General features: G+C 73.1%; 51 protein-coding genes (1 of these 51 only partly in view). 20 read left to right on the forward strand and 31 right to left on the reverse strand.

All coding sequences use genetic code 11. The annotated features are described in order from the left end of the window. Positions 1-225 (forward strand): hypothetical protein (locus AB0K65_RS00005; RefSeq protein WP_365712584.1); only part of this gene is annotated, 225 nt, incomplete at its 5' end. Positions 226-533: 308 nt separating this feature from the next. On the opposite strand, the gene proC is transcribed toward AB0K65_RS00005, so the two are convergent. The 5 genes from proC to AB0K65_RS00030 form a co-directional block, all read right to left on the reverse strand. Further along, positions 534-1,343, reverse strand: coding sequence for a pyrroline-5-carboxylate reductase (proC, locus tag AB0K65_RS00010; protein ID WP_365712586.1), 810 nt, complete (start codon positions 1,341-1,343; stop codon positions 534-536). Between the two features lie 85 nt (positions 1,344-1,428). Beyond that, complete coding sequence (locus AB0K65_RS00015; RefSeq protein ID WP_365712588.1) at positions 1,429-2,229, reverse strand: ABC transporter permease; 801 nt, start codon at positions 2,227-2,229, stop codon at positions 1,429-1,431. Beyond that, the gene (locus AB0K65_RS00020; RefSeq protein ID WP_365712590.1) at positions 2,226-3,056 is read right to left on the reverse strand and encodes an ABC transporter ATP-binding protein; all 831 of its coding nucleotides are present in this window, start codon (positions 3,054-3,056) and stop codon (positions 2,226-2,228) included. Before AB0K65_RS00020 ends, AB0K65_RS00015 begins: the two co-directional genes overlap by 4 nt. Positions 3,057-3,219: 163 nt before the next feature. Next, a complete protein-coding gene (locus AB0K65_RS00025) occupies positions 3,220-3,669 on the reverse strand; it encodes a hypothetical protein (protein ID WP_365713594.1) in 450 nt (149 codons plus the stop codon). Between the two features lie 179 nt (positions 3,670-3,848). Continuing rightward, positions 3,849-4,112, reverse strand: coding sequence for an SH3 domain-containing protein (locus AB0K65_RS00030; RefSeq protein ID WP_365713596.1), 264 nt, complete (start codon positions 4,110-4,112; stop codon positions 3,849-3,851). A gap of 311 nt (positions 4,113-4,423) precedes the next feature. On the opposite strand from AB0K65_RS00030, the gene AB0K65_RS00035 reads away from it, so the two are divergent. Beyond that, positions 4,424-6,604 (forward strand): serine/threonine-protein kinase, encoded by a 2,181-nt coding sequence (locus AB0K65_RS00035; protein ID WP_365712592.1) that lies wholly within the window; start codon positions 4,424-4,426, stop codon positions 6,602-6,604. Positions 6,605-6,826: 222 nt separating this feature from the next. Here the strand turns inward: AB0K65_RS00035 and ilvD are convergent, their stop codons facing one another. The 4 genes from ilvD to AB0K65_RS00055 all read right to left on the reverse strand — a co-directional run bounded on the left by ilvD (position 6,827) and on the right by AB0K65_RS00055 (position 11,654). Then, complete coding sequence (gene ilvD / locus AB0K65_RS00040) at positions 6,827-8,680, reverse strand: dihydroxy-acid dehydratase (RefSeq protein ID WP_365712594.1); 1,854 nt, start codon at positions 8,678-8,680, stop codon at positions 6,827-6,829. Between the two features lie 93 nt (positions 8,681-8,773). Next, positions 8,774-9,385 (reverse strand): TetR family transcriptional regulator, encoded by a 612-nt coding sequence (locus tag AB0K65_RS00045; RefSeq protein ID WP_365712596.1) that lies wholly within the window; start codon positions 9,383-9,385, stop codon positions 8,774-8,776. After that, positions 9,382-10,218, reverse strand: a complete 837-nt coding sequence (locus tag AB0K65_RS00050) for a sugar phosphate isomerase/epimerase (protein WP_365712598.1) — start codon at positions 10,216-10,218, stop codon at positions 9,382-9,384. The genes AB0K65_RS00045 and AB0K65_RS00050 overlap by 4 nt, the downstream gene beginning before the upstream one ends. A 503-nt stretch (positions 10,219-10,721) precedes the next feature. Further along, positions 10,722-11,654, reverse strand: a complete 933-nt coding sequence (locus AB0K65_RS00055) for a Ppx/GppA phosphatase family protein (protein WP_365712600.1) — start codon at positions 11,652-11,654, stop codon at positions 10,722-10,724. A 40-nt stretch (positions 11,655-11,694) separates the two neighbouring features. Here AB0K65_RS00055 and AB0K65_RS00060 point away from each other — a divergent pair, with 40 nt between their 5' ends. Further along, complete coding sequence (locus AB0K65_RS00060; RefSeq protein ID WP_365712602.1) at positions 11,695-12,576, forward strand: hypothetical protein; 882 nt, start codon at positions 11,695-11,697, stop codon at positions 12,574-12,576. 184 nt (positions 12,577-12,760) lie between these two features. Here AB0K65_RS00060 and AB0K65_RS00065 read toward each other — a convergent pair whose 3' ends face one another. Next, entirely contained in the window at positions 12,761-14,638 is a 1,878-nt protein-coding gene (locus tag AB0K65_RS00065; protein WP_365712604.1) for a hypothetical protein, read from the reverse strand. A 173-nt stretch (positions 14,639-14,811) separates the two neighbouring features. On the opposite strand from AB0K65_RS00065, the gene radA reads away from it, so the two are divergent. Together radA and disA are read left to right on the forward strand one after the other, a co-directional pair. Beyond that, the gene (radA, locus tag AB0K65_RS00070; protein ID WP_365712606.1) at positions 14,812-16,224 is read left to right on the forward strand and encodes a DNA repair protein RadA; all 1,413 of its coding nucleotides are present in this window, start codon (positions 14,812-14,814) and stop codon (positions 16,222-16,224) included. A 386-nt stretch (positions 16,225-16,610) separates the two neighbouring features. Continuing rightward, positions 16,611-17,735: a DNA integrity scanning diadenylate cyclase DisA gene (disA, locus tag AB0K65_RS00075; RefSeq protein WP_365712608.1), complete on the forward strand. Its 1,125-nt coding sequence runs from the start codon at positions 16,611-16,613 to the stop codon at positions 17,733-17,735. Between the two features lie 66 nt (positions 17,736-17,801). Here disA and AB0K65_RS00080 read toward each other — a convergent pair whose 3' ends face one another. Then, positions 17,802-18,626 (reverse strand): hypothetical protein, encoded by an 825-nt coding sequence (locus AB0K65_RS00080; protein ID WP_365712610.1) that lies wholly within the window; start codon positions 18,624-18,626, stop codon positions 17,802-17,804. 171 nt (positions 18,627-18,797) lie between these two features. On the opposite strand from AB0K65_RS00080, the gene AB0K65_RS00085 reads away from it, so the two are divergent. The 6 genes from AB0K65_RS00085 to cseC all read left to right on the forward strand — a co-directional run bounded on the left by AB0K65_RS00085 (position 18,798) and on the right by cseC (position 24,106). Beyond that, entirely contained in the window at positions 18,798-19,505 is a 708-nt protein-coding gene (locus AB0K65_RS00085) for a phosphatase PAP2 family protein (RefSeq protein ID WP_365712612.1), read from the forward strand. Between the two features lie 22 nt (positions 19,506-19,527). Beyond that, the gene (locus tag AB0K65_RS00090) at positions 19,528-20,508 is read left to right on the forward strand and encodes an A/G-specific adenine glycosylase (protein WP_365712614.1); all 981 of its coding nucleotides are present in this window, start codon (positions 19,528-19,530) and stop codon (positions 20,506-20,508) included. 182 nt (positions 20,509-20,690) lie between these two features. Next, positions 20,691-21,278 carry a SigE family RNA polymerase sigma factor gene (locus tag AB0K65_RS00095; protein WP_365712616.1) on the forward strand — a complete coding sequence of 196 codons (588 nt, stop codon included), beginning with the start codon at positions 20,691-20,693 and terminating at the stop codon, positions 21,276-21,278. After that, complete coding sequence (locus tag AB0K65_RS00100) at positions 21,266-21,985, forward strand: hypothetical protein (RefSeq protein WP_365712618.1); 720 nt, start codon at positions 21,266-21,268, stop codon at positions 21,983-21,985. Before AB0K65_RS00095 ends, AB0K65_RS00100 begins: the two co-directional genes overlap by 13 nt. Positions 21,986-22,005: 20 nt before the next feature. Further along, on the forward strand, positions 22,006-22,710 hold the full coding sequence (cseB, locus tag AB0K65_RS00105; protein ID WP_365712620.1) for a two-component system response regulator CseB: 705 nt from the start codon (positions 22,006-22,008) through the stop codon (positions 22,708-22,710). Positions 22,711-22,789: 79 nt separating this feature from the next. Further along, positions 22,790-24,106: a two-component system sensor histidine kinase CseC gene (gene cseC, locus AB0K65_RS00110; RefSeq protein ID WP_365712622.1), complete on the forward strand. Its 1,317-nt coding sequence runs from the start codon at positions 22,790-22,792 to the stop codon at positions 24,104-24,106. A 339-nt stretch (positions 24,107-24,445) separates the two neighbouring features. Here the strand turns inward: cseC and AB0K65_RS00115 are convergent, their stop codons facing one another. Continuing rightward, entirely contained in the window at positions 24,446-26,041 is a 1,596-nt protein-coding gene (locus tag AB0K65_RS00115) for an MDR family MFS transporter (RefSeq protein ID WP_365712624.1), read from the reverse strand. Positions 26,042-26,177: 136 nt separating this feature from the next. Here AB0K65_RS00115 and AB0K65_RS00120 point away from each other — a divergent pair, with 136 nt between their 5' ends. Continuing rightward, a complete protein-coding gene (locus tag AB0K65_RS00120; RefSeq protein WP_365712626.1) occupies positions 26,178-26,735 on the forward strand; it encodes a helix-turn-helix domain-containing protein in 558 nt (185 codons plus the stop codon). 34 nt (positions 26,736-26,769) lie between these two features. On the opposite strand, the gene AB0K65_RS00125 is transcribed toward AB0K65_RS00120, so the two are convergent. Continuing rightward, a complete protein-coding gene (locus AB0K65_RS00125) occupies positions 26,770-27,495 on the reverse strand; it encodes a M23 family metallopeptidase (protein ID WP_365712628.1) in 726 nt (241 codons plus the stop codon). A gap of 482 nt (positions 27,496-27,977) precedes the next feature. Here AB0K65_RS00125 and AB0K65_RS00130 point away from each other — a divergent pair, with 482 nt between their 5' ends. Beyond that, on the forward strand, positions 27,978-31,031 hold the full coding sequence (locus tag AB0K65_RS00130) for an NACHT domain-containing protein (protein WP_365712630.1): 3,054 nt from the start codon (positions 27,978-27,980) through the stop codon (positions 31,029-31,031). Positions 31,032-31,137: 106 nt separating this feature from the next. Here AB0K65_RS00130 and AB0K65_RS00135 read toward each other — a convergent pair whose 3' ends face one another. Beyond that, on the reverse strand, positions 31,138-33,663 hold the full coding sequence (locus AB0K65_RS00135; protein WP_365712632.1) for an ATP-dependent Clp protease ATP-binding subunit: 2,526 nt from the start codon (positions 33,661-33,663) through the stop codon (positions 31,138-31,140). Positions 33,664-34,126: 463 nt separating this feature from the next. On the opposite strand from AB0K65_RS00135, the gene AB0K65_RS00140 reads away from it, so the two are divergent. After that, on the forward strand, positions 34,127-34,717 hold the full coding sequence (locus AB0K65_RS00140) for an SCO3374 family protein (RefSeq protein WP_365712634.1): 591 nt from the start codon (positions 34,127-34,129) through the stop codon (positions 34,715-34,717). Here AB0K65_RS00140 and AB0K65_RS00145 read toward each other — a convergent pair. The 10 genes from AB0K65_RS00145 to AB0K65_RS00190 form a co-directional block, all read right to left on the reverse strand. After that, positions 34,696-35,031: an Lsr2 family protein gene (locus AB0K65_RS00145; protein WP_147979058.1), complete on the reverse strand. Its 336-nt coding sequence runs from the start codon at positions 35,029-35,031 to the stop codon at positions 34,696-34,698. The two genes, AB0K65_RS00140 and AB0K65_RS00145, sit on opposite strands and share 22 nt — an antisense overlap. Before the next feature lie 144 nt (positions 35,032-35,175). Next, entirely contained in the window at positions 35,176-35,712 is a 537-nt protein-coding gene (locus AB0K65_RS00150) for an amino-acid N-acetyltransferase (protein ID WP_365712636.1), read from the reverse strand. A 9-nt stretch (positions 35,713-35,721) separates the two neighbouring features. Then, positions 35,722-36,144, reverse strand: a complete 423-nt coding sequence (locus tag AB0K65_RS00155) for a BlaI/MecI/CopY family transcriptional regulator (RefSeq protein WP_365712638.1) — start codon at positions 36,142-36,144, stop codon at positions 35,722-35,724. A gap of 141 nt (positions 36,145-36,285) precedes the next feature. Then, positions 36,286-36,462, reverse strand: a complete 177-nt coding sequence (locus AB0K65_RS00160; protein ID WP_365712640.1) for a hypothetical protein — start codon at positions 36,460-36,462, stop codon at positions 36,286-36,288. Positions 36,463-36,476: 14 nt separating this feature from the next. Then, complete coding sequence (locus AB0K65_RS00165; RefSeq protein ID WP_365713598.1) at positions 36,477-37,046, reverse strand: hypothetical protein; 570 nt, start codon at positions 37,044-37,046, stop codon at positions 36,477-36,479. A 161-nt stretch (positions 37,047-37,207) separates the two neighbouring features. Further along, positions 37,208-38,014, reverse strand: coding sequence for a type III pantothenate kinase (locus tag AB0K65_RS00170; RefSeq protein ID WP_365712642.1), 807 nt, complete (start codon positions 38,012-38,014; stop codon positions 37,208-37,210). Next, on the reverse strand, positions 38,014-39,051 hold the full coding sequence (gene nadC, locus AB0K65_RS00175; RefSeq protein ID WP_365712644.1) for a carboxylating nicotinate-nucleotide diphosphorylase: 1,038 nt from the start codon (positions 39,049-39,051) through the stop codon (positions 38,014-38,016). Before nadC ends, AB0K65_RS00170 begins: the two co-directional genes overlap by 1 nt. Positions 39,052-39,053: 2 nt before the next feature. Next, positions 39,054-40,751, reverse strand: a complete 1,698-nt coding sequence (locus AB0K65_RS00180) for an L-aspartate oxidase (RefSeq protein ID WP_365712646.1) — start codon at positions 40,749-40,751, stop codon at positions 39,054-39,056. Beyond that, entirely contained in the window at positions 40,748-41,794 is a 1,047-nt protein-coding gene (panC, locus tag AB0K65_RS00185) for a pantoate--beta-alanine ligase (RefSeq protein ID WP_365712648.1), read from the reverse strand. The genes AB0K65_RS00180 and panC overlap by 4 nt, the downstream gene beginning before the upstream one ends. Then, positions 41,791-42,702, reverse strand: a complete 912-nt coding sequence (locus AB0K65_RS00190) for a DUF2520 domain-containing protein (RefSeq protein ID WP_365712650.1) — start codon at positions 42,700-42,702, stop codon at positions 41,791-41,793. Before AB0K65_RS00190 ends, panC begins: the two co-directional genes overlap by 4 nt. Before the next feature lie 124 nt (positions 42,703-42,826). Here AB0K65_RS00190 and AB0K65_RS00195 point away from each other — a divergent pair, with 124 nt between their 5' ends. Further along, complete coding sequence (locus AB0K65_RS00195; RefSeq protein WP_365712652.1) at positions 42,827-43,990, forward strand: beta-eliminating lyase-related protein; 1,164 nt, start codon at positions 42,827-42,829, stop codon at positions 43,988-43,990. Between the two features lie 240 nt (positions 43,991-44,230). On the opposite strand, the gene AB0K65_RS00200 is transcribed toward AB0K65_RS00195, so the two are convergent. Then, positions 44,231-44,905 (reverse strand): response regulator transcription factor, encoded by a 675-nt coding sequence (locus AB0K65_RS00200; RefSeq protein WP_365712654.1) that lies wholly within the window; start codon positions 44,903-44,905, stop codon positions 44,231-44,233. A 39-nt stretch (positions 44,906-44,944) separates the two neighbouring features. After that, complete coding sequence (locus AB0K65_RS00205) at positions 44,945-46,147, reverse strand: sensor histidine kinase (protein WP_365712656.1); 1,203 nt, start codon at positions 46,145-46,147, stop codon at positions 44,945-44,947. 97 nt (positions 46,148-46,244) lie between these two features. Here AB0K65_RS00205 and AB0K65_RS00210 point away from each other — a divergent pair, with 97 nt between their 5' ends. Together AB0K65_RS00210 and AB0K65_RS00215 are read left to right on the forward strand one after the other, a co-directional pair. Next, positions 46,245-47,360 carry an SAM-dependent methyltransferase gene (locus AB0K65_RS00210; RefSeq protein WP_365712658.1) on the forward strand — a complete coding sequence of 372 codons (1,116 nt, stop codon included), beginning with the start codon at positions 46,245-46,247 and terminating at the stop codon, positions 47,358-47,360. Positions 47,361-47,715: 355 nt separating this feature from the next. After that, the gene (locus AB0K65_RS00215) at positions 47,716-48,858 is read left to right on the forward strand and encodes an NADH-quinone oxidoreductase subunit D (RefSeq protein ID WP_365712660.1); all 1,143 of its coding nucleotides are present in this window, start codon (positions 47,716-47,718) and stop codon (positions 48,856-48,858) included. 21 nt (positions 48,859-48,879) lie between these two features. Here the strand turns inward: AB0K65_RS00215 and AB0K65_RS00220 are convergent, their stop codons facing one another. The 4 genes from AB0K65_RS00220 to AB0K65_RS00235 form a co-directional block, all read right to left on the reverse strand. After that, on the reverse strand, positions 48,880-49,893 hold the full coding sequence (locus tag AB0K65_RS00220; protein ID WP_365712662.1) for a hypothetical protein: 1,014 nt from the start codon (positions 49,891-49,893) through the stop codon (positions 48,880-48,882). A gap of 130 nt (positions 49,894-50,023) precedes the next feature. After that, entirely contained in the window at positions 50,024-51,010 is a 987-nt protein-coding gene (locus AB0K65_RS00225; protein ID WP_365712664.1) for an ABC transporter substrate-binding protein, read from the reverse strand. A 21-nt stretch (positions 51,011-51,031) separates the two neighbouring features. Beyond that, positions 51,032-51,691: an ABC transporter permease gene (locus AB0K65_RS00230; RefSeq protein WP_365712666.1), complete on the reverse strand. Its 660-nt coding sequence runs from the start codon at positions 51,689-51,691 to the stop codon at positions 51,032-51,034. Position 51,692: 1 nt separating this feature from the next. Then, the gene (locus AB0K65_RS00235; protein WP_365712668.1) at positions 51,693-52,379 is read right to left on the reverse strand and encodes an ABC transporter permease; all 687 of its coding nucleotides are present in this window, start codon (positions 52,377-52,379) and stop codon (positions 51,693-51,695) included. Positions 52,380-52,521: 142 nt separating this feature from the next. On the opposite strand from AB0K65_RS00235, the gene AB0K65_RS00240 reads away from it, so the two are divergent. Further along, positions 52,522-53,691 carry an ATP-binding cassette domain-containing protein gene (locus tag AB0K65_RS00240; RefSeq protein ID WP_365712670.1) on the forward strand — a complete coding sequence of 390 codons (1,170 nt, stop codon included), beginning with the start codon at positions 52,522-52,524 and terminating at the stop codon, positions 53,689-53,691. On the opposite strand, the gene AB0K65_RS00245 is transcribed toward AB0K65_RS00240, so the two are convergent. Beyond that, positions 53,678-54,790, reverse strand: coding sequence for an alpha/beta hydrolase-fold protein (locus AB0K65_RS00245; protein WP_365712672.1), 1,113 nt, complete (start codon positions 54,788-54,790; stop codon positions 53,678-53,680). The two genes, AB0K65_RS00240 and AB0K65_RS00245, sit on opposite strands and share 14 nt — an antisense overlap. Positions 54,791-54,956: 166 nt before the next feature. On the opposite strand from AB0K65_RS00245, the gene AB0K65_RS00250 reads away from it, so the two are divergent. Further along, positions 54,957-56,798, forward strand: a complete 1,842-nt coding sequence (locus AB0K65_RS00250; protein WP_365712674.1) for a phosphatidylglycerol lysyltransferase domain-containing protein — start codon at positions 54,957-54,959, stop codon at positions 56,796-56,798. 84 nt (positions 56,799-56,882) lie between these two features. After that, positions 56,883-57,135, forward strand: partial view of a dihydropteroate synthase gene (gene folP, locus AB0K65_RS00255; RefSeq protein ID WP_365712676.1) — the beginning only. The gene runs 608 nt beyond the window's last position; the window shows 253 of its 861 coding nt (coding positions 1-253); its start codon is at positions 56,883-56,885; its stop codon lies beyond the right edge, outside the window.

Raw genomic sequence — 57,135 nt, forward strand, 5'->3', positions numbered from 1 at the left:
CTCACCCTCTCGGGCTTTCCTCCGGGCTTTTTCCCTTCGGTCTTTCGTGTTTCCAGCTTAGCAGATCCGATTTCCGTTTCCGCCACCCGCTGGAGCGGGCTGCCGGGCCGTTCTTCGCTTTCGCGTTTCCCTTTCCGGCGGTTCCGACTCTATCAGATCCTTTCGGGCCTGATTCCCAGTCAGAGGGGGTTGTCCTCGCGGCTGTTGGGCCGTTCCGACGAGTGAGACTTTAGCGGATTCCCTGCCCCCGACGCTAATCGGGCGGCGCACGCTCAAACCTTCGAACGTGGATTCCTCATTTCGCAAAAACGCACGGAAAGAAGAACGGCACGATGAAGCGCCGTCGGCTTGAGTGGTTCTTGCGGAATGGCTGTCCGGGGCCGACCGGAGTCGGTGCTCACGTCGGACAACTCGGAGAACACTACGGACCGGTCAATCCCGTGTCAACCCCGGCCCTGGGGGCGCGCCCCGTCGCATGACGACGTGTGCGCGCGCCCGGGCGTGATGGCCGCCTGGCGGCGTGGCGAGGAGGGTCAGCCGTTGCCGGAGGCGAGTTCCCGGCTGCGGTCGCGGGCTGCTTCCAGGGCGGCGATCAGGGCCGCGCGGACGCCGTGGTTCTCCAGTTCGCGGATGGCGCTGATGGTGGTGCCGGCCGGGGAGGTCACGGCCTCGCGGAGCTTGACGGGGTGTTCCCCGCTGTCGCGGAGCATCACGGCGGCGCCGATCGCGGCCTGGACGATGAGGTCGTGCGCCTGGGCGCGGGGCAGGCCGAGGAGGATGCCGGCGTCGGTCATGGCTTCGACGAGGAAGTAGAAGTAGGCCGGGCCGGAGCCGGAGAGGGCGGTGGCCGCGTCCTGCTGGGACTCGGGGACGCGCAGGGTCTTGCCCACGCCGCCGAAGATCTCCTCGGTGTGCGCGAGGTGCTCGGGGGTGGCGTGACTGCCGGCCGAGATCACGGACATGCCCTCGTCGACGAGGACGGGCGTGTTGGGCATGACCCGGATGACGGGGGTGCCGGCGGCGAGCCTCTCCTCGATGAACGAGGTGGGGATTCCGGCGGCGGCGCTGACGACCAGGCGGTCGGCGGCGACGTGCGGCGCGAGTTCGTCGAGGAGGCGCCCCATGTCCTGGGGCTTCACGGCGAGAATGAGGGTGTCGGCGCGCTTGGCCGCCTCGGCGTTGGTGACCGGCTCGACGCCGTAGCGTGCGCGCAGTTCTTCGGCGCGTTCCGTGCGGCGGGCGGTGACCAGGAGGTCGGCGGGACGCCAGCCGGCCCGGATCATGCCGCTGAGGAGCGCTTCACCGATCTTGCCGGTGCCGAGGACTGCGACGGTCTGGGTCATGGCTCTGTTCACCTCGCCGGAGGGGGTACGTGCCGCCATCCTCGCACCGCGAGGGGCGCCGCGGCTTCGGGTGTCCGAGGGGCGGTCACCCGGTGCGGCGGCGCAGGGTGGCCGCGCCGAGGACGAGTACGAGGAGGGCGCAGCCGGCGACGACGAGGGCGTCGCGGAGGAAGGCGTCGGTGACCTCGGGGTGGCGGAGGACCTCGTTCATGCCGTCGACGGCGTACGACATGGGCAGGGCGTCGGAGATCGCCTCCAGTGCGGGCTGCATTCGGTCGCGCGGGGTGAACAGTCCGCAGAGCAGCAGCTGGGGGAAGATCACGGCCGGCATGAACTGGACGGCCTGGAACTCGGATGCCGCGAAGGCGGAGACGAAGAGGCCGAGGGCCGTGCCGAGGAGCGCGTCGAGGAGGGCGACGAGGAGAAGGAGCCAGGGGGAGCCGACGACGTCGAGGCCGAGGAACCACAGGGCGAGGCCGGTGGCGAGGGCGGACTGGAGGACGGCGAGGAGTCCGAAGGCGAGGGCGTAGCCGGCGATGAGGTCGGCCTTCCCGAGGGGCATGGCGAGCAGCCGCTCCAGGGTGCCGGAGGTGCGTTCGCGCAGGGTGGCGATCGAGGTCACGAGGAACATCGTGATCAGCGGGAAGATGCCGAGCAGCGAGGCGCCGATGTCGTCGAAGGTCGCCGGGCTCCGGTCGAAGACCCACCGGAGCAGGAAGAGCATCAGGCACGGGACGACGAGCATCAGGGCGATCGAGCGCGGGTCGTGGCGCAGCTGGCGCAGGACGCGGGCGGCGGTGGCGAGGGTGCGGGAGCAGGAGCGGGAGAGGGCGGCCGCTCGGCTCGGTCGGGTCAGGGGGGTGGCGGGGGACGGGCCGTCGGTCATCGCCGGGGCTCCTCGATGCGTGTGGCCGCGCGGGCGGCGGCGGCGTCGACCAGTCGGAGGAAGGCTTCCTCGACGGTGGCGGTGTCGTTGCGTCGTCTGAGGGCTTCGGGGGTGTCGTCGGCGAGGATCTCGCCCTCCCGCATGAGGAGCAGCCGGTGGCAGCGTTCGGCCTCGTCCATGACGTGGGAGGAGACCAGGATCGTGGCGCCCCGGCGGTCGGCGATGCGGTGGAAGAGCTCCCACAGGTCGCGGCGGAGGACCGGGTCGAGGCCGACGGTGGGTTCGTCCAGGACGAGGAGTTCCGGGGTGCCGAGGAGGGCGACGGCGAGGGAGACGCGGCTGCGCTGGCCACCGGAGAGCCGGCCGGCGAGGGAGCCGGCGTGCGAGGCGAGGTCGACGTCGTCGATGGCCCGGGTCACGGCGGTGCGGCGTTCTTCGCGGTGGGCGCGGCCGGGGAGGAGGACGGCCGCGAAGTAGTCGAGGTTCTGGGCGACGGTGAGGTCGTCGTAGACGGACGGTGCCTGGGTGACGTAGCCGATGCGGGAGCGCAGGGCTGCGTCGCCTGCGGGGCGGCCGAGGACGTCGAGGGTTCCGGTGACCTTGGCCTGGGTGCCGACGACGGCGCGCATCAGGGTGGACTTGCCGCATCCGGAGGGGCCGAGGAGGCCGGTGATCCGGCCGGGCCGTACGTCGAAGTCGAGGTCGCGCAGGACGGTGCGGTCGCCTCGGTGGACGGTGAGGCCGCGGGCGACGATCGCCGCGGCCGGGGCCTGTTCCGCGGCCGGTTCCGCGAGCTGGTCCGGGACACGCTCGGGGTAATTCACCATGCGATGAATATTGCGCGCGGGGGTGGAGGGCGTCAAGGGTTCGGGCGAAGGCGCGGGCGCGCGCCGGAGTGCGTGGGCCGGTGGCGGACTCCGGGAGGACGCGAGCGGGCTCTCGGGCCCGCCGGTGCCGACAGGCGCGCGGGCGGGCCCCGGCCGTGGTGGGCTACTTCCGCTTCGGCTTCTTGCGGGCCGCCGGGTTGCCCGTGCGGGTCCCGCGCCGCTTCTCGTACCGCGCGCGGGCCGTCTCGTACTCGGTGCGCCGCAGCTTCTCGCCCGGCGCCTCGACGAGGCAGCGGAAGGCGTAGGCGAGGAGGGAGCCGATGAAACCGATCGCCTTGAGGCTGCGCAGGGAGTCCTCGCGCGCCGGGTCGGCGGGGCGCCGGCCGAATCCCTCCCATGTCCTGCGGAAGGCGATGGCGCTGCAGATCGCGAACATGACGATCACCAGGATGTTGACGAAGCCGCCGACGTCGGCGATCTCCAGGCCCTGGTAGCCGAAGCGCAGCACGAGGCATCCGGCCGCCGCCGCGACGAGCGCGCCGACCGCGAGGCCGGCGCGGCGCAGGCCGTAGTGGCCGGTGTGGTCGACCCAGGTCGTGCCGAAGAAACGGATCTCCTCGGGCCGCGGCCCGGCGGGAGTGCCGTCGGCGGCACCCTCCGCGGCGGTGGTGCGGGGGTTCTCGGGCCGGTCGGTGCGGTCGTCGTCGCTCACGGGACCGATTATCCCCGGCCGGTCCCCTCGGCGGCACGGCCGAGGGGACCGCGAGCACGACCTGAGGCCCGGGCCGGGCCTCAGCCGCAGCGGCGGGCGACGTAGCCGTCGGTGCCCGTCTGCACGTAGGCGTCGGAGATGAACTCGCCCGTGGCGATGTTGTCCCAGATGTTCGTGGTGCCGTAGGGGCCGGAGATCCACTCGCCCGGCGTCTGGCAGTAGATCGCCACCCGTACGTCCAGGGCCAGGGTCCGCACGATCCGGTACTGCGTGCCCGGGCCCGAGCGGACGTTGACCCGGTAGCCGGGGGCGACCGGGTAGCGGGCGACGCTCATGGTGGTCACCCCGTCGAGTGCCGCGACCTCCGCCGCGGCGGCGTCGAGGGCGGCGACCGCCGGTTCCGCCACGGCCGTCGCCGCGTGGCCCCCGTCCCCCCGGCCGTCCTCGTCCGTCCGGATCCTCTCGTTCATCCGGTCCTTCTCGTCCACGCCCATGGCGTCCTCCCCCGTTCGGCGCACGAAGCGCTCCGCTGACCGTCACGTTCCGCGACGCGCGCAGGCTAGCAAGCCCCCTCGGTCGTACGGATGCCATCGACTAGGCTCCGTGCGTCGCGCACGCGCGCGAAACACGACGGGGAACCACACGGGGGTGGGCTATGCCGCCGTTGCGCAGCACCGGCGCGGACCGGGAAGCGGAAGAGCCTGAATACGCCGGTGCCTACCGCCTCCAGGCCAGTCTGGGCGCGGGTGGGATGGGCGTGGTGCATCTGGCCACCTCGGCCTCCGGGCTGCGGCTCGCGGTCAAGGTCGTGCACGGGCAGTACGCGGAGGACCCGGAGTTCAGGGCCCGGTTCCGGCAGGAGGTGGCCGCCGCCCGGCGGGTGAGCGGGGCCTTCACCGCGCCCGTCGTGGACGCCGACCCCGATGCCGTACGCCCCTGGATGGCGACGCTCTACGTCCCCGGCCCCACCCTCGCCGACCAGGTGAGACGGAACGGGCCCCTCTCCCCCGCGGAGCTGCGCAGGCTGACGGCGGGGCTCGCGGAGGCGCTGCGCGACATCCACCGGGCGGGGGTCGTCCACCGGGATCTCAAGCCGAGCAACGTCCTGCTCACCGACACCGGGCCGAAGGTCATCGACTTCGGCATCTCCCGGCCGGTGGACAGCGATCTGCACACGGAGACCGGCAAGCTGATCGGTTCGCCGCCGTTCATGGCACCCGAGCAGTTCCAGCGGCCCCGCGAGGTCGGGCCGGCGGCGGACGTTTTCGCCCTCGGCGCGGTCCTGGTGCACGCGGCGACCGGGCACGGTCCGTTCGACTCCGACAGCCCCTACATCGTGGCGTACCAGGTCGTGCACGACGAGCCCGACCTGTCGGGGGTGCCGGCCGAGCTCGCGCCGCTGGTCGCCCGGTGCCTCGCCAAGGAGCCCGCGGAGCGTCCGACTCCCGCCGAGATCATGGCGGCGCTGCTCCCGCCCTCCTACGAGGCGGCGGCGTTCATACCGGCGCAGCGCCGGCCGCTCGTCCTGCCCGAACCGGCGGCCGGTCCCGCCGCCTCCTGGGACGCCGACACGCCCGTACGGGTCACCGCGCCGGGCCGGCCGCGTCGTCCGTCCGGCCTGGCCCGGCTGTCCCGCCGGTCCCTCGCCGTCACCGCGCTGGCCGTCCTCGCCGCGGGCGGCCTCTTCGTGGCCTTCGGGGCGGGCGACGACTCCCCCGTGGCCCCGCCGCGCGAGACCGCGGTGGCCACCGCCTTCGGCGGCTGGCAGACCGTGCTGCAGAAGGCGGGCGAGCCCACCGCCCCCGCCTGCGCGCACGTCGACGGCGCGCTGTTCTGCTCCGCGCGGGGCATCGGCCTGGCGCGGCTCGACCCGCTGACCGGCCAAGTCGCCTGGTCGCACCCGACCGGCGTCGGCGATCCGGTGGCGGGGCCCATGCCGGCCGGCGGCCTGCTCGGTGTCGTCGCCGCCGACGGCACGCTCCGCACGTACGAGCGCGAGGGCGGGACCGCGCGATGGGACACCGGCGGCGCCGCCCGCCAGGAAGGGGCCACTCCCGCGGGCGGCACCTTCCTCTTCCTCACCTCGACCGGCGCCGTCAGGGCGGTCGACGGCGAGACCGGCGAGCAGCGCTGGCGGCACGGCCTCCAGGGCTTCGCCGCTCCGCGCTTCGGCCCGTACGACAGCGCGACCGGGCTCCTGCCGGTCTTCGAGACGACGGACGGCGGGACGCAGACGCGGGTCGGGGCGCTGCGGCCGCGCACCGGCGAGCTGGTCTGGCAGAAGCGGCTGGACGGCGACCTGGTGCCGGTGGGAACGGGCGCGGGCGGTGCGGTGTTCCTGCGCTCGGCGAACAGCGACTCGCAGATCGACGCCATCGTCCGCTACGACCCCGGGACCGGCGGGACGGGGGCGGAGAGGGGGCCGGGGGCGGTCCGCCGGGTGGCGTTGCCGTTCCGGCTGGACGAGCCGACGATCGCGGTCCGCGGCGACACCGTCTATCTGCTGACCCGGAACGGTCAGCTGACCGCCCTGGACACGGCCGCCCCGGGCGGGCGCGTGCTGTGGGAGCTGGAGACCGCCGCCGGGAACGTCTCCGCGCCCGTCGTCGCCGCCGACGGCGACCGGCTGTACCTGTCCGCGTCCGACGGGAGGCTCCTCGCCGTCGACACGGTGCGCGGCGCGCTGCTCGGCCAGACGGAACCGCGCCTCCGCGACGGCAGGCTCGCCTACGCCATGGCCGTGCCCGCGCCGGTCGTGGCCGGGGGCCGGGTGTTCGCGACCGCGCCCGACGGCTCGGTCTTCGCCGTGGACGGGCGGGACCCGGGCGCGTGGTGAGGGGGCCGCTCGGCGGGCGGACCGGGTAAGGCCGAAGGGTGCCCCGGGTGCCTGTTCCGGGGATGAGCCGGGGCGGAGCCGCGAGCGGCGTGCGGGCCCCCGCGGGGGCCCGCGCAGGATCGGTTCGTCGGGGGCCGCGTACGCTCGCCGACGTACGAACGCGGGGAGCGAGCCGTCTCGCTCACTCCCCGCGCCGGTCGTACGCCGTCCTTCGCCCCGGCCTCAGCCCAGGCGGGTCACGTCCCGCACGGCGCCCTTGTCGGCGCTCGTCGCCATCGCCGCGTAGGCGCGCAGCGCCGCCGAGACCTTGCGCTCCCGGTTCTTCGGGGCGTAGACCCCGCCCAGCGCCTCGCGCCGGGCCGCCAGCGTGTCCTCGTCGACGAGGAGTTCGATCGCGCGGGTGGGGATGTCGATACGGATCCGGTCACCGTCCTCCACCAGGGCGATCGTGCCGCCGGACGCCGCCTCGGGCGAAGCGTGGCCGATCGACAGACCCGACGTACCGCCCGAGAAGCGGCCGTCCGTGACGAGCGCGCAGGTCTTGCCAAGGCCGCGCCCCTTGAGGAACGAGGTCGGGTACAGCATCTCCTGCATGCCCGGGCCGCCGCGCGGGCCTTCGTAGCGGATGACGACCACGTCGCCGTCCTTCACCTGCTTGTTGAGGATCTTCTCGACGGCCTCGTCCTGCGACTCGCAGACGACCGCCGGGCCCTCGAAGGTCCAGATCGACTCGTCGACGCCGGCCGTCTTCACCACGCAGCCGTCGACGGCGAGGTTGCCGCGCAGGACGGCCAGGCCGCCGTCCTTGGAGTACGCGTGGGCGGCGTCGCGGATGCAGCCGCCGGCGGCGTCCGTGTCGAGGGAGTCCCAGCGCTCCGACTGCGAGAAGGCGGTGGCGGAGCGGACGCAGCCGGGCGCCGCGTGCCACAGCTCGACGGCCTCCTCGGACGGGGAGCCGCCACGCACGTCCCAGGTCTCCAGCCACTCCTTCACGGAGCGGGAGTGGACGGTGTGGACGTCCTCGTTGAGGAGTCCGGCGCGGTACAGCTCGCCCAGGATGGCGGGGATGCCGCCGGCGCGGTGCACGTCCTCCATGTAGTACGTGCCGCCGGGCGCCACGTTCGGCGCGACCTTGGCCAGGCACGGGACGCGGCGGGAGACCTCGTCCATGTCGGACAGGCCGTAGTCCAGCTCGGCCTCCTGGGCGGCGGCGAGCAGGTGCAGGATCGTGTTGGTCGAGCCGCCCATGGCGATGTCGAGCGCCATGGCGTTCTCGAAGGCCGCGCGGGTGGCGACGGAGCGCGGCAGGACCGAGTCGTCGTCCTCGTCGTAGTACCGACGGGTGATGTCGACGACCGTGCGCGCCGCGTTCTCGTACAGCGCCTTGCGGGCCGTGTGGGTGGCGAGGACCGAGCCGTTGCCGGGCAGGGAGAGGCCGATGGCCTCGGTCAGGCAGTTCATCGAGTTGGCGGTGAACATGCCGGAACAGGACCCGCAGGTCGGACAGGCGTTCTCCTCGATGCGGAGGATGTCCTCGTCCGAGATCTTGTCGTTCACGGCGTCGGAGATCGCGTCGACCAGGTCGAGCGTACGGACCGTGCCGTCGACCAGCGTCGCCTTGCCGGACTCCATCGGGCCGCCGGAGACGAAGACCGTCGGGATGTTCAGCCGCAGGGCTGCCATCAGCATGCCCGGGGTGATCTTGTCGCAGTTCGAGATGCAGATCAGGGCGTCGGCGCAGTGCGCCTCGACCATGTACTCCACGCTGTCCGCGATCAGGTCGCGGGAGGGCAGCGAGTACAGCATGCCGCCGTGGCCCATCGCGATGCCGTCGTCGACGGCGATCGTGTTGAACTCGCGCGGGATGGCCCCGGCGGCCGTGATGGCCTCGGAGACGATCCGGCCGACCGGCTGGAGGTGGGTGTGGCCCGGGACGAACTCCGTGAAGGAGTTGGCCACCGCGATGATCGGCTTCCGGCCGATGTCCGCGCCGGGTACACCGGAGGCGCGCATAAGGGCGCGTGCGCCCGCCATGTTGCGGCCGTGGGTGACAGTGCGGGACCTCAGCTCGGGCATCGTCGCTCGCTCCTCGTGATGGGTGTGCTTGCTTTCGAGCGTACGCCGACACTCCAAGATCTGGACACGGTGTCCGCATTCCGGACCGGCTGTTCAGCTTTCGGTCAGGTACCGCTGAAGGGTCGGAGCCACCTGGGCCACGATCTGCTCCGGGTCGGCGGAGGCCAGGGGCTCGACCTGGATGACGTACCGAAGGATCGCGATGCCGATCATGTGCGAGGCGGCCAGCTCCGCGCGGAACCGGGGGTCCGGCACCTGGAGGTCGGCGGCCACGCGCTCCAGGAGCCGGCGCAGCACGAAGCCCCGGAGCACCTTCGCCGCCGCTTCGTGGGTGAGGGCGGAGCGGATGATCGCCAGCAGGGGGGCGCGGGTCGTGGGGTTCTCCCAGACGCCGATGAAATAGCGGGCGAGGCGCTCGCCGATGCCGTCGAGCGGGCCCCCGAGGACCGCGGGGACGACGAGGGCGGGCTCGAAGGAGACCTCGACGGCGGCCGCGAACAGCTCGTCCTTCGTGCCGAAGTAGTGATGCACCAGAGCCGGGTCCACTCCGGCGGCCTTGGCGATCCCGCGCACGGACGTCTTGTCGTAGCCGCGTTCGGCGAACTGCTCACGGGCCGCCTCCATGATCCGCTGCCGGGCTCCCGGTCCGCCGTCCTCGGCGGACCGGGAGGGGCGGCCGCGCCGGCGCGGGGCCGGTGCGGTCATGAGCGGGGGACCCGGGTCGGCTTCGCGGTCGCCGAGGCGAGGTGGAGGCGGGTGAAGGCCAGGGCCTCGGCGAGGTCGGCCTCGCGTTCGGCCGCGGACATCGCGCGGCGGGTGTTGACCTCGATGACGACGTGCCCGTCGAAGCCGGTGAGGGCGAGGCGCTCCAGGACCTCGGCGCAGGGCTGGGTGCCGCGGCCGGGGACCAGGTGCTCGTCCTTGGCGGAGCCCCTGCCGTCGGCGAGGTGGACGTGGCCGAGGCGGTCGCCCATGCGGTCGACCATGGCGAGCGCGTCGGTGCGGGCGGTCGCGGTGTGGGAGAGGTCGACGGTGAAGTGGCGGTAGTCGTCCTTGGTGACGTCCCACTCGGGGGCGTACGCGAGCATCTCGCGGTCCTTGTAGCGCCACGGGTACATGTTCTCGACGGCGAACCGGACGTCGGTCTCGCCGGCCATCCGCCAGATGCCGGTGACGAAGTCGCGGGCGTACTGGCGTTGCCAGCGGAACGGGGGGTGGACGACGACGGTGGAGGCGCCGAGCTTCTCGGCGGCGGCCCGGGCGCGCTGGAGCTTGACCCAGGGGTCGGTGGACCAGACGCGCTGGGTGATGAGGAGACAGGGGGCGTGGACGGCGAGGATCGGGACCTGGTGGTAGTCCGAGAGCCGGCGCAGGGCCTCGATGTCCTGGCTGACCGGGTCGGTCCAGACCATGACCTCCACGCCGTCGTAGCCGAGGCGTGCGGCGATCTCGAAGGCCGTCGCCGTCGACTCCGGATAGACCGAGGCCGTCGACAGGGCGACCTTCGCATCCGGGACGCGCACCACTGGTTCTGCCACGAAGGACAGGGTACGGGGCGGGCCGGGGCCCCGGGGAGGTGGTTCCGGTCACGTGGGGCGCCCGGCGGCGGCCCTCCGCAGCGCCGGGCACGCGCGCGTGGCGGGTGTCCCGGGCGTCCACCTGGGACGGACGGGTGCCCGCGCGCGTGGGGGACGCCACACACCCGGGCGGGTGGGTGGGGCGGCGTGCGGGGGGCGCGGAGGGGGCGTGCGGGGAGCGTCTGCCGGGGCGCGGTAGGCGCGGGCGGTCCGGTCGACCGGGGGGCGGGGGCAGTGGGGTGCGGGATGCGCCAGGTCGGGGTGCCCGGGTGCGGACCGCGCCGGGGCGGGGCGCCGGTGTGCGGCGGCGGAGTGGAGAGGGTGCGGGGCGGGCGCCCCGGTCCTCGTCCGGCTAGCCCTCCGGGAGATGGTCCAGGCGCCGGATTCGAGGGAATGCGGGGCGGGGCGCCGGTGTGCGGCGCCGGATTCGAGGGGATGCGGGGCGGGCCCCGGTCCTCGTCCGGCTAACCCTCCGGGAGATGGTCCAGGCGCCGGAGGATCACGCCCTCGCGGAGCGCCCAGGGGCAGATCTCGAGGTCGTCCACGCCGAAGAGGTCCATCGCGCCCTCCGCGACCAGCGCGCCCGCCAGGAGCTGGGAGGCGCGGCCTTCCGAGACGCCGGGGAGGCTCGCGCGCTCCTGGACGGTCATCACGGAGAGCTTGGGGACCCACTCCTCCAGGGACCGGCGGCTGAGGTCACGCTGGACGTAGAGCCCCTCGCCGGAGCCGGGCGCCCCGGCGATCCTCGCCAGCTGCTTGAAGGTCTTGGAGGTGGCCACCACGTGGTCCGGCTTGCCGAAGCGGGTGAACTCGCCGACGGTACGGGCGATCTGGGCGCGGACGTGGCGGCGCAGGGCCTTCACGTCCGCGGCGTCCGCCGGGTCGCCGGGGAGCCAGCCGGCCGTGAGCCGCCCCGCGCCCAGCGGAAGCGACACGGCCGCGTCCGGCTCCTCGTCCATGCCGTAGGCGATCTCCAGGGAACCGCCGCCGATGTCGAGCAGGAGCAGCTTTCCGGAGGACCAGCCGAACCAGCGCCGGGCGGCGAGGAAGGTGAGTCGTGCCTCCTCCTCACCGGTGAGGACCTGGAGGTCGACGCCGGTCACCTCCTTGATCCGGGCGAGGACCGCGTCGGCGTTCGTCGCCTCGCGCACGGCCGAGGTCGCGAACGGCAGCACCTCCTCGCAGCCCTTGTCCTCCGCGGCCTGGAGCGCGTCCACGACCGTGGCGATGAGTCGCTCGACCCCGTCGGGCGCTATGGCGCCGTGCTCGTCGAGCAGCTCGGCGAGGCGCAGCTCCGCCTTGTGGGAGTGAGCGGGCAGGGGCCGCGCCCCATGGTGGGCGTCGACCACCAGGAGGTGCACCGTGTTCGAACCGACGTCGAGGACTCCGAGTCTCATGGGCGGAACGCTACTGCGCCCGCGCGCATACGCTGGGGGTGTGCCCAAGACGAAAAAGGCGAAGCCGGACAAAGCCAGTGGCGGCGACAGCGCCACCACCCCGCTCAAGCCTCGCAAGGCCTCCAAGGAGCCCGCGATCCCCAAGAAGCAGGGCTCCTCGCCCGAACCCGACGAGAAGGGCCTGGACTTCGCGCGCGCGTGGGTGGAGTTCCCGGACCCGGCCGACGACGAGCAGGTCTTCCGCTGTGACCTGACCTGGCTCACCTCGCGCTGGAGCTGTGTCTTCGGCAGTGGCTGCCAGGGCATCCAGGCCGGCCGCGCCGACGACGGCTGCTGCACCCTGGGCGCCCACTTCTCCGACGAGGACGACGAGAAGCGGGTCGCTTCGCACGTGGCCCGGCTCACGCCCGAGCTGTGGCAGTTCCACGACGTCGGGACAGCGACGGGCTGGACGCAGCTCGACGAGGACGGCGACCGGCAGACCCGCCGCTGGGAGGGGTCCTGCATCTTCCAGAACCGCCCGGGCTTCGCCGGGGGGGCCGGCTGCTCGCTCCACATCCTGGCTCTCAGGGAGGGCAAGGAGCCGCTGGAGACCAAGCCGGACGTGTGCTGGCAGCTGCCGGTGCGGCGTACGTACGACTGGATCGACCGGCCCGACGACACCCGGGTGCTTCAGGTGTCCATCGGCGAGTACGACCGCCGGGGCTGGGGCCCGGGCGGGCACGACCTGCACTGGTGGTGCACCTCGGCGACCTCGGCGCACGGGGCCGGGGAGCCGGTCTACGTGACGTACCGGCCCGAACTGACGGAGCTGATGGGCAAGGCGGCGTACGACGTGCTCGCGGGGCTGTGCGAGGCCCGGCTGTCGTCGCAGCTTCCGCTGGTGGCCCCGCACCCGGCGGACCCGGTGACTCCGGCCTGAGCGCCTCCGGCCCGCGTGAGCGCCCGCCCTGAGGGCGCCGACCCGGAAGCCAGGCCTGAGGGCGCCGACCCCGGAGCCCGCCTTGAGGGCGCCGACCCCGGAGCCAGGCCCGCGACCCGGGAGCCGGCGACGTGAGCGCCCCCGACCGGAGCCCACCCGACCGGCGCGGCCCTCGCCACCGACCTCATGAGGACGGTGGCGGGGTCTCCGGGCCGCTCGGGGTCCCCGGTTCGGTGGACGGGGCCGGCTCCCCGGTCGTCGGGGGCGGCTCCTCCGTGGTGGGTGGTGGGCTCGTCGGGTCCGTGGGATCCGTCGTCGGCGGCGGCTCCTCGGTGGCCGGCGGCGGCGTGGTCGGGTCCGTGGTGGGCGGCGGGGTCGTCGGGTCCGTGGTCGGCGGGGGTTCCTCGGTGGCCGGCGGCGGCGTGGTGGCGCCGCGGCCGCCGATCCTGACCACCGCACCGGAGGGGTTCACTCCGACACGGGCCGACCAGGCGCCCGCGGGTTCGTGCGCGTGGTCCACGAAGACGCGGACCGTCACCGACTCCCCGGGCCGCAGGGTGCCGGATGCCTGAGAGACGTACAGCCACGGGCCGTCCGTCCACAGGGACCACTCGACCGGTGAGCCCCCGGAATTGGTGAGCGTGAGGGTCGTGGTGTCGCCGTGGCCCTGGGCGGCGACCGTGATCCGGCCGGGGCCCGGCCGGCCGGGGAGGGTCGGGCCGACCGGGCCGCCCGGGCTGATGACCTCGACGGAGACGTCGGGGGCCCGGCTGCCCTGGGTGAAGCGCGGGTCGGGGGTGGTGCGTGCGTTGCCCGTGTTCTCGTATCGGCCGTTCGGTGCGCCGTCCGGGTCCGACTCGTCCGACTCGCGTGCGGAGACGGGCGCTCCGGCCCGGTCCTCCCCCGTCGCCGGGGCGCCGCGGTACGAGGCCCACAGGGCGAGGACCGGTGCGGCGACCACGGCGGCGACGACCGTGGTCGTGACCGCGCGGGCCCGCATCCGGTCCCGTCGGGCGGCGTGGTCCTTGGGATCCAAGGGGAAGCCGGTGGGGCCGAAGCGCGGGGCGCCGGCACGCGCGCGGGAGAGGTGCGTCGCCGCCGGGAGCGCGGCGGCGCGGGGCGCCTCGACCAGCGGGAGCCTCGCCTGGGAGGCCGCGGTCGCGCCGGGCCACGGGCCGCCCGCGCCCGCGCGTTCGGCGGCGCGGCGGCAGCGGGGGCAGTCGTCGACATGGCGGACCAGCTCGGCGCGCAGGGCGGCGGAGAGCAGCACCTGGTGGTCGCCGGTGAGCCGGGCGACGGCGGGGCAGCCGCCGGTCTCGACGACCGCGAGCGCGGCCCGGGTCCGCTCCACCTCGCAGGCGGCGGAGGAGAGCAGCTCGCGCGCGGCGAGCGGATCGAGGGAGAGCACGGCGGCGACCCCGCGGTGCCCGAGGCCGTGGCGGACGGCGAGCTCCAGGGCCTCGCGCTGCTCGGGGGTCGTCCCGGCGGCCTCCGGCCAGGCGAGCGACGCCAGCTCGGCCCGGCGGCGGGCGGAGTCCTCGGCGGAACCGTCCGCGGGGGCGGCCCGCTCGGCGCCCCGGGGCGGCCGTGTCCCGGCGGCGGGGCGGCCGCTGTGCGCGCCCTGGCGCCCGCGGCGCTGCTCGCCGAGCGTCCGCAGGCAGGCCCATCGGGCGAGCGCGTACAGCCACGCCCTGCGCCCGTCCTCGTCGGAGGGACAGCGGCCGTGGTGGCGTTCGGCGATGGCCAGGACGTCGCCGAGGACGGCGGTCGCGGAGTCGTGTTCGCAGAGCACGGACAGGCAGTAGGTGAACAGGCCGTCCAGATACGGCTCGTAACGGGCCGGCGGCCGGCCGCCGGACGCCCGGGAGCCGGCGCGGACGTCGCCGTGCGCGCCGGCCTCGGCTCCGGTACGGGCGTCGGTCCTGCTGCTCGTCGGGGGACCCGCCTTCGCGCCGGACGGGGCGCCGGACGGGGCGTTCCCGGCGGCGTGGGACGGTGCGCGGCGGTGCGCCCGGTGTGCGCCGGTGGTGTGGGTAGGGGGTTCCAGCCTGCTGCTCGTCACTGGGCGACCGTAGGCAAGGCGGAGCGACCTCTTCGCACCCCTTGAACACTTTTAATCCGTACGGGTGAAGGTATCCCTCGAAAGGGGACAGGAATCGTTTATTCCGTGGGGTGAGTCGGCGACGGCGCCCCGCCGGGAACGGGCTGTCAGTGCGGCCCGCTACGGTTCGGTCCATGGCTGCCCGTACGAAATCCGCCAAGGACAGGCCGTCCTACCGCTGCACGGAGTGCGGCTGGACGACCGCCAAATGGCTCGGCCGTTGCCCCGAATGCCAGGCCTGGGGGACGGTCGAGGAGTACGGCGCGCCCGCCGTCCGCACCACCGCCGCGGGCCGCGTCTCGACGGCCGCGCTCCCCATCGGCCAGGTCGACGGCCGGCAGGCCACCGCCCGCTCCACCGGCGTGGACGAGCTGGACCGGGTCCTGGGCGGAGGGCTGGTGCCCGGAGCGGTCGTGCTGCTCGCGGGGGAGCCGGGCGTCGGCAAGTCCACGCTGCTGCTCGACGTCGCCGCGAAGGCCGCGAGCGACGAGCACCGCACGCTGTACGTGACGGGCGAGGAGTCCGCGAGCCAGGTGCGGCTGCGCGCGGACCGGATCAACGCGCTCAGCGACCATCTGTACCTGGCGGCCGAGACCGACCTGTCGGCCGTCCTCGGGCACCTCGACGCCGTCAAGCCGTCGCTGCTGATCATGGACTCAGTGCAGACCGTGGCCTCGCCGGAGATCGACGGGGCGCCGGGCGGCATGGCGCAGGTCCGCGAGGTCGCCGGGGCCCTCATCCGGGCCTCCAAGGAGCGGGGCATGTCCACGCTCCTCGTCGGTCATGTGACGAAGGACGGAGCCATCGCCGGTCCGCGGCTCCTGGAGCACCTCGTCGACGTCGTGCTCTCCTTCGAGGGCGACCGCCACGCGCGCCTGCGGCTGGTCCGGGGCGTGAAGAACCGCTACGGGGCGACGGACGAGGTCGGCTGCTTCGAGCTGCACGACGAGGGGATCACGGGGCTGGCCGACCCCTCCGGCCTCTTCCTCACCCGTCGCGACGTGGCCGTGCCGGGGACCTGCCTGACGGTGACCCTGGAGGGCCGCCGGCCGCTCGTCGCCGAGGTCCAGGCGCTGACCGTGGACTCGCAGATCCCCTCGCCCCGGCGCACCACCTCCGGTCTGGAGACCTCCCGGGTCTCGATGATGCTGGCCGTGCTCGAACAGCGCGGCCGGATCACCGCGCTGGGCAAACGGGACATCTATTCGGCGACGGTCGGCGGGGTGAAGCTCTCCGAACCGGCCGCCGACCTGGCGATCGCCCTCGCCCTCGCCTCGGCCGCCAGCGACACCCCGCTGCCGAAGAACCTGGTCGCCATCGGCGAGGTCGGTCTGGCGGGCGAGGTCCGGCGGGTCACGGGCGTCCAGCGCCGCCTGGCCGAGGCGCACCGCCTCGGCTTCACCCACGCCCTGGTCCCGACGGACCCGGGCCGGGTCCCGGCCGGCATGAAGGTGACCGAAGTGGCGGACATGGGCGACGCGCTCCAGGTCCTGCCCCGGACCCGCCGCCCGTCCGCCGCGAAGGGCGCGAAGGCGGAGGAGGGCTAGGAGTCGTTCCGGAGAAGGCTCCCCGGAGCCTCGCAGACGGCGAGGGCGGGAACGGCCTGGGGGTCGCCGAGGGCGAGAGCCGGGAGCCCCGGGACGGCGCTCCCGGAGCCGGCGGCCCCCAGGAAGGGAGCGGGTGCGGCGCCGGAAGACGGCGGCCGGGGCCACGGAAGGGGGACTTTCCGGGCATCGCCGCAGGTCCCGATCGCGGGCCGGGCCGGGCGGAGACGCGGGACACGACCTGGCCACGGGGCCCGTCCGGCGGTGTAGCGCACCGGTCGGCGGGGCAGGCCCCGCACGGGGTCGCGCGGCGCGCGGCAGAGGGGCCTCGGGTCGTGTCGCTAGACTTTGCCCTGGTCTCGCCCATCCGTACGAGCCGGAGGAGTGCAGTGGCAGCCAAGGACGGGGCAGCAGCTCCCGGAAAGTCCGGCGCGGGCTCCGGCGTCGAAGCGCTCATGCGCGCCTCGCTCAGCGCCGTCGCCCCCGGCACCGCCCTGCGCGACGGTCTGGAGCGCATCCTCCGGGGCAACACCGGTGGTCTCCTCGTCCTCGGCATGGACAAGACGGTCGAGTCGATGTGCACGGGCGGCTTCGTGCTGGACGTGGAGTTCACCGCGACGCGCCTGCGCGAGCTGTGCAAGCTCGACGGCGCGCTCATCCTCGACAAGGACATCACCAAGATCCTGCGGGCCGGGGTGCAGCTCGTCCCGGACGCGTCCATCCACACCGAGGAGACCGGCACCCGCCACCGGACCGCGGACCGTGTCTCCAAGCAGTGCGGCTTCCCGGTCGTCTCGGTCTCCCAGTCGATGCGCCTGATCGCGCTGTACGTCGACGGCGAGCGCCGGGTGCTGGAGGAGTCGGCCGCGATCCTCTCCCGTGCCAACCAGGCGCTCGCGACCCTGGAGCGGTACAAGCTCCGCCTCGACGAGGTCGCCGGCACGCTCTCCGCCCTGGAGATCGAGGACCTGGTGACCGTCCGCGACGTGACCGCGGTCGCCCAGCGCCTCGAGATGGTGCGCCGGATCGCCACGGAGATCGCCGAGTACGTCGTCGAGCTCGGCACCGACGGCCGGCTGCTCTCGCTCCAGCTCGACGAGCTGATCGCGGGCGTCGAGCCCGAGCGCGAGCTCGTCATCCGGGACTACGTACCCGAGCCGACGGCCAAGCGGTCCCGTACGGTCTCCGAGGCGCTCACCGAGCTGGACGCGCTCACCCACGCCGAGCTGCTGGAACTTCCCATAGTGGCGAGGGCCCTGGGCTACAGCGGCTCCCCCGAGACCCTGGACTCCGCGGTCTCCCCGCGCGGCTACCGGCTCCTCGCCAAGGTCCCGCGGCTGCCGGGCGCGATCATCGAGCGGCTCGTCGAGCACTTCGGCGGGCTGCAGAAGCTGCTGGCCGCGAGCGTCGACGACCTCCAGGCCGTGGACGGCGTCGGCGAGGCCCGGGCGCGGAGCGTCCGCGAGGGCCTGTCCCGGCTCGCCGAGTCCTCGATCCTCGAGCGGTACGTGTAGGACGACGCCGCACGGCGGCGGGACCGGCTCACCGGCGGCCCGCCTCCGGCTCGGCGTACGGAGCCGTCAGTCCTTCGCCAGCGTGAACGACGCGGGCAGCACCTTCACGCCCGGCATCGCCGCCTCCACCAGATACGTCCCCGGTCCCACCGGGCCCGCCGGGGCCGTCGCGCAGCCCGGGGCGCTGCGGACGCGGTCCCACTCCACGGTGTGGGTGACCGTGGCGCGGGCGGGGACCCGGAGCAGGACGCCGGTGGCCGGGCGCGCGCAGTCCCCGGAGGACCACACCTCGTCGTCCTTGGCGTCACTGATCGTCAGAACGGCGTTCCTGGGGCCGAGGTCGGCCTTGCAGTCGACGGCGGAGGTGTTCTTGGCGACCAACTGGAACCGCGGCTTCTCACCCGGCTCGTAGGAGACCTTGGCGCTCTTGAGCGTCAACTGGAGCGCGGACGGGGCGCAGTTCGGCAGGGGGGAGTTCGCCGGGACCTGCTGCCCCGCGCTCGCCCCGGCGCCGCCGTCGCCACCCGCTCCGTCGGTGTCGCCGTTCTTGCCGACGCCCTCACCGCCGGTGGCCGCGCCCGCGTTCGTACCGCCCCCGGAGTCCCCGCCTGAGTTCTCCCCGGAGCTGCCGGCGGAGTCGGTGCCGCCCGACTCGTCGCGCCCGCCCGGCTGTTGGCTGATCGCCGGACCGGATCCGGAGGGCCCGGGAGTGATCGAGGGGGCGGGAGAGGCGCCGTTGGCACCGTCGTTCGTCTTCTTCCCGCCGCCGCCGAAGGTGACGGCCCACAGGGCGAGCAGGGCGACGAGCGCGATCAGGCACAGCGCGACCGCCCTCCGTCGCCAGTAGATGGAGGAGGGAAGCGGCCCGACCGGATTGCGCAGTGATCCCACGCCACGAACCTTACGAGAGATCGACGCCAACTCCCGCCCCACCCGCCGCCTCAGGCGACAAGTTTTGCCGATGATCACACCTGGGACCCGGTCACCCCCACTTTCGTCGGGGGTCGTCGTGGTCCTGCCCCGCGGGCGCCCCCCGCCGGAGGCCCGTTAGCGTCATCCGCCATGGACAGCTTCTCCGCCCCCGCGGCCCTTCCGGACCCCGAGGCCCTGTCGGCCCCCTCGGACATCTCGGGCGACCTCTACCTCGACGTCACGGACTTCGCCCACTCCACTCCGCACTGGTTCCAGCAGCTCGCCGAGGCGTGGACCGAGCTGGGGCTGCTGCTCTTCGGCGCGCTGTTCGTGGCCGGCTGGTGGCGGGCCCGATCAGGATCGGGCGAACTGATGGCGCTCGCCCTGCTCGCGCCCCTCGCGACCGCCTTCGGCTACGTGGTGAGCGAGTCGCTCAAGTCGCTGGTGGACGAGGAGCGGCCGTGCCGGGCGGTGGCGGCGGCGGCCGCCTCCCTCGTCCCGTGCCCGCCCACCGGCGACTGGTCGTTCCCCAGCAACCACGCGGCGATCGCGGGCGCCGGAGCGGTCGCGCTGGCGCTCTCCTGGCGCGGTCTCGGCCTGCTCACGCTCCCGATGGCGCTGCTCATGGCCCTGTCCCGGGTCTTCGTCGGCGTCCACTACCCCCACGACGTGACGGTCGGTCTGCTGCTCGGGGGCGCGATCGCGTGGGTGATCGTCAAGGCCGCGACCCGGCCCGTCCGGGTGCTGGTCGACAGCGCCCGGAAGAGCCGGACCGGCGCGGTGGTGTGGTGCGTGGGGCCTGGACCGCGCCCACACGCCTCCACACGCCCCGAGGGCGTGCGCCACGGCGCGCACTGAACGTGCCAGGATCGGAGGTGCCATGACTTCCATCGACGCGCCCTTCACCGACGGTCCCCCCACCGACGCCTCCGACACCGACGCTCCCGCCGCCGACGGCTCCGCCGCCGGCGCTCCCACGGCCGCCGCGCCCTCCGAGCTGCACGCGCCGGTCCTCGCCTGGTTCGACCGGCACGCCCGCGACCTGCCCTGGCGCCGCCCCGAGGCGGGGGCCTGGGGCGTGATGGTCAGCGAGTTCATGCTCCAGCAGACGCCCGTCGTGCGGGTCCTGCCGGTGTACGAGCAGTGGCTCGCGCGCTGGCCCCGCCCGGCCGACCTGGCCGCGGAGGCGCCCGGCGAGGCCGTGCGCGCCTGGGGCAGGCTCGGCTACCCGCGGCGCGCGCTGCGGCTGCACGCGGCGGCCGTGGCCATAAAGGAGCGGCACGGCGGGGACGTGCCGAGCGAACACGGCCAGCTGCTCGCGCTCCCGGGGATCGGTGAGTACACGGCGGCGGCGGTGGCCTCGTTCGCGTACGGGCAGCGGCACGCGGTCCTCGACACCAACGTCCGCCGGGTGTTCGCCCGGGCGGCGGCCGGGGTGCAGTACCCGCCGAACGCCACGACGGCCGCGGAGCGCAGGCTGGCGCGGGAGCTGCTGCCGCAGGACGAGGCCACGGCGGCGCGCTGGGCGGCGGCCTCGATGGAGCTGGGCGCGCTGGTCTGCACGGCCAAGAACGAGGACTGCGGGCGCTGCCCGATCGCCGCGCGGTGCGTCTGGCGGCTCGCCGGCAAGCCGGCGCACGACGGCCCGGCGCGACGGGGCCAGACGTACGCCGGCACGGACCGCCAGGTGCGCGGCAAGCTGCTGGCCGTCCTGCGGGAGGCGGTGGCGGCCGTGCCGCAGTCCGCGCTCGACGCGGTGTGGCACGAGCCGGTCCAGCGGGCCCGCGCCCTGGACGGCCTGGTCGCGGACGGCCTGGTCGAACCCCTGGAGAACGGCTTCTACCGCCTTCCGATGTCCTGACGGGCGGGCCCGGGGCACCGGCCGCCCCGGGCCCGGCGGCCCGCCCCCGGCCGTCTGTTACACAACCGATGGACAGCCGTGCGTCCGTCGAGGGCTGCCCCGCACAACCCCGTGACAACCGCTCCGTAGCGTCGTCGACGTCAAGCAAACAGGCAGGTCACGGGGTTCGGAGGCGGTTCGGGATGGCGCACGGCGAGGTGCTCGACTTCGAGGAGTACGTACGCACTCGGCAGGACGCGCTGCTGCGCAGCGCGCGGCGTCTCGTGCCCGACCCGGTGGACGCGCAGGACCTGCTGCAGACCGCGCTCGTCCGGACGTACGGACGCTGGGACGGGATCGCCGACAAGTCGCTCGCCGACGCCTACCTCCGGCGCGTGATGATCAACACGCGCACCGAGTGGTGGCGCGCCCGCAAGCTCGACGAGGTCCCCACCGAGCAGCTGCCCGACGCCTCCGTCGACGACGCCACCGAGCAGCACGCCGACCGCGCCCTGCTCATGGACATCCTCCGGGTCCTCGCCCCCAAGCAGCGCAGCGTCGTCGTCCTGCGCCACTGGGAGCAGATGAGCACGGAGGAGACGGCGGCGGCGCTCGGCATGTCGACCGGTACGGTGAAGAGCACGCTCCACCGGGCCCTGGCCCGGCTCCGTCAGGAACTGGAGAGCCGCGGTGTCGCCGACGCCCGCGCTCTGGAGCGGACGACCGAGCGGAGCACCGAGCGGTGGACGGCACGAGGCAACGAACGGGGGCGGGAGCGGTGCGCGGCCTGAGCGCCAGATCCGACACCCACCACGACCGCGACCACCGCGACCACCACAGGGACCGTGCGGAGCGCACGATCCGGGCGGCGAGCACCACGGCACTGGCCGGGCTCGTCGCCGTCGGTCTGTCCCTGACCGCCTGCTCGACCGGCGGCACCGGCTCCCGGGACGAGGGCGCCGCCCGCGCGGACGAGGTGGCGTCCGCGCCCTCGACCGCCTCCCCCTCGGCGTCCCCGGGGCCGCCGTCGGCCAAGCGGGTCGACCCGATCACGCTGATCAAGTCCGACCCGAAGATCGGCGAGCGGCTCAAGGCCGATCTGAAGCCCTGCGTCGCGGACGCCTACCCCGTGGACACCTCCTACGGGAACCTCACCGGCGGGACCTCGCCCGACGTCGTGGTCAACGTGATGACGTGCGGCGACGCCGTGGGGATCGGCACGTACGTGTACCGCGAGGAGAACAACCGGTACACGAACGTCTTCATGGCCGAGGACGCGGCCGTCTACGCCACGATCGACCGCGGCGACCTGGTCGTCACCAAGCAGGTGTACGCCGAGGGCGACCCGGTGACGTACCCCTCGGGCGAGGACGTGATCACGTACCGCTGGTCGGGAAACAAGTTCACCCAGCACGACTGGGTGCACAACGACTACAGCCGCGCGGTCGGCGACGGCGGCATCGACGGCCCCGCGCCCACCGGCCCGGACGGCAACTGACGGAAACGGAGAGGCACGCGATGGCAGAGACCCACGTGCTGTTCGTCGAGGACGACGACGTCATCCGCGAGGCGACCCAGCTCGCCCTGGAGCGGGACGGCTTCACGGTGACCGCCATGCCCGACGGGCTGTCCGGTCTCGACGCGTTCCGGGCCGACCGGCCCGACATCGCGCTGCTCGACGTGATGCTGCCGGGGATGGACGGCGTCAGCCTCTGCCGGCGGATCCGTGACGAGTCGACCGTTCCGGTGATCATGCTGTCCGCGCGGGCCGACTCGATCGACGTGGTCCTGGGCCTGGAGGCCGGGGCGGACGACTACGTCACCAAGCCCTTCGACGGGTCCGTGCTGGTGGCGCGCATCCGCGCGGTGCTCCGCCGTTTCGGGCACGCGGGCGGTCTCGCCGCCGGCGAGGCGGGGCGGACCGACGGAGCCGGCGGCGGGGTCCTCGTCTTCGGCGACCTGGAGGTCGACACCGACGGCATGGAGGTCCTCAGGGACGGGGCGCCGGTGTCGCTGACCCCCACCGAGATGCGGCTGCTGCTCGAGTTCTCCTCCGCCCCCGGCACGGTGCTGTCCCGGGACAAGCTCCTGGAGCGGGTCTGGGACTACGGCTGGGGCGGCGACACGCGGGTGGTGGACGTCCACGTGCAGCGGCTGCGCACCAAGATCGGCCAGGACCGGATCGAGACGGTCCGCGGCTTCGGCTACAAGCTCAAGGGATGACGCGCGGGGGAAGCGGACCGGGTGATGCGGTCCAGGGGTGGGGTCCGAACGGTGAGGTCCGAGCGATGAGGTCCGAGCGATGAGGCGGGTCGCCCTGCGTACGGGGGTCCGCTGGAAGATCTCCGTCGCCATCGCCGCCGTGGGCGCGCTCATCGCGGTCACCCTCAGCCTGGTCGTCCACAACTCGGCCCGCGTCTCGATGCTCGACAACGCGCGCGAGGTGCAGATGGAGCGGCTGCTCTTCGCGCAGCGCATGTACGAGGGCTCCAAGCCGAAGGAACCGCGCTTCGGCACCAAGATCAACGATCCGATGCTGCCGCCGCAGCTCGACCAGCTGATGCGGGACAAGCGGCGCGGCACCTTCGTCCAGGAGCACCGCCACGGCGGTCCGCCCGACGTATGGGCGGCCGTACCGCTCGCCAACGGCGACGTGCTGTCGCTGCACATCCCGTTCGCCGACCGCAGCGCGGCGATCATGAAGGACCTCGACCGCGCCCTGATCATCGGCTCGGTGTCGGTCGTCGTCGGAGGCTGCGCGCTCGGTGTGCTCATCGGCGGCCAGCTCTCGCGCCGGCTGCGCAAGGCGGCCGCGGCCGCCGGCAAGGTCGCCCAGGGCAACACGGACGTACGGGTACGCCATGCCATCGGCGGCGTGGTGCGCGACGAGACGGACGAGCTGGCCCGGGCGGTCGACGCCCTGACCGACGCGCTCCAGGAGCGGATCGAGGCCGAGCGCCGGGTCACGGCGGACATCGCGCACGAGCTGCGCACCCCGGTGACCGGGCTGCTGACGGCGGCCGAGCTGCTGCCGCCGGGTCGTCCGACCGAGCTGGTACGGGACAGGGCGCAGGCGATGCGGACCCTCGTCGAGGACGTGCTGGAGGTCGCCAGGCTGGACAGCGCGTCGGAGCGGGCCGAGCTCCAGGAGATCGCGCTCGGCGAGTTCGTGGAGCGGCGGGTGCGAGCGCTCGACCCGGCGGTGGCCGTGCACGTGGTCCACGAGTCCTGGGTCAGCACCGACCCGCGGCGGCTGGAACGGATCCTCGGCAATCTCCTCGCCAACGCGGCCAAGCACGGCAGGCCGGGCGTCGAGGTGACGGTCGAGGGCCGGGTGGTACGGGTACGGGATCACGGCCCCGGCTTCCCCGAGGCACTGCTGCGCGAGGGTCCGAGCCGGTTCCGTACGGGTGCGAGCGACCGCGCCGGGCAGGGGCACGGGCTCGGGCTGACGATCGCGGCGGGACAGGCCAGGGTGCTGGGCGCGCGGCTGACCTTCCGCAACGCGGCCCCGGAGGGCACCCCCGAGGGGGCGGGCGGCGCGATCGCGGTGCTCTGGCTCCCGGACCACGCGCCGACCAACACCGGAAGCTTCCCGATGATCAGCTTCCCGGACTGAGGACCCGCGCCGGGGCGCGTCGCACGCCGGCTTCCGGAGGCCCCGGCCCTGGCACCCGGAGGCCCCGGCCCTCGACCGCCCCGGCTCCCTCGGCACCCGGAGGCCCCGCGGTCGCCTCCCGGCGGCCCTGGCTGCCCTGGCTGCCTGGCTCCCGGCGACCCCCATCCCTGGCGGGCCCGAGCCTCGGCCCCGGCGGCCCTGCCCCCGGGCGGGTCCTGGGCCCCGGGCCCCTTGCCCCGGGCCCCGCTCGCGGCCCCGCCCTTCCCGGCACGACGAAGCGGCCCCGGCGAGAACGCCGGGGCCGCTTCCGCATCCCGTACGGGAGGGTGACCGTGCCGGTCAGACCGTCTCGGCGACCTTCGGCGCGTCGCCCTCGGCTGCGGCGGGCTTGCGCTCCGGGCCCGCGCCGCGCAGCGCCACCTCCTTGACGAAGAAGGAGAGGACGAAGCCGCTCACCGCGACCGCCGCTCCGACCAGGAAGGCGGAGTGGGTGCCCGCGGCCACCGCGTGCTGGTACGCCTCGCGCAGCGCTTCCGGCAGCTTCGCGAGCGAGGCCGCGTCGAGCTGGGCCGACCGCTGCGTCAGCTCCGAGCCGCCGCGGGCCGCCATCTCGTCCTGGACGCGGCTCGTGAAGAGCGCGCCCATGATCGCGACGCCGAAGGAGGAGCCGAGGGTCCGGAAGAGGGTGGTCGCGGAGGAGGCGACGCCCATGTCCTTCATCTCGACGCTGTTCTGCGCGACGAGCATGGTGATCTGCATCAGGAAGCCCATGCCCGCGCCGAGCACGGCCATGTAGACGCCCGAGGTGAGCCGCGAGGTCCCGGTGTCCATCTGGGCGAGCAGGAACAGGCCGAGGACCATCAGCGCCGTACCGATGATCGGGAAGATCTTGTACCTGCCGCTGTTGGTGGTGATGCGGCCGGAGACCAGCGAGACGACCATCATCGCCAGCAGCATCGGCAGGAGCAGCAGGCCGGAGTTGGTGGCGGAGGCGCCCTGCACGGACTGCTGGAACAGCGGCAGGAAGAGGACCGCGCCGAACATCACGAAGCCGGTGAGGAAGCCGATCACCGACATGAGGGTGAAGTTGCCGCTGCGGAAGATGTGCAGCGGCATGATCGGGTCGGCCGCGCGGGTCTCGGCCCACAGGAACGCGGCGAGCGCGGCGACACCGGCGACCGAGAGCCCGACGATGGTGGCGGAGCCCCACGCGTACTCCGTGCCGCCCCAGGTGGTGACCAGGACGATCGCGGTGATGCCGACGGTCAGCAGTCCCGCGCCGAGGAAGTCGATCCGGGTGGAGCGGTCGCGCTTCTTCTTCGGCAGGTGCAGGACGGCGGTGACCATGGCGAGGGCGACGACGCCCAGCGGCAGGTTGATGTAGAAGGACCAGCGCCAGCCCCAGTGGTCGGTGATGGTGCCGCCGACGAGCGGTCCGCCGATCATGGCGAGGGCCATCACGCCCGCCATCATGCCCTGGTACTTACCGCGCTCACGGGGCGGGATCAGGTCGCCGATGATCGCCATGACGCCGACCATCAGACCGCCGGCGCCCAGACCCTGGACCGCGCGGAAGCCGATGAGCTGGCCCATGTCCTGGGCCATGCCGCTGAGCGCCGAGCCGATCAGGAAGATCACGATCGAGATCAGGAAGGTGCCCTTGCGGCCGAACATGTCGCCGAGCTTGCCCCAGATGGGCGTGGAGGCCGCGGTCGCCAGGGTGTAGGCGGTGACGACCCAGGACAGGTGCTCCAGGCCGCCCAGTTCGCCGACGATCGTCGGCATGGCGGTGCCGATGATCATGTTGTCCAGCATCGCGAGCAGCATCGCGATCATGAGGGCGAGCAGCACGACGCGCACGCTGCGCCCCGCCTTCCCGCCCGCCGGTGGTGTGGTCGCCTCCGCCGGTACGCCGCCTGTCTCGGTCGTCGCCATGTCCCCGTCTCCCCGGTCCGTTCCGTACACCCGCCCGGGCACTTACTTGCCGCCCGGCTAGTTACTAGACTAAGGAAGGTAGACCCGTCACTAGCCGGGCGTCAAGTAAGTAAAAGTCGGTGGGAGCGAGCAGACCATGGCCAGAGGCAACACCCGCCAGCGCATCCAGGACGTCGCTCTCGAACTCTTCGCCGAGCAGGGATACGAGAAGACGTCGCTGCGCGAGATCGCGGAGCGGCTGGAGGTCACGAAGGCGGCGCTGTACTACCACTTCAAGACCAAGGAAGACATCATCATCGGCATCTTCCAGGACCTGACGCGGCCGATGGACGAGCTGATCGACTGGGCGCGTGAGCAGCCGCGCACGCTGGAGACGAAGCAGGAGATCCTGCGCCGTTACCAGGACGCGCTGGTCGGGGCGGCGCCGCTGTTCCGCTTCATGCAGGAGAACCAGGCCACCGTGCGGGAGCTGAGCATCGGCCTGACCTTCAAGGAGCGCATGCTCGAACTGACCGGGCTGATCCAGGAGCCGGACTTCTCCATGACCGACCGGGTGCGCTGCGTCAGCGCGATGTTCACCATGCACGCCGGGATGTTCTTCATGCAGAACGTCGAGGGCGACCCCGAGGAGAAGCGTGAAGCCGTCCTCGAGGTCGCCCTCGATCTCATCGCTCAGGCACACCGCGCCCCGTAGGGCGGCCGGTGGAGTCCCGGCCGGTCCGAACCGGTCAGATGGTGACGCCGACCGAGCGGAGGAACGCGGACGGGTTCAGGGCCGAGCCGTAGTTCGGGGTCGTGCGGATCTCGAAGTGCAGGTGCGGGCCGGAGGAGTTTCCGGTGTTGCCCGACAGCGCGATCTTCTGACCGGCGGCGACCTTCTGGCCGATGCCGACGTTGATCTTCGACAGGTGGGCGTACTGCGAGTACTTGCCGTTGGCGTGCTTGACGACGATGGCGTTGCCGTACGCCGGGCCGTCACCGCCGCCGTTCGGGCCGGCCTTCACGACGGTGCCGGCGCCGGCGGCCTTGACCGCGGTGCCGACCGGCACGGCGAAGTCCTGGCCGGAGTGCTTGTGGGACCACATGGCCCCGCCCTGGGCGAAGCTGGCGGTCAGGGTGTAGGAGCTGACCGGCTTGACCCAGGCGGCGTTCTTCTTGGCGGCCTTCGGAGCGGCCTTCTTCACGGCGGCGGCCTTGGCGGCGGCCTGCTTGGCGGCGGCAGCCTCGGCGGCCGCCTTCTTCACGGCGGCGGCGTGGGCGGCGGCCTGGGCCTGAGCGTCGGCCTGCGCGGCGACGGCAGCGGACGCACCGGTCGCGGCGACGGACGCGATGGTGGCCTTGCCCTCGGCGGCGAAGGCGGACCCTGCTCCGGCCACCAGCGACGCTCCCAGACCCGCGGTGGCGAGAGCAACGGCGGTGACGCGGGCGGCGGGGTTCATAACGCGCTTCGACATACGGGGGAAAACCTCCGGGTTGAGCGGGACCCGACGCGGGTGGTGCGCCGGGCTGGCCACACCTTGGTAACCCGGACGCCCATCTCGGCTCAAACCCCCCATCTACGACATGTCGTCGTAGCGATCTCCGGGGAAGTTCAGGTCTTGACGACCTGGAGGACCCCTCTCGGTAAACGGACAAACCTGCCCAAGCGAAGCTGTTTACCCGCACGTCGGACCTGTCCCCCAGGGCCCGAGAGGCCGTATCTCGTACGGTTCGGGACACCGCGGGACGAAAGTCCCGTGACTCCGCCCCTGAACGTCCCGAATCGACCGCAAACGTCATCACTATTCCGGCTAGTACACCCGAAATCGCCTGTGCGCCTTGTCACGGCGGCCGCCCCCGCATTGCGACCTGGGTCACGCAACCGGGGCCCTCCGGAACCCGTCCCTGACTACGCTGACGGCACGCTTCAGGGGCACGGCTGCATCGGGGGACGGAAGTGGAACCAGCACTCATCGGCACACGGCTCGCCTCCGGCGTGATCGGACCGCTGCTCAGGCGGCTCCTGGTCCAGGACGGCCCCGGCGCGGGCCTGACCGGCACCGCCCGCCGCGTCCGCCTCTCCCGCCTGGTCTCCTTCCGCGGCGAGCAGCGCACGCTCACCGACAAGGACGTCCGCAGACTGGCGGCCACCCTCGTCGAGCGGGCGCGGACCGGCCCAGGGGAGCCCCCCTTCCCCGCCGACGAGGCCGAGGCCGTCACCGACGCCCTGGCCGGCACGCTCCTGGCCCTGGGCGACCTCGACATGGACGACGTCCAGGCCGTCCGCCTCGGCCACCGCGACCTGGCCCGCCGCCTCCGCGCCGCGGCACCCGACCCCGACGGCCTTTCCACGGACTCCGTCCTCTTCCTCGGCTCGCTCACCGAGTGGGCCTGTCTGCACATCCTGGAGTTCTTCACCCAGCGCACCACCTTCGTGGCGCGGACGCTGGTGGAGCAGACCCGGGGCCAGGCCGAGCTGACGGCCAAGGTGGACACGCTGATCACCCGGACACCGCGGGGGGACGGGCGGGACGCCGAGTTCGAGCGGCGCTATCTGGCGCACCTGGCCAAGAGGCACGGCCGGCTGACGATCCACGGCATCGACCTCTACCACTCCCCGGACCGATGGCCGCTCGACGTGGCGTACCTGTCGCTGGAGGCGAGCACTCCGGCGGCAGCGGGCCCCTGGTTCGCGGCGCCGGGGGCGGTGGACGCGACGGACCGCCGGAGCGCGCTCCACGAGGACGGTGCCGTCTTCGCCTCCGTGAGCGAGGACGTCCTCCGGCACCTCGCCGGCCCCGGGCAGCGGCCGGCGGACACCCTGCGCGCCGACCTGGCCCTTGCCCGCCACGACAAGGTCCTGCTGCGCGGCCTGGCCGGCTCCGGCAAGACGACCCTCGTCCAGTGGCTGACCGTCTCGGCGGCGACCGACAACCGGGCCGAGGGCATGGAGTACCTCCACGACCGCGTCCCCTTCGTCCTCCCCCTGCGCACCCTCACCCGCCACGGCGAACGGCTCCCCGCCCCCGACCGCTTCCTCTCCGCCGCCGGCTGCCCGCTCACCCCGCCCGACGGCTGGGCCGACCGCGTCCTCACCGCCGGGCGCGGCCTGATCCTCGTCGACGGCATCGACGAGGTGCCCGAGGCCGAGCGCGAGCGCGCCCGGGGCTGGCTGCGCGACCTCCTCGCGACCTACGACGGCAACCGCTGGCTGGTGACCTCCCGCCCCACCGCCGTACGCGACGACTGGCTGACCCCCGACGGCTTCACCGAACTCGCCCTCTCCCCCATGTCCCGCGCCGAGGTCACCACCTTCGTCCGGCGCTGGCACCAGGCGGCGGGTCCGGAGGCGCGGCCGTACGAACACTCCCTCCTCGACGCGCTCCGCACCGCGGGCCACGTGGCCCAGCTCGCCACCAACCCGCTGATGTGCGGGCTCATCTGCGCCCTGCACCGTGACCGCCGCGGCTTCCTGCCCCGGGGCCGCAAGGCGCTGTACGAGGCCGCGCTGTCCATGCTGCTCGCCCGGCGCGACCGCGAGCGGGACATGGGGACGCCGTACGGGATCGAGCTGGGCGAGGCTCCGCAGATCCAGCTGATCCAGCGGCTCGCGTACTGGCTCACGCTCAACGGCCGTACGCAGATGGACCGCTCGCGCGCCGAGTCGATCGTGCGCTCACGCGTCCCGCACGTCCCCGAGGCCGCGGCCTTCGACGACCCGGACGCGGTCTTCACCCACCTGCTCCACCGCAGCGGGCTGCTGCGCGAACCGACGCCGGACAGCGTCGACTTCGTCCACCGCACCTTCCAGGACCACCTCGCTGCCAAGGCGCTGGTGGACCGGTGGGACATCGGCGTCCTGGTGCGGCACGCGGCCGACGACCAGTGGGAGGACGTCGTCCGCATGGCGGTCGGCCACGCGCGCCCCCGCGAATGCGAGGAGATCTTCACGGAGTTGCTGAAGGCGGCCGACGCGGCGGAGGACCGCCGCACCCAGCTCCGCATCCTCGTCGTGGCGGCGACGGCCCTGGAGGAGGCGACGGAGGTGGCCCCGGACGTCCGGGCACGGATCCTTGCGCGCACGGCCGAGGTGATCCCGCCCCGCGACGTGGGAGAGGCACGGGAGCTGGCCTCGGTGGGGCGGGCGGTGCTCGACTTACTCCCGGGACCGGAGGGCCTGGACGAGGAGGCGGCCCTGATGGCGGTGACCACGGCGACCCACGTCACCCACGAGGCCGCGCTGCCCTACCTCAGGCGGTTCACCCGCCATCCGTCACTGCGCGTCCGCTCCCAGCTCGTCTGGGGGTGGTCCCGGTTCGACCCGGCGGCCTACGGCGAGGAGATCATCGCCGGACTCGATCCGACCGGCCTCGACTTCACGGTCCGCTCCGACGCGCAGGCCGCGGAACTCGTGCGCCTGGGTCTGCGGCCGCAGTCGCTCGATCTGCGGCCCGGCCTCTCCGATCACGGCGTGGCCCAGCTGGCCCCGCTCCTCGCGGAGGCGAGGATCCTCGCGCTGAGGGCCGGCATGGGCTGGGCCCTGGAATCGATACCCGGCAAGGACCGGCTCCGCTCCCTCCGCCTGGATTCCCGCCCCCCGCGGGGACTGGGGATCCTGAGCGCCTTCGCCCAGCTGGAGGTGCTGATCCTCGGCCCCGTCGGGGGACTGACCGAGGACGACTGGAACGGCATCGCGGCCCTGGGCGGCCTGCGCAGTCTCTTCCTGGAAGGGGCCACCCCGGCCGGCTGCCCGGACACGGTCCGCGTCCCGGGCGTCGACTCCCTCTACGTGCTCGTCGACAACCACAGCCGGAGCGTGCGGCTCGGCGACCTGGTCGCCCGGACCTTCCCCGGCCTCCGGCACCTGCACCTCGTCGGGATCGACCCGCACGGCCCCGCCCAGGACCTCGCCCCCCTCGCGGGCCTGACCCGCCTCGCGTCCGTCCTGGCCTCCCACGTCCCGATCACCGGCGCCGAGCGCCTCCCCGCCACCGTCGACGTCCGGACGTGACCTGACGGGGGCCGTCCGCGACACGGGGCGGCCCGGGCGCGGACGAAAGGGGCGGCCCCGGACTCCTGCGAGTCCGGGGCCGCCCCTTTCGCCGCTCAGTGCGGCGTCACGCGTCCTTCGAGAGGTTGGGGCCGGCTCCGCCGGTCGCCTGCTCGATCGGGGGGACGTCGGGCAGTGCCGACTTCTCCTCACCGCGGAAGGTGAACTTCTTCTCCTCACCCTCGCCCTCGGTGTCCACGACCACGATGTGACCGGGGCGCAGCTCGCCGAAGAGGATCTTCTCGGAGAGCGTGTCCTCGATCTCGCGCTGGATCGTCCGGCGCAGCGGCCGGGCGCCCAGAACGGGGTCGTAACCCTTCTTGGCGAGCAGCTCCTTCGCGGACTGGGAGAGCTCGAGGCCCATGTCCCGGTCCTTGAGGCGCTCGTCCACCCGGCCGATCATCAGGTCGACGATCTGCAGGATGTCGTCCTGGGTGAGCTGCGGGAAGACGATGACGTCGTCCACACGGTTCAGGAACTCCGGGCGGAAGTGCTGCTTCAGCTCGTCGCTGACCTTCGCCTTCATCCGCTCGTAGTTGGACTTCGTGTCGCCCTGGGCCGCGAAGCCGAGGTTGAAGCCCTTCGAGATGTCCCGGGTCCCGAGGTTGGTCGTCATGATGATGACCGTGTTCTTGAAGTCCACGACCCGGCCCTGGGAGTCGGTCAGTCGACCGTCCTCCAGGATCTGGAGAAGGGAATTGAAGATATCGGGGTGGGCCTTCTCGACCTCGTCGAAGAGGACGACGGAGAACGGCTTGCGGCGCACCTTCTCGGTGAGCTGACCGCCCTCTTCGTAGCCCACGTATCCGGGGGGAGAACCGAAGAGACGGGAGACCGTGTGCTTCTCGCTGAACTCCGACATGTCGAGGGAGATCATCGCGTCCTCGTCGCCGAAGAGGAATTCGGCGAGCGCCTTGGACAGCTCGGTCTTACCGACACCGGACGGGCCGGCGAAGATGAACGAGCCACCGGGGCGCTTCGGGTCCTTCAGACCGGCACGCGTACGGCGGATCGCCTTCGACAGACCACGGACGGCGTCGATCTGGCCGATGACGCGCTTGTGGAGCTCGTCCTCCATGCGGAGCAGACGCGAGGACTCCTCCTCGGTCAGCTTGAAGACCGGGATGCCGGTGGCGGTCGCGAGGACCTCGGCGATCAGCTCGCCGTCGACCTCGGCGACGACGTCCATGTCGCCGGCCTTCCACTCCTTCTCCCGCTTGGCCTTCGCCGCCAGCAGCTGCTTCTCCTTGTCGCGGAGAGACGCCGCCTTCTCGAAGTCCTGGGAGTCGATCGCGGACTCCTTGTCCCGGCGGACACCGGCGATCTTCTCGTCGAACTCGCGGAGGTCCGGCGGCGCGGTCATCCGGCGGATGCGCATCCGGGAGCCGGCCTCGTCGATCAGGTCGATCGCCTTGTCCGGCAGGAAGCGGTCCGAGATGTACCGGTCGGCCAGGGTCGCGGCCTGGACGAGGGCCTCGTCGGTGATGGAGACCCGGTGGTGGGCCTCGTACCGGTCGCGCAGACCCTTGAGGATCTCGATCGTGTGCGGCAGCGACGGCTCGGCGACCTGGATGGGCTGGAAGCGGCGCTCGAGGGCGGCGTCCTTCTCCAGGTACTTGCGGTACTCGTCGAGCGTGGTGGCACCGATGGTCTGCAGCTCACCGCGGGCCAGCATCGGCTTGAGGATGCTGGCGGCGTCGATCGCGCCCTCGGCGGCACCCGCACCCACGAGGGTGTGGAGCTCGTCGATGAACAGGATGATGTCGCCGCGGGTGCGGATCTCCTTGAGGACCTTCTTCAGGCGCTCCTCGAAGTCACCGCGGTAGCGGGAACCGGCGACCAGCGCGCCGAGGTCGAGGGTGTAGAGGTGCTTGTCCTTGAGGGTCTCGGGCACCTCGCCCTTGACGATGGCCTGCGCCAGGCCCTCGACGACGGCGGTCTTGCCGACGCCGGGCTCGCCGATGAGGACCGGGTTGTTCTTCGTGCGGCGGGACAGCACCTGCATGACCCGCTCGATCTCCTTCTCGCGCCCGATGACGGGGTCGAGCTTGGACTCGCGAGCGGCCTGGGTGAGGTTCCGGCCGAACTGGTCGAGGACCAGGGACGTCGAGGGGGTGCCCTCGGCAGGACCGCCGGCCGTGGCGGCTTCCTTGCCCTGGTAGCCGGAGAGCAGCTGGATGACCTGCTGCCGCACCCGGTTGAGATCGGCGCCCAGCTTCACGAGGACCTGGGCGGCGACGCCCTCGCCCTCGCGGATCAGGCCGAGCAGGATGTGCTCGGTGCCGATGTAGTTGTGGCCGAGCTGGAGGGCCTCGCGGAGCGAAAGCTCCAGGACCTTCTTGGCACGCGGGGTGAAGGGGATGTGCCCGGACGGGGCCTGCTGCCCCTGACCGATGATCTCCTCAACCTGCTGGCGGACCGCCTCGAGCGAAATCCCGAGGCTCTCCAGGGCCTTAGCGGCGACACCCTCACCCTCGTGGATAAGGCCCAGGAGGATGTGCTCGGTGCCGATGTAGTTGTGGTTGAGCATCCGGGCTTCTTCCTGAGCCAGGACGACAACCCGCCGCGCGCGGTCGGTGAACCTCTCGAACATCGTTAATCGCTCCTCAGAGCGGTCAGTCAGTTAGGGGTCGATCCCCTCCCTGTCCTTCCGCAGCTTAGTCCCGCAAGCGGGGACCGCTCATTCCAACTGCCGACATCCGTCCGGATCACCCCCTCTCTGGCGGGGAGACCTGCTGCCGAACAGCCGACAAATGCTCCAACCCGATGGTGCGAGACGATGTTCCCGCAGGCCAAGCTGTTAGCCCCGGCTTCTGTACGCCGATGGCGAACGTGAGACGCCAAAGCCCGCGAGTCGCCCCTCCCCACTAGGAATGTCTTACCCGTAAGCACTGACACTCCATGCAGCACACCCCGGTTCCCTCCGCTACGGGCGAACACCCTTGCGCTCTCGAATGCACCCGTACGCCCCCATCAGGGACACTCCGCGCAGTGGTTCGGGAACGCTGTGTCAGCTCCGGGCGTAACCAACCGGTCCCGGCGGGAGTTCCCCGGGCATGGCCTTCACCGTCCCGCTTCCCCGCTCGCCGCTCGAAGACGGCCCCGCGCGGTGGTACGCGCACGAGCTCGGCTGGGCGACCGTCGAGGGCCCGCCGGTGCAGCTGGTGACGGGGCTGCGCTTCGACGTCCTGGAAATGCCCGCCGTGGCCGGTCGTGAGGTGCTGCGCAGGATGGGCGGCGCCGTGGGGCCGGTGGCCCTCATGGGGCGCAGGATGCGGCTACTGGTCGCCGCGGGAAGCGCGGAGGAGCTTCCCGGACTGCTCGACTGGCTGGAGTGGGGCGGCATCACGCTGGATCTCGCGGCGCTGGGCGCGGGCGGCCGGATGACCGCCCCCATCCCCCCTGGATGGAGCGGTTCCGGCGCGCCGGGCGCAGCTGTGTGGCTGCGGGCTCCCGAGCCCGGCCGCGAGGTGGAGTCCTCGCTGCCGGCCCTGCAGACCGCCGTGCGGGGCGATGCGGGCGCCCCCTGTCTCGTACGGCTCGTGGCCGCCGCGGCCGGGGAGTGCCACCGGGCGCGGCTGCTGGGCGCCCGGACGCGTGGCCAGGCGTCCAGGCAGCTGACGGGTCAGCGGTTCGCGTCCTCGTAGGCCGCCTTGATCTCCGCGGGCACCCGGCCGCGGTCGTTCACGTTGTAGCCGTTCTCCTTCGCCCACGCGCGGATCTTCGCGGTGTCCGGGCTTCCGCCGGCGGCGACCCGGCCCTTGCCGCGCGTGCCGGCACTGCGGCCGCCGGTACGCCGGCCGCTCTTCGTGTACGGCTCGAGCAGGCCACGGAGCTTGTCCGCGTTGGCGGTGGTGAGGTCGATCTCGTAGGTCTTGCCGTCCAGCGCGAACGTCACGGTCTCGTCCGCCTCGACACCGTCGAGGTCATCGACAAGAAGGACCTGAACCTTCTGTGCCACCGGATTTCCTTTCATCGAAAATGCAGTACGCGGAAAGGAAACCGCTTTTCCCGGAAAAACACAAACCCCTGGCAGAGGTTCAGAAGCCCGGGAACGCGGGAAACGTGCGCGATTCGGACATAGGGATCCGGTTGACCGTTACGGTCACAGGTGCAGAAGCATCCGGCTGTTGCCCAAGGTGTTCGGCTTCACTCGTTCGAGACCCAGGAACTCGGCGACACCCTCGTCATAGGAACGCAGGAGCTCGCTGTAGACATCTCCGTCGACCGGAGTCTCGCCGATCTCGACGAAGCCGTGCTTCGCGAAGAAGTCGACTTCGAAGGTCAGGCAGAATACGCGGCGCACCCCGAGCCATCGGGCGGTGTGCAACAACTTGTCGAGCACGTGATGTCCGACGCCGGCGCCCTTGAACTCGGGATCGACGGCGAGAGTACGCACTTCGGCGAGGTCTTCCCACATGACATGGAGTGCGCCGCATCCGACGACGACCGCGTCCTCGTCGCGTTCGGCGACCCAGAACTCCTGGATGTCCTCGTAAAGCGTGACGGTCGCTTTGTCGAGCAGGATGCCCCGGCCGACGTACGGATCGACGAGGCGGCGGACCGCGGCGACGTCGCTGGTGCGGGCCCGGCGTACGGTGACGGCTTTCGAGAGGGGCGCGGAGGCGGGGGACGACGGCATGGGGGGACGTTATCGCCCCGGAGCCCCGGTCCCGTCGGCACCCTCGGCCGGTGCGGGCGGCGCGTCGGCGCTGTTGTAGCCGACGACGCGGATGGCGTCGTTGAGCGCGTCGCGCTGTTCGGACGACATCATCCCGAAGAAGGCGACCAGGGCGGCGGCCGGGTTGTCGCTCTGGGACCAGGCCTCGTTCATGAGGGCGGCGGAGTAGGCGGCGCGGGTGGAGACGGCGGTATATCGATAGGCGCGGCCCTCGACTTCCCTCCGTACCCAGCCCTTCTGATGGAGATTGTCCATTACGGTCATGACGGTGGTGTAGGCGATGGACCGTTCCTGCTGGAGATCCTCCAGTACTTCCCGGACGGTCACCGGGCGGTTCCATTGCCAGACGCGCGTCATGACGGCGTCTTCGAGCTCTCCCAATTGACGGGGCACATCGCCACCATAGTGGGCGAGGCGGTAAGGGCCGGTTATTGACGTAGGAAACGCAACAAAAAGGACGTACGCCGCTAAAGCGGGCGTACGTCCTCGGTGGTGCGGGCTACGGGAGCGGGATCACGCGACCGCGCGGGAAGGCTAGGCGGTGGGTCCGTCCGCCTGGCGGGCGGCCTCGGCGCGGGCGAGGGCGGCGTCCACGGCCGCGTCCTCCTTGGCCTTGTTCGGGCCGCCCTGGCTCTTGACGATGGTGACCACGAGAGCGATGAAGAACGCGGCCATCACGACCGGGGGCACGAGCGCGGATACGTAGTCCATGGCGTCCAGGGTAGCTATCCGGCGGCGCGTTCCTCGGGCGGGGGCGGGGGTACGGGGCGCCGGCGCGGCGGGAAGACCTCGGAGGGCTTGGGTACGGGGCGCTCGGCGGGCGGGGGCGCCGGCGTCGGCTTGGGCTCGTCGGCGGCGCGGCCGCCGGGCAGGGCGAGCAGCCGGACGCGCGGGCGGGGGGTGGTGGCCACGGCCGTCTGCGTGACCCGGGCCAGGCGGGCGCGTACGGAGCGTTCCGCGAGGACCTGGCAGCGATCCAGGAGCACCGCGGCGCGCGGGTTGGCCCGCAGGGCGCGCAGCGCGGCGAGATCGTCGACGGCGGGGTCGTAGCCCGCGGCGAGCGCGTCCTGGAGGAGCTCCAGGTATCCGGGGAGCGAGCCGGGCAGGGCCTCGCGGTAGCGGGCCAGGTCGGCCAGGAGGAACGCGCGCAGCCGGCCGGCCTCGCGGACGGCGTCGTCCACGGCTTCGGCGAGACGCAGGCAGTCCTGGACGTCCTCGCCCTGGAGGGGGGCGGGGTTGAGGGCGGTGGCAAGGGCGCGGCGGAGCACACGCAGCTCGTCCGCGCTGAACGCCATGCCGCCGCGGGATCCGTATGGCGTGGGCATGAGGTGACAATACGCGCTAATCGGACAAATTTCGTTTACCGATCATCCCCCGGGCGCGTTGCCTCCGACCGGCCGCCGCACCGCCCCGCCCTCGTGCCGACGGGGGCCCCCGCCCCGTCGGCGCGCGTGCCCTACATCCGGGACACGTTGCGCTCGTACACCAGGCGGAGGCCGATCAGGGTCAGCCAGGGCTCGTGCTCGTCGATCTCCGTGGACTCGCCCAGCACCATCGGGGCCAGACCGCCCGTCGCGATCACCGTCACGTCCGCGGGGTCGCCGCCCCGGCCCACGATCTCCCGCTTCATCCGGGCCACCACGCCGTCGACCTGCCCCGCGAAGCCGAAGACGATGCCCGACTGCATCGCCTCGACCGTGTTCTTGCCGATCACACTGCGCGGCCGGGCCAGCTCGATCTTGCGGAGCTGGGCGCCGCGGACGCCCAGCGCCTCGACCGAGATCTCGATGCCCGGCGCGATCGCGCCGCCGGCGTACTCGCCGCGCGCGGTGATGGCGTCGTACGTCGTCGCCGTGCCGAAGTCGACCACGATCGCCGGACCGCCGTACAGCTCGACCGCGGCGACCGCGTTGATGATGCGGTCCGCGCCGACCTCCTTGGGGTTGTCCGTGAGGATCGGGACGCCCGTCTTGACGCCGGGCTCGACGAGGACGGCGGGTACGTCGCCGTAGTACCGCCGCGTCACCTCGCGCAGCTCGTGCAGGACGGAGGGGACCGTCGCGCAGATCGCGATGCCCTCGATGCCGTCGCTCAGCTCCACACCCAGCAGCGGGTGCATGCCCATCAGGCCCTGCAGAAGGACCGCCATCTCGTCGGCCGTGCGACGCGGGTCCGTCGAGATGCGCCAGTGCTCGACGATCTCCTCGCCGTCGAAGAGACCGAGGACGGTGTGCGTGTTGCCGACGTCGATGGTCAGAAGCATCAGACCGCCGCCTCCGAGGCGTCACGGAGGTCGAGGCCGATGTCCAGGATCGGGGACGAGTGCGTGAGACCGCCCACCGCGAGGTAGTCCACGCCCGTCGCGGCGTAGGCCGCCGCGTTCTCCAGCGTGAGACGGCCGGAGGACTCCAGGGCGGCCCGGCCGGCGACCAGGGCGACGGCCTCCTCGGTCTGCTCCGGGGTGAAGTTGTCGAGCAGGATCATGTCGGCGCCCGCGTCGAGGACCTCGCGGACCTGGTGCAGGGTGTCGACCTCGACCTCGATCGGCAGCTCGGGGAACAGCTCCCGCACGGCCTTGAACGCCTGCGCCACACCGCCGGCCGCCACCACGTGGTTGTCCTTCACCAGGGCCGCGTCCGACAGCGACATGCGGTGGTTGACGCCGCCGCCGCAGCGCACCGCGTACTTCTCCAGGGCGCGCAGGCCCGGCGTCGTCTTGCGGGTGTCGCGGACCCGGGCCCTGGTGCCCTCCAGGGCGTCCGCCCACGCGCGCGTGGCGGTGGCGATGCCGGAGAGGCGGCACAGGATGTTCAGCGCGCTGCGCTCGCCCGTGAGCAGGTCGCGGGTGCGGGTGGTGACCGACAGGAGCTTGCGGCCGGCCTCGACCCGCTCGCCGTCCTCCACGTGCCGCTCGACCTCGAAGGTCTCCGTGCAGACGATGGACAGGACCGCCTCGGCGACCCGCAGGCCGGCCACCACGCCCGCCTCGCGAGCGGTGAAGTCGGCGGTGGCGACGGCGTCCTCGGGGACGGTCGCGACCGTGGTCACGTCCACGCCGCCGTCGAGGTCCTCCTCGATCGCCAGGTGGGCGATGTCCTCGACCTGCACGGGGTCCAGACCGGCATCGGCGAGCAGCTGGGCGAGGGCGGGGTCCAGACCGCACTCGTACACCTCGTCGCCGTCGGCGCAGCCGCACCCCTCGCCGCAGCCGCCCGCGTTCTCGGCGGGCGCGCTGATCTGGATCAGGGGTACGTCCACGGGCTGCGGGCGTTCTTCTTCGGGGGTGCTCGGCGTGCTCACGGTTACGGCTCCCTGGGGGCGTCGGCGGCGGTGGGGGGAAAGTCTTGGCTGTCGGTGAACAGGACGTCGAGCGTCCGCTCCGGGGTGAGGCGGACGACGAGGTGACGGCGCCAGGCCGTGTCGTCGCGCTCGGGGTGGTCCTCGCGCCAGTGGCAGCCGCGGGTCTCCTCGCGGCGGTGCGCGGCGGCGACCAGGAAGCGCGCGACCGCGAGGAGGTTCGTGGTCTCCCAGGACTCCGTGCCGGGCTCGGCGGACTTCCGGTCGGCGGTCCCGTCCTCGACGGCGCCGATGTGCAGGGCGTCGAGCGCGTCCGCCGCCTCGCGCAGGCTCGCCTCGGAGCGCAGGACGCCGGCGCCCGCCGTCATGACCCGCTGGACGGAGGTCCGGGCGGCGGGGTCGAGCAGCGGCACGACGACGGGCGCCGGGTCAGGGGCGGGGACGCCGGGCGCGCGCCCGGCGTGGGCAGCGATGTCCTCGGCGATCCGCTCGGCGAAGACCAGCCCTTCCAGGAGCGAGTTCGAGGCGAGCCGGTTGGCGCCGTGCACGCCCGTGCAGGCGACCTCGCCGCAGGCGTACAGGCCGGGGACGGTCGTCCGCCCCCGCAGGTCGGTGCGGACGCCTCCGGAGGCGTAGTGCGCGGCGGGGGCGACCGGGATCGGCTCGGTGACCGGGTCGATTCCGTGGGCGCGGCAGGCGGCCAGGATCGTCGGGAAGCGGTGCTCCCACATCTGCGAGCCGAAGTGGCGGGCGTCGAGGTACATGTGCTCGGTGCCCCGCTCCCGCATCCGGCGCATGATCGCCTTGGCGACGATGTCGCGCGGGGCCAGCTCCGCCAGCTCGTGCTGACCGAGCATGAAGCGGACCCCGTCCGCGTCGACCAGATGGGCGCCCTCGCCGCGCACCGCCTCGGAGACCAGCGGCTGCTGCCCCTCGGAGTCGGCGCCCAGGAAGAGCACGGTGGGGTGGAACTGCACGAACTCCAGGTCGGAGACCTCGGCGCCGGCCCGCAGGGCGAGCGCGACGCCGTCACCGGTGGAGACGGCCGGGTTCGTGGTGGCGGAGAAGACCTGGCCCATGCCGCCGGTGGCCAGCACCACCGCCGGGGCGTGGACCGCGCCGACGCCGTCGTGCTGTCCCTCGCCCATGACGTGCAGCGTCACGCCGGCCGTACGGCCCTCGGCGTCCGTGAGGAGGTCCAGGACGAGGGCGTGCTCGATGGTGGCCACCGCCCGGTCCCGTATGGCCTCGACCAGCGCGCGGGAGATCTCGGCGCCGGTGGCGTCGCCGCCGGCGTGCGCGATGCGGCGCCGGTGGTGGCCGCCCTCGCGGGTGAGGGCGATCTCCCCGTCGGCGTCCTTGTCGAAGTCGGCGCCGGTGGCGATCAGCCGGCGGACGGCGTCCGGGCCCTCGGTGACGAGGGCGCGCACGGCCCTCTCGTCACACAGCCCGGCGCCGGCGACGAGCGTGTCGTCCAGGTGCTGCTGCGGCGTGTCGCCCTCGCCGAGCGCGGCGGCGATGCCGCCCTGGGCCCAGCGGGTGGAACCGTCGTCCAGGCGGGCCTTGGTGACGACGACCGTACGCAGTCCCGCGGCGGTGCAGCGCAGGGCGGCGGTCAGTCCGGCGACGCCGGAGCCGACCACGACGACATCGGCGTCGATGGCCCAGCCGGGTGCGGGAGCGTGCAGCCGTATTCCGGTCACTTGGTGGCTCCGAAGGTCAGGGGGATGTTGTCGATCAGCCGGGTGGCGCCGACGCGCGCGGCGACGGCGAGGATCGCCTCGCCGTCGTGGTCGTCGGCGACCTCGGTGAAGTCGGCCGGGTCGATCAGAGCGAGGTAGTCGAGGGCGAGCGGGGGCTCGGCCTTCGCCGCGTCGTCGAGCACCGAGCGGGCCGCTGCCCGCACCGCGGCGGCCCCGGTGCCGTCCGGTGCCTGGGCGACGGCGTGCGCGTCGGCCGCGGCGCGGGCCTCGCCGAGCCGCGACAGCGCCTCCGCCCGGCTCTCCGAACCCGGCAGCGAGGCGGCGCGCGCGCACAGCGCCTGCTGCGCGGCGAGCCGGTCGCTCGCGGCGAACAGGGCCCGGGACAGGGCGAGGGCGGTACGCCGCTCGGCGGTGGAGAGATAGCGGTTGCGGCTGGAGAGGGCGAGGCCGTCGGGCTCGCGGACGGTCGGCACACCGACGATCTCGACCGGGAAGTTCAGGTCGCGGACCATGCGGCGGATCAGCGCCAGCTGCTGGGCGTCCTTCTGGCCGAAGAACGCCACGTCGGGGCGGGTGAGGTGGAGGAGCTTCGCGACGACGGTGAGCATGCCGTCGAAGTGGCCCGGGCGGGAGGCGCCTTCGAGGCGCTCCCCCATGGGGCCGGCGGTGATCCGGACCTGCGGCTCCCCGCCGGGGTACACCTCGTCGACGGAGGGCGCGAAGACCGCGTCGGCCCCCGCCGCGCGGGCGGTCGCGAGGTCGGCCTCCAGCGTGCGCGGGTAGCGGTCGAGATCCTCTCCCGCGCCGAACTGCAGGGGGTTGACGAAGACGGTGACGACGACGGACCCGTCGGGGCCGACGCACGCGCGGGCCGCACGGACGAGGGTGGCGTGGCCTTCGTGGAGGGCGCCCATCGTCATGACGACGGCGCGCCTGCCGCGGCGGGGCAGGGCGTGCAGCTCGCCCGCCGTGCGCACGGGGGCGAACGCTCCGGACGGGCCGGAGGTCCCGGCGTCCTCGGGCGGAACGGACGCGGACCTCATCGGGACTCCCCCTCGGCGAGCACGCCCAGCAGATCCTCGGCCAGCTCGGGCTTGAGCAGGCCGTGCGCGAGCGCCCGGTCGGCGGTCGTGCGGGCCATCGCCAGATAGCCGGCGACGGTGCCCGGCGCGTGCTTGCGCAGCTCGGCGACGTGGGCGGCGACCGTGCCGGCGTCACCGCGCGCGACGGGGCCGGTCAGGGCGGCGTCGCCGGAGCGCAGGGCGTTGTCCAGGGCGGCGCCCAGGAGCGGGCCCAGCATCCGGTCGGGCGCGGCGACTCCGGCCGTACGGAGCAGCTCCATGGACTGGGCGACGAGCGTGACCAGGTGGTTCGCGCCGAGGGCCAGGGCCGCGTGGTACAGCGGACGGGCCTCCTCGCGGATCCATTCCGGCTCGCCGCCCATCTCGATGACCAGGGCCTCGGCCGCCAGGCGCAGCTCCTCGGGCGCGGTGACGCCGAAGGAACAGCCGGCCAGCCGCTGGACGTCGACCGAGGTCCCGGTGAAGGTCATGGCCGGGTGCAGGGCGAGCGGCAGGGCGCCGGCGCGCAGGGCGGGCTCCAGGACCTTCACGCCGTAACGACCGGAGGTGTGCACCAGGATCTGTCCGGGGCGTACGGCTCCGGTCTCGGCCAGGCCCTCGGCCAGGGCGGGCAGGGCGTCGTCGGGAACGGTCAGCAGGACCAGGTCGGCGTGGGCGAGCACCTGGGCCGGCGGCATGATCGGAACGTCGGGAAGCAGGGTCGCGGCGCGGCGCACGGACGCGTCGGAGACCGCGGAGACGGCGACGGGGCGGTGCCCCGCGAGCCGCAGGGCGGCGGCGAGGGCGGGCCCCACGCGGCCGGCTCCCACGACTCCGACGGTGAGTCGCGCGGGTCGGTCTTCCGCTCGGGGTTCTGCTGGTTGGTTCACGCGGCAACGGCCTTCCGTTCCAGTCCGCGGGGGGTACCGGACGATTTCTCGTCATGCTACGCCAGCGTTTCGCCCGTCTCCGTGACTGTCCACAGGGCAGGGACGACGGTGTGATGATCGGAGCATGAGCGAGCAGGAGGCCCGGCGGCACCGGGCACGCGTGTGGGGCGCCGCCCGTCGGCGGCTGTCGTACTCCCCGGGCGAGGCGACGGTGGGGCGGCGGCTGCGGGAGCTGGCCGACTGGGCGGAGGCCGACGACTGCGCGGACCTGCCGCTCGACGCCTACGGCGACGGCCCGGTCGAGGAGCTCGAACAGCGCGTCGCGGACGTGCTCGGCCTGCCCGCGGCGGTGTTCTTCCCGACTGGCACGCTGGCCCAGCAGGTGGCCCTGCGCTGCTGGTCGGGGCGGACCGGCAGCCCGGTGGTCGCCCTGCACCCGCTCGCCCATCCGGAGGTGCACGAGGGCGGGGCGCTGAGCACGGTCAGCGGACTGCGGACGGTCCACCTGACGGACGAACCGCGGCCGCCGACGGCCGAGGAGGTGCGCGGGCACACCGAGCCGTTCGGCACGCTGATGCTGGAGCTGCCGCTGCGGGACGCGGGCTTCGTCCTGCCGACCTGGGAGGAGCTTGTGGACGTGGTGGAGGCGGCCCGCGAGCGTGACGCAGTGGTGCACGTCGACGGCGCGCGCCTGTGGGAGTGCGCCCCTCACTTCGGGCGCGGCCTGCGGGAGATCGCCGGGCTCGCCGACAGCGTGTACGTGTCCTTCTACAAGTCCCTGGGCGGGATCTCGGGGGCCGCGCTGGCCGGCCCGGTGGACGTGATGGAGGAGGCCCGGGTGTGGCGCCACCGGTACGGCGGCCTGCTCTTCCAGCAGTTCCCCGCGGCCGTGGCCGCGCTGCGCGGACTCGCCGTCGAACTGCCGCGGCTGCCCTCGTACGTGGCGCACGCGCGCGTGGTGGCGGACGGCCTGCGGGCGGGGTTCGAGGAGGCGGGGGTCCCGTGGTTCCGCGTCCACCCCGAGACCCCGCAGACCCACCAGTTCCAGGTCTGGCTCCCGTACCCCCACGAGGCGCTGACGGCGGCGTCCCTGGCGCTGACGGAGGAGACGGACGCGGTGCTCTTCCGCCGGTGGTCCCCGCCCTCCGCCGGCGGTCCGCCGGGGGTGGCGATGACGGAGGTGACGGTCGGCGAGCCGGGTCTCGCCTGGACGCGGGACGACGTGCGGGAAGCGGTCGGCGCCTTCCTGGCCCGGGTCCGCCGACCCGCCGAGAGCGGGCCGCGGTAGCCGGGGGCGACCCTCGGGCAGGCCGGCCCGGGGCGGGCCGCGGTAGCCGGGGGCGCCTCGCGGGCAGGCCGGTCTCGGCGACGCCCCGGGCCGGCCGGGCTCGGTCGACGCGCGGTGGTGGGCCAGGCCCGCCCGTACCGCCGCGGACGGATGCCGCAGCGGCCCGTCCCTGTTCGGCGGCGCGTCGGCCAGGCCTCCGCAGCCACCGCGGCCGCGGCCTCGGGTGGGGGCACGGTCGGCTCAGCCCGCCCCGCCGCCCGCCCGGACCAGGCCCGTCTCGTACGCGAGGACCACGACCTGCACGCGGTCACGCAGGTCCAGCTTGGTCAGGATGCGGCCGACGTGGGTCTTCACCGTCGCCTCGGAGAGGACGAGCCGCGCGGCGATCTCGCCGTTCGACAGTCCCTGCGCGACCAGGAGCATCACCTCGCGCTCACGGTCGGTCAGCCGGTCGATCTCCTTGTGCTGGGGTTCCTTCCCCGACGACGGCAGCATCGGGGAGAAGCGGTCCAGGAGCCGGCGCGTGGTCGACGGGGCCACCACCGCGTCCCCGCTGTGGACCGAGCGGATCGCGCCGAGCAGCTCGGCCGGCGGCACGTCCTTCAGCATGAAGCCGCTGGCCCCGGCCTTCAGGCCGGAGAAGGCGTACTCGTCCAGATCGAAGGTGGTCAGGATCAGCACCCGGGGCGCGCCGGGCTGCGAACAGATCCGCCGGGTCGCCTCGACCCCGTCCAGCTTGGGCATCCGTACGTCCATCAGCACCACGTCCACGGTCGTGGAACGGAGCACCTCCAGGGCCTCCACGCCGTCGCCCGCCTCGGCCACGACCTCCATGTCCGGCTGGGCGGCGAGCACCATGCGGAATCCGGTGCGCAGCAGCACCTGGTCGTCGACGAGCATCACGCGGATGGACATGTGTTTCCTCAGGTCCTCTAGTGGCCGGTGGGCGGCGGGTCAGTGGGCGGGCTTCAGGGGGAGCAGGGCGCTGACGCGGAAGCCGCCTCCGGGGCGCGGCCCCGCGTCCAGGGTGCCGCCGACCATGCCGACCCGCTCGCGCATGCCGATCAGGCCGTGGCCACGGCCGTCGGCACCGCCGTCCTCGTACATCTCCGTGGTCGCTCCCCGCCCGTCGTCCTCGACGAGGAGGCCGAGGCCGTCGTCGAAGTACACCAGGCGGACGCTGGCCCCGGCGTCCGGGCCGCCGTGCTTGCGGGTGTTGGTGAGGGCTTCCTGGACGATCCGGTACGCGGTGAGCTCGACGCCGCTGGGCAGCGGCCGGGGCGTGCCCTCGACCCTGAAGTCGACGGTCAGGCCGGCCCTGCGGACCTGCTCCACCAGGTCCTCGATCTGCTGGACGTCGGGCTGGGGGACGTACTCCCCGGCCTCCTGGTGTTCGCCGGTGCGCAGGATGCCGAGGAGGCGGCGCATCTCGGCGAGGGCCTGGCGGCCGGTCGAGGAGATGGTCTCCAGCGCCTGCTTGGCGGTGTCGGGCGAGGCGTCCAGGACGTAGGCGGCGCCGTCCGCCTGCACGACCATCACGGAGACGTTGTGGGCGACGACGTCGTGCAGCTCGCGGGCGATGCGGGCGCGCTCGGCGGCGACGGCGACCTTGGCCTGCGCCTCGCGTTCCTGCTCCAGGCGGGTGGCCCGCTCCTCCAGCTGCGCGAAGTAGGCGCGGCGGGTGCGCAGGGAGTCCCCGAGCACCCAGGCGAGGGCGAACGGCACGGTCATCATCACCGTGAAGAAGACGACCGCGAGGGCGGAGTCCGGGGCGTCGGACGGCCATCGGAGCATGGAGACGGTGGCCGCGCTCAGACCGGCGGCCAGGGCCAGGCGGGACGTCCAGCGCGGGCCGTCGTGGGCCGCGACCGTGTAGATGATCACCAGGATCGCGAAGTCCGCGACGAACGGCACCAGTCCGAACGCGACCTGGCCCAGGGACAACCCGAGCGCGAGCAGCAGCATCCTCCCGGGCTCGCGGCGGCGCAGCGCGACGACCAGGCCGAACAGCACGGCGACGACGCCGTACGCGACGGGATGGTCGACCGCCGGATAGGTCGACCCGACCCACAGCAGCGAGAACCCGAGGAGGACGACCGCCCAGAAGGTGTCGACGCCCGTGGGGTGTCTGCGGATGAAGTCGTAGAGGCGCTGCACGTGACCCAGCGTAGGGAAGGCGGATAGGTGCAGGGGTCAACCGTGGGGTCGATCCTTGACGTGAGGCCCGTACTCCCCAAGGTGGAGACTGGGGCCCGTGACGGATGAGACGTGTCAATGGCAGGGCTGGCGGCGCTGGGGCGAGGCCACCGAGCGGGCGCTGTACGGGGCGGGCGGCTTCTATCTGCGCCCCGAGGGTCCGGCCGGCCACTTCCGTACCTCGGTGCACGCCTCCCGGCTCTTCGCCGGCGCCGTCGCCGGTCTGCTGACACGGGTGGCGCGCGCCCTCGATACGGACGAGGTCGCCCTGGTGGACGTGGGTGCGGGACGGGGGGAGCTGTTGACGGGCGTGCTGGCCGCCGCTCCGGCGGGGCTCGCGGTGCGCGCGTACGGGGTGGAGCGTGCCGCCCGGCCCGAGGGGCTCGACCCGCGCATCGTCTGGACGGACCGGGTGCCCGAGGGGGTGCGCGGGCTGCTCTTCGCGAACGAGTGGCTCGACAACGTGCCCGTGGACCTGGCGCAGGCGGACGAGTCGGGGGCGGTGCGCTACGTCGAGGTGCGCGTGGACGGCACGGAACGCCTCGGCGGGGTGGTCGAGGGCCCGGACGCGCGGTGGCTGGAGCGGTGGTGGCCGCTGCGGGAGCCGGGCGAGCGGGCGGAGATCGGACGGCCGCGGGACGAGGCGTGGGCGCGGGCGGTGGGCGCGATGGGGGCCGGTCTCGCGGTGGCGGCGGACTACGCGCATCTACGGGAGTCCCGGCCGCCCTTCGGCACGCTGGCCGGCTTCCGGGCGGGGCGGGAGGTCGAGCCGGTGCCGGACGGGTCCTGCGACCTGACGGCGCACGTGGCGATGGACGCGGTGGCGGCGGCGGGCGAGGCGGCGATCGCGTCCGCAGGCGGGGGCGGGCGGGCGGGCGGGGTCCGGAGCGGGGGCGCGGCGGAGGCGGCCGGCGGCCCCTCGGGCCCGGTGGCGGGTCGGGGCGAGGGGTCGGGTCCGGGCGAGGGGTCGGGTCCGCCGGTCACCCTGGTCACGCAGCGGGAGGCCCTGCACGGGCTCGGCGTGCGCGCGGAGAGGCCGCCGCTGACGCTGGCGTCGAGCGACCCGGCGGCCTACGTCCGGGCCCTCGCCTCGGCGGGCGAGGCGGCGGAGCTGACGGCGCGGGGCGGGCTCGGGGACTTCCTCTGGCTCACCCAGAGGGTTCCGGGACGCTAGGGCGTGTCTCGAAAGGAGCGCCGTCCGCCCGAAGGGCGGGCCCCGCGGCGTCCGGTGCGTGCGATCGCACGGCGGAGGGTCGCCCTCGTACCGGACATAAGTGGATGATCCCGACAACGCGGCGAGCGTGCGTGCCAGGCGCCGCGGGGCAGGCGGGACTTTCGAAACACGCCCTGGTCGTGCGGTGGAGCCGCCCCGGGACGACCGGCGTCCGCGCCGTGGGCGGCCTGGCCGGGGGGCGTCCGGCAGGGACGCCCGGGCGGCGGGAGCGCCCCCGGGCCTGTCCGGCGGCGGGGCGGGTCCGGCGGGCGGGACGGCTTCCCACGGCGCGGGGGCGGGCAGGGATACTGTCCCCATGACGGAGACGACGGTCGGAATCGGCGGGGCGGCGGAGAGCACCGACATGGTGCTGAACATCGGGCCGCAGCACCCCTCGACCCATGGCGTGCTCCGTCTCCGGCTGGTCCTGGACGGCGAGGTCATCCGGCACGCCGAGCCGGTCATCGGGTACATGCACCGCGGCGCGGAGAAGCTCTTCGAGGCGCGCGACTACCGGCAGATCATCATGCTCGCCAACCGCCACGACTGGCTGTCGGCCTTCTCCAACGAGCTGGGCGTCGTGATGGCCGTCGAGCGGATGCTCGGCATGGAGGTCCCGCAGCGCGCCGTCTGGACCCGGACCCTGCTCGCCGAGCTGAACCGGGTGCTCAACCACCTGATGTTCCTCGGGTCGTACCCCCTCGAACTGGGCGGTATCACCCCGGTGTTCTACGCCTTCCGGGAGCGCGAGGAGCTCCAGGCCGTGATGGAGGAGGTCTCCGGCGGCCGGATGCACTACATGTTCAACCGGGTCGGCGGCCTGAAGGAGGACCTGCCGGCCGGGTGGCAGGACCGGGCCCGCGCGGCCGTCGCCGACGTTCGGTCGCGCATGGACGTGTACGACAAGCTGGTCCTCGGGAACGAGATCTTCCGGGGCCGTACGCGGGACGTCGGCGTCCTGACCCCCGAGGCGGCCCACGCGTACGGGGTGAGCGGCCCCATCGCCCGCGCCTCGGGCGTCGACTTCGATCTGCGCCGCGACGAGCCGTACCTGGCCTACGGCGAGCTGCGGGACACGCTCCGGGTCGTCACCCGCGAGGAGGGCGACTGCCTGGCCCGCTTCGAGTGCCTCCTCGACCAGACGCACAACTCCCTGGACCTCGCCGACGCCTGCCTGGACCGGCTCGCCGACCTGCCGCCGGGGCCCATCAACCAGCGGCTGCCGAAGGTCCTCAAGGCCCCGGAGGGCCACACGTACGCGTGGACCGAGAACCCCCTCGGGATCAACGGCTACTACCTGGTGTCCAAGGGCGAGAAGACGCCGTACCGGCTCAAGCTCCGCTCGGCGTCGTTCAACAACATCCAGGCACTCACCGAGCTGCTGCCCGGCACGCTCGTCGCCGACATGGTGGCGATCCTGGGGTCACTCTTCTTCGTCGTCGGCGACATCGACAAGTAGCCGGCGAGGCCGCCGGCGAGATCACGAGTTGACGGCGCCGCGCAGCTCCGCCACGTCGAGCTGCTCGGTCTCGTCGTGCGCCGTGAGGTCGATGACCTGGCCGATCGCCCGCTGTTCGGGGGCGGGCCGGGAAACCGCGGCCAGCACCTCCTCGCCCACCACGTCCGCGAGGTCCGTGTTCTGCACCGCCTCGATCGCGGCCGCCGCCTTCTGCATGCCGAAGAAGTCGAAGCCCCCTTCGGGGCGCGGGACGGGGCGGCGGGCGGCGTACGGCACGATCGCCGAGGCGGCCGGGACGGCGCGGACGGCCGGGGCCTTGGAGGCGGCCGGGACGGTGGCGACGGCGGCGGTCGACGGGCGAGCGTGCTGCTCTGCCCCGGCGGCCGCCGCGTGCTTCCCCTGCGGCTCCTCCGTCTCCCGGGCGCGCTCGGCGAGGTCCCGGCTGCGGGCGGCCTCGACGGTCCTGCGGGCCTGCTGGGCCGCGCTGTTCCGCGCGAGATCGCGCAGCGCCGCCGCGGCCTGCCGGTACAGCTCCGGGGTCGGCGTGGCTCCGGCCGCCGGGAGGGCCTTGGCGGGCGAGCCGGCCTCCAGGGCGAGCTGCCTGCGGCCCTCCAGGGCGCTGGCCCGCTCGGTCTCGGCGGTGGCGTACCGGCGCAGCAGCTCCGCGTGCTCGCCGCGCAGCCCGGCGAGCTCGACCCGCTTGGCGCGCAGCTTCGCGTCGAGCTTGGCGCGCAGCTCGCGGGACTCCTCGATGTCGGACTCGAGCTCGGCTATCCGCTCCTCGGTCTTCCACTGGTCCGCGGACCGCGCCCGGGTCAGCTCGGCGACCTGGCGGCCGGCGCTCCGGTCCCAACTGCGCATGAGGACGGCGCCGGTCACCGCGGCGGCCGCCGCGGCGGCGACGAGCGCGCGCAGCGCCACGGGATCGGCGAGCAGCCAGGCGCCCGCGGCACAGACGACCGACGCTCCGGCGACCGCGGAGGGCGGCAGGAGCTTGTGCAGGGGCGGCGAATGGCGGTGGCGTCCACGTGGCATGGCCTGAAATTTACCGTGCGTAGGCGCTCTATGGGGGGTCGGCCCGGCAATCTCTTGGCCACTTCTCGCCGTCGTCGCCGTCCCTCCCCGGCGCCCCCGCCGGGCCGGGCCGACTCCCCTTAGCGGGGGCTTACTTCTTGACCAGCCCCTTCGACTCCAGATAGGCCTTCGCCGCGTCCTCCGGCTTCGCCCGCTCGGCGTCCACCTTGCGGTTCAGTTCGGCGAGATCGGCCGTCGTCAGGACCTTTGTGATCTTGTCGAGGGCCGCGGCTATCTCGGGCGATCCGGCGTCCTTCGCATTGACGACCGGCAGCACATTGTCGGCGTTCTGCAGCTTCTTGTCATCGGTCAGGAAGACCAGGCCGAAGCTGTCGATCGTCGCGTCCGTGGTGGTGGTCAGCACCAGCTGGTCCACACCGTCCTTGACGGCCTGCTTGGACTGCGGCGTACCGACCCCCTTGGGGTCGACACCGGTGACGTCGATGCCGTACGTCTTCTTCAGACCGGGCGCGCAGAACGGCCGTACGGTGCATTCGTCACCGGCCGCGATCCTGACCTTCAGCTTGGCCCGGCCGAGATCGGAAAGGCTGGTGAGCTTGTTCTTCGCGGCGAATTCCTTCGACACCGCGAAGGCGTTCTGGTCGACGGCCTCGCCGAAGGCGAGCACCTTCAGACCGCGCGGCTCGGCGAGCTTCTTCAGCGCCCCCACCGTGGCGGCGGCGTCACCGGAGGCGACCGGCTTCTCCTCGGGGGCCTTCGGCCCGTTCACCTTCGCATTGAGGAATTCCGCGATCGTCGCCGCGTATTCCGGGACGACGTCGATCTCGCCCTTCTCCAGCGAGGGTTCGTACAGTTCGCGGTTCTTCACCGTGGTGACGGTCGCGGAGTATCCGGCGTCCCGCAGCACCTGGGCGTAGAGCTCGGCCAGCACCTTGGACTCGGTGAACGCGGCGGCGCCGACGACCAGCGAGCCCTTCCCCGAGCCCGCGGCGTCGCCGCCCCCCGCCTTCTCCTTCTCCAGGCTGTCGCCGCCGCACGCGGCGAGCCCGGCGGTCAGCGCCGCCACGCCCAGCACCGCACCCGCGATACGCGAGGTCCTGCTCACGAGATCACCCATCCCAGTCGTTCTTCGGTCGTCTCACGCGCGCCGGCCCAGCAGCCGGTCCGCTCCCACCAGTACGGCCTCCACGAGGAGGGCGAGCGCGGCGACGAGCAGGGCGCCCGCCACCACCTGCGGGGTGTTGTACGTGTTGAATCCGGCGGTGATGATCCGGCCGAGACCGCCCTGGCCGACCATCGCCGCGATGGTCGCGGTGGCCACCACCTGCACGGCGGCCGACCGCAGACCCGTCATGACGAGCGGCCGGGCGAGGGGCAGCTCCACCGCGGAGAAGAGCTGCCCTGCGGACATCCCCATCCCCCGCGCGGCCTCCACCACCGACCGGTCCACCTCCCGCATACCCACATAGGCGTTGGTCAGCAGCGGCGGCACCGCGAACAGGACCAGGGCGATCACGGTCGGTACATAACCGGCGGTGCGCAGGGGCGACACCATGAACAGGGCGAGGACGGCGAAGACGGGGACCGCCCGTCCCACGTTGGAGACGTTGACGGCGAGCGCTCCGCCCTTGCCGAGGTGCCCCAGCCACAGTCCGAGCGGCAGCGCGATCGCGCAGGCGATGAGCAGCGCCAACCCGCTGACGTACACGTGCTCGGCGAGCCGGTGCCCTATCCCGCCGTCCCCCGCCCAGTTCGCGCCGGTGGTGAGCCAGGCCCAAGCGTCCGTCACGACCCCCACCTCACTCACCTCCCGGCGCGGTCCGTACGCGCGTCCACGGCGTGAGCAGCCTCTGGATCCCCAGGAGCAGCAGATCGGCGGCGACCGCGAGCAGGACGCACAGCACCGAGGCGGCCAGCACCTGCGCCTTGAAGAAGGTCGGCAGCGCGTCCTCGATGAGATTGCCGAGCCCGCCCCGGCCGACGATCGACCCGACCGTCGTCAGCGCGATCGTGGACACCGTCGCCATCCGTATGCCCGCCATCAAGGCGGGCAGCGACAGCGGCAGTTCGACTTCCCACAGCATCCGTCCCGGGCCGTACCCCATGCCCCGGGCGGCCTCCCGCGCCTCGGCGGGCACCGCCGCGAGCCCGGCCAGGATGTTCCGTACGAGGATCGTCAGCGAATACAGCACGAGGCCGGTCACCACCAGCGCCGACGAGAGGCCGAGGAACGGCAGCAGCAGGGAGAACAGGGCCAGCGACGGAATCGTGTAGAGCAGGGTCGTCAGCCCCAGGACCGGCCCGGCCAGCCGCGGCCGCGCGCGGACGAGCAGGGCGAGCGGGAAGGCGACGGCGACCCCGATCAGCACGGACACCAGCGTCGTGCCGACGTGCTGGACGGTCGCTTCGGTCAACTCCTGGCTGCGGGAGCGCAGATACTCGCCGCATATCCAGTCGTTCGTCACCAGACAGTTCGCCGCGCTCATATGCCTCCCCCGACCCTCCGCATGCCCGAACGTACGTATGGATCGACCCTAGCCCCCGCCACCGACAATCTCCGAGGACCGCCACGTTCCGGCAACACGCCCTTCACACGCACCCGGCCGGAAGAGGCCAGAATGGGGAACCATGATCCGGTTCGAGCACGTGACCAAGCGCTACGCGGACGGCACCACCGCCGTCGAGGACCTCTCCTTCGAGGTGGCCGAGGGTGAACTGGTCACGCTCGTCGGCCCGTCCGGCTGCGGCAAGACCACGACGATGAAGATGGTGAACCGGCTCATCGAGCCGACACAGGGACGCATACTCCTCGACGGCACGGACATAGCCGGCGTCGACCCGGTCCGGCTCCGCCGCCGCATCGGCTACGTCATCCAGCAGGTCGGCCTCTTCCCGCACCGGACGGTCCTCGACAACACCGCGACCGTCCCGCACCTCCTCGGCGCCCCGCGCGCCAAGGCCCGCGCCCGCGCGGCCGAACTGCTCGACCTCGTCGGACTCGATCCGCGGACGTACGGCGACCGCTACCCCGAACAGCTCTCCGGAGGCCAGCGCCAGCGGGTCGGCGTGGCCCGCGCCCTGGCCGCCGATCCGCCCGTCCTGCTGATGGACGAGCCGTTCGGCGCGGTCGACCCCGTGGTCCGCGAGCGTCTGCAGAGCGAGTTCCTGCGCCTGCAGTCCCAGGTGCGCAAGACGGTGCTGCTGGTCACGCACGACCTCGAGGAGGCCGTCCGCCTCGGCGACCGGATCGCCGTCTACGGCCACGGGACGATCGAGCAGTTCGACACGCCGGCCGCCGTGCTCGCCGCCCCCGCCACCCCGTACGTCGCCGAGTTCGTCGGCGCGGACCGCGGCCTGAAGCGGCTCTCGGTCACCCCCGTGGAGGCGATCCACCTCGAACACCCGCCGGTCGTACGGCGCCCCGGCGACGGCTTCGACGCGCCCTGGGCGGTCGTCCTCGACGCGGAAGGGCGCCTGGAGGGCTGGACCGCCGCCCCCGGGTCCACGGCCCGCCCCACCGGTGAGGCCGGCGTGCCCGAAGCGCGGAGCGGCACCCGCCCCGCCCCCCGGCCCGTCCCCCTCGGCGCCTCCCTGCGGGAGGCACTGGCCGCGCTCCTCCAGGACGACACGGGCTGGCTGCCCGTCACCGACCCCGCCCAGGGCGGCCGGTACGCCGGCGTGCTCACCCCGGCCGCCGTCCACCGGGCGCTGCGCCGGGCCTCCCCCGAGGCGGCCCGCACGGCGGACCCCGGCACGGAGCCGGAACCGGAGCGCGCCCCCGGGCTCAGCTCGCGCTGAGCCGCCCGCTCATCCACACCAGGCCCGGCGGGATCTCCCTGTTCCAGGTGTTGAAGTTGTGCCCGCCGCTGTCCAGCGTGATCGAGGAGACCCTCGCCGGGGACTTCACCTTCCCGATGAAGTCGAGGGTCCCCTTCAGGTTCCCCTCCCCCTTCCGGGAGGTCGTCACCAGGAACGACGACCTCCCCCTCGGCGCGTGGTCCAGGCTCCACAGCAGGTCGGCCCGCTTGCGCGCCTTGTCGTCACCGTGGAAGAGGTCGCCGGTCGTCACGTCCTCGGCCGCCTTGTAGTACGCCGAGAAGCCCGCGCCCGCGGCGAACCGGTCGGGATGGTGCAGGGCGATCTTCAGCGCGCAGTAGCCGCCGGTCGAGTTCCCCATGAAGCCCCAGTTCCGCGCCTCGGTCCCCACCCGGTACGTCTCCGACACCGCCTTCGGCAGGTCCTCGGCGAAGAAGGTCTCGGTCCGCGGGCCGCCGGGGACGTCCACGCACTCGGTGTCCCGGGGCGGCGCCACCGTCGGCCGCAGCATCACGAGGATCATCGGCCGCATCTTGCCCGCCTTGACCTGCTGGAACGCCGTCTTCGGGTACTTCAGGCCCTTGATCAGGTTCTCCGCCGTACCCGGGTAGCCCGTGAGCACCACCGAGGCCGGGAAGGTGCTCTTCGCGTACGCCGGCTGGAAGTACTCCGGCGGCAGGTAGACGTACGCCGGGGAGTCGATCCCCGACTTCTCGCCGGCGATCACGACCTTCTGGATCTGCCCGCCGACCTCGGGACGCCCGCCGCCGGGTACGTCCAGCGCCTGCGTACCCACCACCTTGACGTCCTTGGAGCCGGCCGAGTGGTCGACCACGACCCCGAGGTCCTGCTCCTGCCCGAAGAGATCCGCCCAGGAGCCGTAGAACAGGAAGGAGTTGTTCGCCGCCAGACCGACCGAGGCGAACAGCGCGAGCTGCGTCGCCAGCAGCAGCCCGACCCTCCCCAGCACCGACCGCCAGCCCCCGCGGGCGAGCCGGGGCCACAGCCAGACCGTGGCGGCGAACAGCACCACCGCCAGCGCGACGGCGAGCGCCAGAACATTGTTGCTGGTGAGACCCATGAGTCGATCGAGCTTTCTTCCGTGAGAATTTCCCGTGCGCGAATGAACCCGCATCGCCGCCGAGCCGTCCTAGAGGGCGCAAAACCTCCGGCTCGGCCCGCTCCTGACCACCACGCGGCCGCTGGACCAACGAATCTTTCGCGGATCACGGGAAGCACGGGAAGCGATGTCTGTCACGGTAGATGGGGACAAATCACGATCGGTTCCGGATCGGGTACGCCGGATTCTGCACGGACCTCGACCGGAGAAGGTCCCCTCGCTCGTCGGCACGGCCTGCACACTCATCGGCCTGATCGACATCGCCGCGGGCGTCTTCCCCCGGTTCCGCACCAGCCGCATGCACGCCGTCGCCGAGGTCCTCCCCGGCACCCTCGGACCACTCTCCGCCGCGCTCTCCCTCAGCGCCGGCGTCCTCCTCCTGCTGCTCGCCCACGGCCTCAAGCGCCACAAGCGCCGCGCCTGGCGAGCCGCCGTCATCCTCCTCCCCCTCGGCGCCCTCGCCCAGTTCGTCTGGCGCCACTCGATCCTCGGCGCCCTGCTCTCCCTCGCACTGCTCGCCCTCCTGCTGCGCCACCGAGGCCAGTTCGCCGCCCTGCCCGATCCCCGCAGCCGCTGGAAGGCACTCGCCAACCTCGTCCTCATGGGCGCCGGATCCCTCGCCCTCGGCCTCGTCATCGTCAGCGCCCACCCCCGCCGCGTCATCGGCAACCCCAGCCTCACCGACCGCCTCGAACACGTCCTCTACGGCCTCTTCGGCTTCGAGGGCCCCGTCGGCTACACCGGCGGCGTCGACTGGACCGTCGGCTACTCCCTCGGCGCCCTCGGCATGCTCACCGCCCTCACCACCGTCTACCTCGCCTTCCGCCCCGAACACCCCGCCGCCCGGCTCACCGAGGACGACGAGAACCGGCTGCGCGCCCTCCTCGACAAGCACGGCGCCCGCGACTCCCTCGGCCACTTCGCCCTCCGCCGCGACAAGGGCGTCGTCTTCTCCCCCAGCGGCAAGGCCGCCGTCTGCTACCGCGTCGTCTCCGGCGTCATGCTCGCCAGCGGCGACCCCATCGGCGACGTCGAAGCCTGGCCCGGCGCCATCGAACGCTTCATGGACGAGGCCAAGGCCCACTCCTGGACCCCCGCCGTCATGGGATGCTCCGAGACCGGCGGCCACGTCTGGACCCGCGAAACCGGCCTCGACGCCCTCGAACTCGGCGACGAGGCGGTGGTGGACGTCGCGGATTTCTCCCTCTCCGGGCGCGCGATGCGCAACGTGCGCCAAATGGTGAAGCGCATCGAACGCAACGGCTACACCACCAAGGTCCGACGCGTCCGTGACCTCTCCGACGGCGAACTCGAACGCGTACGCCGCGCCGCCGCCGACTGGCGCGGCACCGACACCGAACGCGGCTTCTCCATGGCCCTCGGCCGCATCGGCGACCCCGGCGACGGCGACGCGGTGATAGCCACCGCCCACAAGACCGACGACGACACGACGGCAAGCCCCTACGGCGACCTCAAGGCGATCATCCACTTCGTCCCCTGGGGCACCGACGGCATGTCCCTGGAACTCATGCGCCGCGACCGCTCCGCCGACCCCGGCATGAACGAGCTGCTCATCGTCGCCGCCCTCCAGGACTCCCCCCGCCTCGGCATCACCCGCGTCTCCCTCAACTTCGCCATGTTCCGCGCCGCCCTCGCCCGCGGCGAGAAGATCGGCGCCGGCCCCGTCCTGCGCCTCTGGCGCGGCCTCCTCGTCTTCCTCTCCCGCTGGTTCCAGATCGAGTCCCTCTACAAGTTCAACGCCAAGTTCCAGCCACGCTGGGAACCCCGCTTCGTCGTCTACCGCAAGAGCCGCGACCTCCCCCGCATCGGCTTCGCCGCCATGCAGGCGGAAGGCTTCGTCACCCTCGCCCCGCCCCGGCCCTTCGCCCGCCGCCGCGCCACCCCCGCACCCCGCCCCTGCGCCCACATCATCACCCCGCAGACCGAACACGAGGTCCGCGCGGCCTGAGCCCCGCGCCCCCGCCCGTGCCGCCGCGGCCTGTCGTGCCGATCAGCCCGGCAGGATCCGAACGACAGGCCCTAGGCTGGTCGTATGAGTACGTTGAGCGGACGGGGCACGGCCCGGGGCCTGCCGGAGTGGGATCGCTGCGCGGTCATGGGAGTCGTCAACGTGACACCCGACTCCTTCTCCGACGGCGGCCGCTGGTTCGACACCACGGCCGCCGTCAAACACGGCCTCCACCTCGTCGCCGAAGGCGCCGACCTCGTCGACGTCGGCGGCGAGTCCACCCGGCCCGGCGCCAGCCGCGTCGACGAGGACGAGGAACTGCGCCGCGTCGTCCCCG

The organism is Streptomyces sp. NPDC053755 (assembly GCF_040677675.1).
Lineage (GTDB): Bacteria > Actinomycetota > Actinomycetes > Streptomycetales > Streptomycetaceae > Streptomyces.

Coding starts and splice junctions, on each gene's coding strand:
- AB0K65_RS00140 (WP_365712634.1), top strand. CDS start 34,127: ATGGCCTTCACCGTCCCGCTTCCCCGCTCGCCGCTCGAAGACGGCCCC.
- AB0K65_RS00225 (WP_365712664.1), bottom strand. CDS start 51,010: ATGGGTGATCTCGTGAGCAGGACCTCGCGTATCGCGGGTGCGGTGCTG.
- panC (WP_365712648.1), bottom strand. CDS start 41,794: ATGAGGTCCGCGTCCGTTCCGCCCGAGGACGCCGGGACCTCCGGCCCG.
- AB0K65_RS00250 (WP_365712674.1), top strand. CDS start 54,957: ATGTCTGTCACGGTAGATGGGGACAAATCACGATCGGTTCCGGATCGG.
- AB0K65_RS00240 (WP_365712670.1), top strand. CDS start 52,522: ATGATCCGGTTCGAGCACGTGACCAAGCGCTACGCGGACGGCACCACC.
- AB0K65_RS00015 (WP_365712588.1), bottom strand. CDS start 2,229: ATGACCGACGGCCCGTCCCCCGCCACCCCCCTGACCCGACCGAGCCGA.
- AB0K65_RS00090 (WP_365712614.1), top strand. CDS start 19,528: ATGACTTCCATCGACGCGCCCTTCACCGACGGTCCCCCCACCGACGCC.
- AB0K65_RS00150 (WP_365712636.1), bottom strand. CDS start 35,712: ATGCCGTCGTCCCCCGCCTCCGCGCCCCTCTCGAAAGCCGTCACCGTA.
- AB0K65_RS00135 (WP_365712632.1), bottom strand. CDS start 33,663: ATGTTCGAGAGGTTCACCGACCGCGCGCGGCGGGTTGTCGTCCTGGCT.
- proC (WP_365712586.1), bottom strand. CDS start 1,343: ATGACCCAGACCGTCGCAGTCCTCGGCACCGGCAAGATCGGTGAAGCG.
- radA (WP_365712606.1), top strand. CDS start 14,812: ATGGCTGCCCGTACGAAATCCGCCAAGGACAGGCCGTCCTACCGCTGC.
- AB0K65_RS00020 (WP_365712590.1), bottom strand. CDS start 3,056: ATGGTGAATTACCCCGAGCGTGTCCCGGACCAGCTCGCGGAACCGGCC.
- AB0K65_RS00165 (WP_365713598.1), bottom strand. CDS start 37,046: ATGGCGTTCAGCGCGGACGAGCTGCGTGTGCTCCGCCGCGCCCTTGCC.
- AB0K65_RS00085 (WP_365712612.1), top strand. CDS start 18,798: ATGGACAGCTTCTCCGCCCCCGCGGCCCTTCCGGACCCCGAGGCCCTG.
- AB0K65_RS00235 (WP_365712668.1), bottom strand. CDS start 52,379: ATGAGCGCGGCGAACTGTCTGGTGACGAACGACTGGATATGCGGCGAG.
- AB0K65_RS00195 (WP_365712652.1), top strand. CDS start 42,827: ATGAGCGAGCAGGAGGCCCGGCGGCACCGGGCACGCGTGTGGGGCGCC.
- cseB (WP_365712620.1), top strand. CDS start 22,006: ATGGCAGAGACCCACGTGCTGTTCGTCGAGGACGACGACGTCATCCGC.
- AB0K65_RS00055 (WP_365712600.1), bottom strand. CDS start 11,654: ATGAGACTCGGAGTCCTCGACGTCGGTTCGAACACGGTGCACCTCCTG.
- AB0K65_RS00095 (WP_365712616.1), top strand. CDS start 20,691: ATGGCGCACGGCGAGGTGCTCGACTTCGAGGAGTACGTACGCACTCGG.
- cseC (WP_365712622.1), top strand. CDS start 22,790: ATGAGGCGGGTCGCCCTGCGTACGGGGGTCCGCTGGAAGATCTCCGTC.
- AB0K65_RS00220 (WP_365712662.1), bottom strand. CDS start 49,893: ATGCCACGTGGACGCCACCGCCATTCGCCGCCCCTGCACAAGCTCCTG.
- AB0K65_RS00120 (WP_365712626.1), top strand. CDS start 26,178: ATGGCCAGAGGCAACACCCGCCAGCGCATCCAGGACGTCGCTCTCGAA.
- AB0K65_RS00125 (WP_365712628.1), bottom strand. CDS start 27,495: ATGTCGAAGCGCGTTATGAACCCCGCCGCCCGCGTCACCGCCGTTGCT.
- AB0K65_RS00245 (WP_365712672.1), bottom strand. CDS start 54,790: ATGGGTCTCACCAGCAACAATGTTCTGGCGCTCGCCGTCGCGCTGGCG.
- AB0K65_RS00115 (WP_365712624.1), bottom strand. CDS start 26,041: ATGGCGACGACCGAGACAGGCGGCGTACCGGCGGAGGCGACCACACCA.
- AB0K65_RS00215 (WP_365712660.1), top strand. CDS start 47,716: ATGACGGAGACGACGGTCGGAATCGGCGGGGCGGCGGAGAGCACCGAC.
- AB0K65_RS00045 (WP_365712596.1), bottom strand. CDS start 9,385: ATGACCGCACCGGCCCCGCGCCGGCGCGGCCGCCCCTCCCGGTCCGCC.
- AB0K65_RS00035 (WP_365712592.1), top strand. CDS start 4,424: ATGCCGCCGTTGCGCAGCACCGGCGCGGACCGGGAAGCGGAAGAGCCT.
- AB0K65_RS00200 (WP_365712654.1), bottom strand. CDS start 44,905: ATGTCCATCCGCGTGATGCTCGTCGACGACCAGGTGCTGCTGCGCACC.
- ilvD (WP_365712594.1), bottom strand. CDS start 8,680: ATGCCCGAGCTGAGGTCCCGCACTGTCACCCACGGCCGCAACATGGCG.
- AB0K65_RS00170 (WP_365712642.1), bottom strand. CDS start 38,014: ATGCTTCTGACCATCGACGTCGGCAACACGCACACCGTCCTCGGTCTC.
- AB0K65_RS00160 (WP_365712640.1), bottom strand. CDS start 36,462: ATGGACTACGTATCCGCGCTCGTGCCCCCGGTCGTGATGGCCGCGTTC.